This window comes from Rothia sp. HMSC065C03, assembly GCF_001837295.1.
Lineage (GTDB): Bacteria > Actinomycetota > Actinomycetes > Actinomycetales > Micrococcaceae > Rothia.
In genome coordinates this window covers 1-57,671 of record NZ_KV832005.1, presented here as the reverse complement: position 1 = coordinate 57,671, position 57,671 = coordinate 1, and the positions used below count along the sequence as shown (strand labels likewise).

General features: G+C 59.9%; 46 protein-coding genes (1 of these 46 running past the window's edge). 41 read left to right on the top strand and 5 right to left on the bottom strand.

The window, feature by feature from the left end; all coding sequences use genetic code 11:
* The 6 genes from mtnN to HMPREF2605_RS04845 all read left to right on the top strand — a co-directional run.
* Positions 1-600: the 3' portion of a 5'-methylthioadenosine/S-adenosylhomocysteine nucleosidase gene (gene mtnN, locus HMPREF2605_RS04870; protein ID WP_049341700.1), read on the top strand. The gene continues 294 nt to the left of window position 1, outside the view; the window shows 600 of its 894 coding nt (coding positions 295-894); its start codon lies beyond the left edge, outside the window; it ends in the stop codon at positions 598-600.
* 233 nt (positions 601-833) lie between these two features.
* Positions 834-1,172 carry a hypothetical protein gene (locus tag HMPREF2605_RS04865; RefSeq protein WP_049344379.1) on the top strand — a complete coding sequence of 113 codons (339 nt, stop codon included), beginning with the start codon at positions 834-836 and terminating at the stop codon, positions 1,170-1,172.
* Positions 1,173-1,425: 253 nt separating this feature from the next.
* Positions 1,426-2,832: an amino acid permease gene (locus HMPREF2605_RS04860; RefSeq protein WP_070847185.1), complete on the top strand. Its 1,407-nt coding sequence runs from the start codon at positions 1,426-1,428 to the stop codon at positions 2,830-2,832.
* Positions 2,833-3,095: 263 nt separating this feature from the next.
* Entirely contained in the window at positions 3,096-3,365 is a 270-nt protein-coding gene (gene rpsO, locus HMPREF2605_RS04855; protein ID WP_005507098.1) for a 30S ribosomal protein S15, read from the top strand.
* A gap of 368 nt (positions 3,366-3,733) precedes the next feature.
* Positions 3,734-5,953 carry a polyribonucleotide nucleotidyltransferase gene (locus HMPREF2605_RS04850; protein WP_005507901.1) on the top strand — a complete coding sequence of 740 codons (2,220 nt, stop codon included), beginning with the start codon at positions 3,734-3,736 and terminating at the stop codon, positions 5,951-5,953.
* A gap of 200 nt (positions 5,954-6,153) precedes the next feature.
* A complete protein-coding gene (locus HMPREF2605_RS04845; RefSeq protein ID WP_070678502.1) occupies positions 6,154-7,485 on the top strand; it encodes a M16 family metallopeptidase in 1,332 nt (443 codons plus the stop codon).
* A gap of 231 nt (positions 7,486-7,716) precedes the next feature.
* On the opposite strand, the gene HMPREF2605_RS04840 is transcribed toward HMPREF2605_RS04845, so the two are convergent.
* Complete coding sequence (locus HMPREF2605_RS04840; RefSeq protein ID WP_070847184.1) at positions 7,717-9,663, bottom strand: acyltransferase family protein; 1,947 nt, start codon at positions 9,661-9,663, stop codon at positions 7,717-7,719.
* Between the two features lie 253 nt (positions 9,664-9,916).
* Here HMPREF2605_RS04840 and dapB point away from each other — a divergent pair, with 253 nt between their 5' ends.
* The 11 genes from dapB (at position 9,917) to HMPREF2605_RS04785 (ending at position 24,198) form a co-directional block, all read left to right on the top strand.
* A complete protein-coding gene (gene dapB, locus HMPREF2605_RS04835) occupies positions 9,917-10,687 on the top strand; it encodes a 4-hydroxy-tetrahydrodipicolinate reductase (RefSeq protein WP_070847182.1) in 771 nt (256 codons plus the stop codon).
* A gap of 9 nt (positions 10,688-10,696) precedes the next feature.
* Positions 10,697-11,359 carry a tetratricopeptide repeat protein gene (locus HMPREF2605_RS04830; protein WP_070847180.1) on the top strand — a complete coding sequence of 221 codons (663 nt, stop codon included), beginning with the start codon at positions 10,697-10,699 and terminating at the stop codon, positions 11,357-11,359.
* Between the two features lie 194 nt (positions 11,360-11,553).
* Positions 11,554-12,489, top strand: a complete 936-nt coding sequence (dapA, locus tag HMPREF2605_RS04825; RefSeq protein WP_005507895.1) for a 4-hydroxy-tetrahydrodipicolinate synthase — start codon at positions 11,554-11,556, stop codon at positions 12,487-12,489.
* A 393-nt stretch (positions 12,490-12,882) separates the two neighbouring features.
* The gene (locus HMPREF2605_RS04820) at positions 12,883-14,598 is read left to right on the top strand and encodes a ribonuclease J (protein WP_070832686.1); all 1,716 of its coding nucleotides are present in this window, start codon (positions 12,883-12,885) and stop codon (positions 14,596-14,598) included.
* Positions 14,599-14,843: 245 nt separating this feature from the next.
* Positions 14,844-17,996 carry an FtsK/SpoIIIE family DNA translocase gene (locus HMPREF2605_RS04815; protein ID WP_070847178.1) on the top strand — a complete coding sequence of 1,051 codons (3,153 nt, stop codon included), beginning with the start codon at positions 14,844-14,846 and terminating at the stop codon, positions 17,994-17,996.
* Positions 17,997-18,196: 200 nt separating this feature from the next.
* On the top strand, positions 18,197-18,844 hold the full coding sequence (pgsA, locus tag HMPREF2605_RS04810; protein WP_070847176.1) for a CDP-diacylglycerol--glycerol-3-phosphate 3-phosphatidyltransferase: 648 nt from the start codon (positions 18,197-18,199) through the stop codon (positions 18,842-18,844).
* Positions 18,845-18,944: 100 nt separating this feature from the next.
* On the top strand, positions 18,945-19,529 hold the full coding sequence (locus HMPREF2605_RS04805) for a CinA family protein (protein ID WP_070847174.1): 585 nt from the start codon (positions 18,945-18,947) through the stop codon (positions 19,527-19,529).
* Positions 19,530-19,810: 281 nt separating this feature from the next.
* The gene (locus HMPREF2605_RS04800; RefSeq protein WP_005507109.1) at positions 19,811-20,218 is read left to right on the top strand and encodes a helix-turn-helix domain-containing protein; all 408 of its coding nucleotides are present in this window, start codon (positions 19,811-19,813) and stop codon (positions 20,216-20,218) included.
* A 190-nt stretch (positions 20,219-20,408) separates the two neighbouring features.
* Complete coding sequence (locus tag HMPREF2605_RS04795; RefSeq protein WP_005507110.1) at positions 20,409-20,630, top strand: DUF3046 domain-containing protein; 222 nt, start codon at positions 20,409-20,411, stop codon at positions 20,628-20,630.
* 391 nt (positions 20,631-21,021) lie between these two features.
* Positions 21,022-22,125: a recombinase RecA gene (gene recA / locus HMPREF2605_RS04790; protein WP_005507111.1), complete on the top strand. Its 1,104-nt coding sequence runs from the start codon at positions 21,022-21,024 to the stop codon at positions 22,123-22,125.
* Positions 22,126-22,350: 225 nt separating this feature from the next.
* Positions 22,351-24,198 carry a regulatory protein RecX gene (locus HMPREF2605_RS04785; protein WP_246828165.1) on the top strand — a complete coding sequence of 616 codons (1,848 nt, stop codon included), beginning with the start codon at positions 22,351-22,353 and terminating at the stop codon, positions 24,196-24,198.
* Between the two features lie 176 nt (positions 24,199-24,374).
* Here the strand turns inward: HMPREF2605_RS04785 and HMPREF2605_RS04780 are convergent, their stop codons facing one another.
* Complete coding sequence (locus tag HMPREF2605_RS04780) at positions 24,375-25,748, bottom strand: hemin ABC transporter substrate-binding protein (RefSeq protein WP_070847332.1); 1,374 nt, start codon at positions 25,746-25,748, stop codon at positions 24,375-24,377.
* 35 nt (positions 25,749-25,783) lie between these two features.
* Between HMPREF2605_RS04780 and miaB the strand changes: the two genes are divergently transcribed.
* The 3 genes from miaB to dapF all read left to right on the top strand — a co-directional run bounded on the left by miaB (position 25,784) and on the right by dapF (position 29,335).
* Positions 25,784-27,298 carry a tRNA (N6-isopentenyl adenosine(37)-C2)-methylthiotransferase MiaB gene (gene miaB, locus HMPREF2605_RS04775; RefSeq protein ID WP_005507888.1) on the top strand — a complete coding sequence of 505 codons (1,515 nt, stop codon included), beginning with the start codon at positions 25,784-25,786 and terminating at the stop codon, positions 27,296-27,298.
* Positions 27,299-27,382: 84 nt separating this feature from the next.
* Complete coding sequence (gene miaA / locus HMPREF2605_RS04770; protein WP_070847330.1) at positions 27,383-28,303, top strand: tRNA (adenosine(37)-N6)-dimethylallyltransferase MiaA; 921 nt, start codon at positions 27,383-27,385, stop codon at positions 28,301-28,303.
* A 96-nt stretch (positions 28,304-28,399) separates the two neighbouring features.
* Positions 28,400-29,335, top strand: coding sequence for a diaminopimelate epimerase (gene dapF, locus HMPREF2605_RS04765; RefSeq protein WP_049355146.1), 936 nt, complete (start codon positions 28,400-28,402; stop codon positions 29,333-29,335).
* 123 nt (positions 29,336-29,458) lie between these two features.
* Here the strand turns inward: dapF and HMPREF2605_RS04760 are convergent, their stop codons facing one another.
* On the bottom strand, positions 29,459-30,082 hold the full coding sequence (locus HMPREF2605_RS04760; RefSeq protein WP_049345322.1) for a class I SAM-dependent methyltransferase: 624 nt from the start codon (positions 30,080-30,082) through the stop codon (positions 29,459-29,461).
* Positions 30,083-30,225: 143 nt separating this feature from the next.
* On the opposite strand from HMPREF2605_RS04760, the gene hflX reads away from it, so the two are divergent.
* Both hflX and HMPREF2605_RS04750 read left to right on the top strand, forming a co-directional pair.
* Entirely contained in the window at positions 30,226-31,938 is a 1,713-nt protein-coding gene (gene hflX / locus HMPREF2605_RS04755) for a GTPase HflX (protein ID WP_070847173.1), read from the top strand.
* 6 nt (positions 31,939-31,944) lie between these two features.
* The gene (locus tag HMPREF2605_RS04750) at positions 31,945-34,017 is read left to right on the top strand and encodes an ATP-dependent DNA helicase (protein ID WP_070847171.1); all 2,073 of its coding nucleotides are present in this window, start codon (positions 31,945-31,947) and stop codon (positions 34,015-34,017) included.
* A 232-nt stretch (positions 34,018-34,249) separates the two neighbouring features.
* On the opposite strand, the gene lexA is transcribed toward HMPREF2605_RS04750, so the two are convergent.
* The gene (lexA, locus tag HMPREF2605_RS04745) at positions 34,250-34,924 is read right to left on the bottom strand and encodes a transcriptional repressor LexA (RefSeq protein ID WP_005507880.1); all 675 of its coding nucleotides are present in this window, start codon (positions 34,922-34,924) and stop codon (positions 34,250-34,252) included.
* Positions 34,925-35,742: 818 nt separating this feature from the next.
* On the opposite strand from lexA, the gene HMPREF2605_RS09270 reads away from it, so the two are divergent.
* The 3 genes from HMPREF2605_RS09270 (at position 35,743) to HMPREF2605_RS04730 (ending at position 38,059) form a co-directional block, all read left to right on the top strand.
* Complete coding sequence (locus HMPREF2605_RS09270) at positions 35,743-36,396, top strand: LysM peptidoglycan-binding domain-containing protein (protein WP_083324849.1); 654 nt, start codon at positions 35,743-35,745, stop codon at positions 36,394-36,396.
* Between the two features lie 119 nt (positions 36,397-36,515).
* A complete protein-coding gene (locus HMPREF2605_RS04735; protein ID WP_083324848.1) occupies positions 36,516-37,277 on the top strand; it encodes a type 1 glutamine amidotransferase family protein in 762 nt (253 codons plus the stop codon).
* Entirely contained in the window at positions 37,277-38,059 is a 783-nt protein-coding gene (locus tag HMPREF2605_RS04730) for a HisA/HisF-related TIM barrel protein (protein ID WP_070847170.1), read from the top strand. The genes HMPREF2605_RS04735 and HMPREF2605_RS04730 overlap by 1 nt, the downstream gene beginning before the upstream one ends.
* A 230-nt stretch (positions 38,060-38,289) precedes the next feature.
* Here HMPREF2605_RS04730 and HMPREF2605_RS04725 read toward each other — a convergent pair whose 3' ends face one another.
* Positions 38,290-38,712 carry a DUF1844 domain-containing protein gene (locus HMPREF2605_RS04725; RefSeq protein ID WP_005507125.1) on the bottom strand — a complete coding sequence of 141 codons (423 nt, stop codon included), beginning with the start codon at positions 38,710-38,712 and terminating at the stop codon, positions 38,290-38,292.
* Between the two features lie 293 nt (positions 38,713-39,005).
* Here HMPREF2605_RS04725 and infC point away from each other — a divergent pair, with 293 nt between their 5' ends.
* The 16 genes from infC to tyrS all read left to right on the top strand — a co-directional run bounded on the left by infC (position 39,006) and on the right by tyrS (position 57,069).
* The gene (gene infC, locus HMPREF2605_RS04720) at positions 39,006-39,707 is read left to right on the top strand and encodes a translation initiation factor IF-3 (RefSeq protein ID WP_005507875.1); all 702 of its coding nucleotides are present in this window, start codon (positions 39,006-39,008) and stop codon (positions 39,705-39,707) included.
* A gap of 197 nt (positions 39,708-39,904) precedes the next feature.
* On the top strand, positions 39,905-40,099 hold the full coding sequence (gene rpmI / locus HMPREF2605_RS04715; protein ID WP_004006287.1) for a 50S ribosomal protein L35: 195 nt from the start codon (positions 39,905-39,907) through the stop codon (positions 40,097-40,099).
* 114 nt (positions 40,100-40,213) lie between these two features.
* Complete coding sequence (gene rplT, locus HMPREF2605_RS04710; protein WP_005507127.1) at positions 40,214-40,594, top strand: 50S ribosomal protein L20; 381 nt, start codon at positions 40,214-40,216, stop codon at positions 40,592-40,594.
* A 116-nt stretch (positions 40,595-40,710) separates the two neighbouring features.
* Positions 40,711-41,712, top strand: a complete 1,002-nt coding sequence (locus HMPREF2605_RS04705; protein ID WP_005507128.1) for a TrmH family RNA methyltransferase — start codon at positions 40,711-40,713, stop codon at positions 41,710-41,712.
* 101 nt (positions 41,713-41,813) lie between these two features.
* Positions 41,814-42,734, top strand: coding sequence for a cation diffusion facilitator family transporter (locus HMPREF2605_RS04700; protein ID WP_005507873.1), 921 nt, complete (start codon positions 41,814-41,816; stop codon positions 42,732-42,734).
* 18 nt (positions 42,735-42,752) lie between these two features.
* Complete coding sequence (locus HMPREF2605_RS04695; protein WP_049345309.1) at positions 42,753-43,568, top strand: DUF421 domain-containing protein; 816 nt, start codon at positions 42,753-42,755, stop codon at positions 43,566-43,568.
* A gap of 16 nt (positions 43,569-43,584) precedes the next feature.
* Positions 43,585-44,067, top strand: coding sequence for a (deoxy)nucleoside triphosphate pyrophosphohydrolase (locus HMPREF2605_RS04690; protein WP_070674036.1), 483 nt, complete (start codon positions 43,585-43,587; stop codon positions 44,065-44,067).
* Positions 44,068-44,382: 315 nt separating this feature from the next.
* On the top strand, positions 44,383-44,904 hold the full coding sequence (locus HMPREF2605_RS04685) for a hypothetical protein (RefSeq protein ID WP_049352677.1): 522 nt from the start codon (positions 44,383-44,385) through the stop codon (positions 44,902-44,904).
* A gap of 234 nt (positions 44,905-45,138) precedes the next feature.
* Positions 45,139-46,266, top strand: a complete 1,128-nt coding sequence (gene pheS / locus HMPREF2605_RS04680; RefSeq protein WP_070847168.1) for a phenylalanine--tRNA ligase subunit alpha — start codon at positions 45,139-45,141, stop codon at positions 46,264-46,266.
* A 3-nt stretch (positions 46,267-46,269) separates the two neighbouring features.
* Positions 46,270-48,840, top strand: coding sequence for a phenylalanine--tRNA ligase subunit beta (pheT, locus tag HMPREF2605_RS04675; protein WP_070847166.1), 2,571 nt, complete (start codon positions 46,270-46,272; stop codon positions 48,838-48,840).
* Positions 48,841-49,032: 192 nt separating this feature from the next.
* A complete protein-coding gene (locus HMPREF2605_RS04670) occupies positions 49,033-49,782 on the top strand; it encodes a hypothetical protein (protein WP_070847165.1) in 750 nt (249 codons plus the stop codon).
* A 394-nt stretch (positions 49,783-50,176) separates the two neighbouring features.
* A complete protein-coding gene (locus HMPREF2605_RS04665; protein ID WP_044150633.1) occupies positions 50,177-50,662 on the top strand; it encodes an arginine repressor in 486 nt (161 codons plus the stop codon).
* Between the two features lie 153 nt (positions 50,663-50,815).
* The gene (locus HMPREF2605_RS04660; RefSeq protein WP_070847163.1) at positions 50,816-52,390 is read left to right on the top strand and encodes an AMP-binding protein; all 1,575 of its coding nucleotides are present in this window, start codon (positions 50,816-50,818) and stop codon (positions 52,388-52,390) included.
* Positions 52,391-52,524: 134 nt separating this feature from the next.
* The gene (locus HMPREF2605_RS04655) at positions 52,525-53,100 is read left to right on the top strand and encodes an adenine phosphoribosyltransferase (RefSeq protein WP_049355170.1); all 576 of its coding nucleotides are present in this window, start codon (positions 52,525-52,527) and stop codon (positions 53,098-53,100) included.
* A 203-nt stretch (positions 53,101-53,303) separates the two neighbouring features.
* Positions 53,304-55,637, top strand: coding sequence for a HelD family protein (locus HMPREF2605_RS04650; protein WP_070847161.1), 2,334 nt, complete (start codon positions 53,304-53,306; stop codon positions 55,635-55,637).
* A gap of 127 nt (positions 55,638-55,764) precedes the next feature.
* Complete coding sequence (gene tyrS, locus HMPREF2605_RS04645) at positions 55,765-57,069, top strand: tyrosine--tRNA ligase (RefSeq protein ID WP_070847159.1); 1,305 nt, start codon at positions 55,765-55,767, stop codon at positions 57,067-57,069.
* Positions 57,070-57,671: the final 602 nt, after the last annotated feature.

Here is a 57,671-nt window from a genome sequence, read left to right as displayed (position 1 = left end):
AACGCGGCGAGCGCCGTCACCGAGGCGATCAGCTACTCCTCGAACTGCCTGGGCGTCATCAGCGCAGGTACCGCCGGCGGTTTGGCTCGCGGCATTAACGTGGGCGACGTGCTGATTGGCGAGAACTACACCTACACTGACGCCGACGCGACCGCGTTCGGTTACGCGCGCGGTCAGGTTCCGGGCATGCCCGAAAGCTACGACGGTCAGGCGGATGAGTGGCAGGATGCTCTGGAGCATGCGCTCGCCGCACTGGAGCCGGTGCGTGAGCAGGCTGAGAGCGTGTGGGAGGTGCGCCGCGGCCAGATGCTGGCGGGTAACTCCTTCGTGACCGCTCACAACGTGAAGGACACCCGCGAGGCATTCGAGGGCGCCATCAGCACCGACATGGAGACCACCGCGATTGCACAGGTCTGCCACAACTACGAGATTCCGTTTATCGGAGTGCGTTGCGTGTCTGATCTGTGCGGCCCGGAGGCCGACCAGGACTTCCACCTCTCCGTGGATGTTGTGGCTCCTCGTTCGGCTCGTTACGCGCTGCAGCTGGCTGCTGAGCTGTGGACCGAAGCGCAGCTGGAGGCGCTGGAGCTGGCTCTCTAAAGTTCTAGAGCATGCGGCACGAAGTGAGCTCGCATGCGGCAAGTGCCGGGGCGTGAACCTGACGGGTTTGCGCCCCGCTCTTTGCGCCCCGGTCCTTTTATGCCGGTCTTTTTGTACTGGTTTTTGTACCCCAGTCTTTTTCTGATTAGGCACTTTGATGTACCCGGTCCGTAAGAAACGCAGAAATATTAACCGTGGTGAATATACATTCTGTGTGTCGTGGAGTACTATGAATGAGGAAACTGTCCGATCTCACAGAGGAGTACGTCGTGAAGTTCTGCCCGACTCTCGCCTCCGTCACCGGTCTGCTCGGTGGCTACAAGGTTGCATCTAGCACCGGCATCCGCCCGCTCGGTGGCGCTATCCTGGCACTGTGCGGTGCCGTGGCTTACAAGAATTGGAAGCGTAAGGCTGGCGCAGGCCGTGCCACCTTCCTCACCGCTGTCTACCTCGGCGCGTTCGGCGCCGCTCATCCGCTCGCCAAGAAGCTTGGCGCGTGGCCTGCAGTCTACACTGTGACTGCTGCAACCGCTCTGTGCTCTATCGTCATTGGACGTAAGCGACAGAAGTAGTCTTTGACGAAAAAGACGGCGGAAAGGCAACGTTGCCTTCCCGCCGTCTTTTGCGTTCCCTCCCACCGTGCAGGCTGGGTGGGGATGCGCCGGGGCGATGCGCGAAGGCAACACTTTCTGCGCATCGCCCCATCACTCGATGGGGAGTGAATCAACCGGTACCGCTCTCAGCCACCTGCTGAGCTGCGGCACCGCCCGATACGTTTCCCCGCCACCGGCGGGTACACCCCACGAGGTAAAGGAAAAGAAGAAGATGAATACCACTCCGGACTCATCCCCGGTACAGCAGGGCGTAGCTGAGGCTACCTCCGAGAGCCCGCAGCTAGCGCGTGGACTCTCCCTGCGTCACATCATGTTCATCGCCCTCGGCTCCGCCATCGGCACCGGTCTGTTCTACGGCTCGGCATCCGCCATTCAGCTGGCGGGCCCCTCCGTGCTACTTGCCTACGTTATTGGCGGCGCGGCAGTGTTCATGGTGATGCGCGCAATGGGCGAACTCGCCCTGGCGCACCCGGTCTCCGGAGCGTTCTCCGAATACGCGACCCGCTACCTCGGACGCTGGGCTGGTTTTGTGACCGGCTGGACCTACGCCCTGGAGATGGCGCTGGTCGCCATTGCGGACGTCACCGCCTTTGCCGTGTACATGAAGTTCTGGTTCCCGAACAGCCCCTCCTGGATCTGGATTGTCTCGGTTCTGCTGATTCTGCTCGCCATTAACCTGGCGAAGGTCAAGGCGTTCGGTGAAACCGAATTCTGGTTCACCCTCGTGAAGGTCAGCGCCATTATCGCCATGATCGTTGGCGGCGTGGTTCTGCTCTTCGTGGGCGTGCAGGCACACGACTCCGTGGCGCCCTCGGTTACGAACCTCTGGGCTCTTGAAGGCGGCTTCTTCGCGAACGGTTTTACCGGCTTCCTCGCCTGCTTTACCGTGGTGATGTTTGCCTTCGGTGGTATTGAGAACATCGGTATTGCCGCCGGTGAGGCGAAGGACCCTCGCACCTCGATTCCCAAGGCGATTCGCACGGTGCCGTTCCGCATCCTCATCTTCTACATTCTGACCCTGTCGGTCATCATGTCCCTGTACCCCTGGTACTCGGTGACCAAGGCGAACTCGCCGTTCGTGCAGATCTTTGAGGGTCTGGGCATTCCGGCTGCCGCTTCGATTCTGAACGTGGTCATCATTACCGCCGCTATCTCTGCGCTAAACGCGGACGTGTACGGTGCCGGCCGCATGATGTACGGCCTGGCGAAGCAGAACCTGGCACCGGCGTCCTTTGCGAAGGTTACGAAGAACGGTGCGCCCTGGATGACCACCCTCATCATGGTGCTGGTCATGGCGGTCGGCGTGATTGTGAACGTGCTCTTCGAGAACGCGTTCGAGGTGGTCGCTTCCCTGGCGACCTTCGCGACCGTATTCGTGTGGGTCATGATTCTGCTGGCGCACATTGCCTTCAAGCGCAGCGGCGCCGATACCGAGGCGCAGCCGGTACGCCAGCCCCTGTGGCTGAGCTACCTGGCGTTGGCGTTCATGATCTTTATCGTGGTGCTCTTCGGCTGCTTCACCGATACCCAGCTGGCGCTGGTAATGGGCGCAATCTGGTGCCTGTTCTTGCTGGTCTACTACCGCCTCGTGGTTGTGCGCGCTCGCGCTGAAGCGTAAACATCGAATAAACGTAGAGCCCTCTGAATAAACGTAGAGCCCGGCGTGAGAACCCGGCTGTGAAGCCCAGCGACCGGTAGTGTGATGAGCTACCTGTCGCCGGGCTTCTGCTCACCCTTCCACGAAAGCGCCCCGGTAGCGTAGAATGGGAAGAACGCGTCTGCAGTCCGCAGTAGACGACGTGTATTTACAGGGCGTAAGCCCACCACCCGACGGCAACCGTCCGTACGGGACGTATGCGGTACTAACTCTAGGAGTTAAAAGTGGCACTGGATCCCGCTGTCAAGCAGGCAATCATCAAGGAATACGCAACCCACGAGGGCGACACCGGTTCGCCCGAGGTTCAGATTGCAGTTCTGTCTCGTCGTATCGCCGACCTGACCGAGCACCTGAAGTTCCACAAGCACGATCACCACTCCCGTCGTGGCCTGATGATCCTTGTTGGTCGTCGCCGCAACATGCTCGGCTACCTGAAGAGCGTCGACATCGAGCGTTACCGTTCGCTGATCGAGCGCCTGGGTCTGCGCCGATAAAACAGGAGCGTCTTGACGCTTTTGTGGTGATTAATCGCCTTTAGGCGGTGTGTGCGGACGTGCTGTCAGCACTACCAACCCTCCAACACGGAGGCGGGTAGCGCCAGCGCGTCCGTACTGCCGCGTTGAGGGGCGCATCTTCCGCTCGCTAGATTCCAACGCCGAGTGAGAAGATGCCGCCTCACCTGAAAGAAAGAATACGGGCCGTGCCGGCACACACGCCGCGGTCCTCGGTAGCGAATTACGGAACAACACCACCCCACAATCTCGCCGATAAAAGTCGGGTATAAGTAGGGGAGCGGTGCCGTGGTTTCCTATCGAAGGCCGACTCGTGCGCCGTACGGCCTGCCAAGAAGAAAGAAGGAACCGTGGAAGGTCCCGAAATCAAGTTTGCTGAAGTCGAAATCGACAACGGCATTCACGGTAAGCGCCACGTGCGCTTTGAAACCGGCCGCCTCGCAAAGCAGGCTGCTGGCTCCGTCCTCGTCACCATCGATGACGAGACCACCCTGCTCTCCGCAACCGCAATCGGCAAGTCTCCCCGTGAGGGCTTCGACTTCTTCCCGCTGACCGTGGACGTGGAAGAGCGCATGTACGCAGGCGGCAAGATCCCCGCATCGTACTTCCGCCGCGAAGGCCGCCCCAGCACCGAAGCAATCCTGGCAGCCCGCCTGATTGACCGCCCGCTGCGCCCCGCCTTCACCAAGGGCATCCGCAACGAGGTGCAGGTCGTTGTGACCGTCCTGACCTACGAGCCGGACGAAATCTACAACACCTTCGCAATCAACGCTGCATCCGCATCGACCTCCCTGTCCGGTGCGCCGTTCAACGGCCCCATCGGTGGCGTGCGCATGGCACTGATTGACGGCCAGTGGGTCTGCTTCCCCAAGTACTCCCAGTTGGAAAACGCTGTGTTCGACATGGCTGTTGCAGGTCGTATCGTCACCAAGGCTGACGGTACCGAAGACGTCGCCATCATGATGGTTGAAGCAGAAGCAACCGACAACTCCTGGAAGCTCATCAAGGAAGACGGCCAGACCGCCCCCACCGAAGAGATCGTCGCAGAGGGCCTGGAAGCAGCTAAGCCCTTCATCGCAGCACTGTGCAAGGCACAGGCTGACCTGGTGGCTCGCGCAGGCAAGCCCGCCCTGGAACTGCCCTTCTTCGGCGGCCACGGCGAAGACGTCGACGCAGCAGTTGAGGCATTCGCAGCAGACCGCCTGGCAGAGGTGTACTCCATCGCTGGCAAGCAGGAGCGCGAAGCCGCAGCAGCTGAGCTGCAGGAAGAGCTCATGGAAGCTCTCACCGGCGAAGGTAAGGAATTCGAAGAGCGCTCCAACGAGGTCTCCGTGGCATTCGCTGCCCTGACCAAGCACGTGGTTCGCCAGCGCATCCTCACCGAGCAGGTCCGTATTGACGGCCGCGGCCTGACCGACATCCGCCAGCTCACCGCTGAGGTTGAAATCCTGCCCCGCGTTCACGGTTCCGCTCTCTTCGAGCGCGGCGAAACCCAGATCATGGGTATCACCACCCTGAACATGCTCAAGATGGAGCAGCAGCTGGACTCCCTGCACCCGGTCAAGTCCAAGCGCTACATCCACCACTACAACTTCCCGCCGTACTCCACCGGTGAGACCGGCCGCGTGGGTTCGCCCAAGCGCCGCGAAATCGGCCACGGTGCACTCGCAGAGCGCGCAATCACCCCGGTGCTGCCCTCTCGCGAAGAGTTCCCCTACGCAATCCGTCAGGTCTCCGAGGCTCTGGGCTCCAACGGCTCGACCTCCATGGGCTCGGTCTGCGCATCGACCCTGTCCCTGCTGAACGCCGGTGTGCCGCTGCGCGCACCCGTTGCAGGTATTGCAATGGGCCTGGTCTCTGACGAGGTTGACGGCGAGACCCGCTACGCAGCCCTGACCGACATCCTCGGGGCGGAAGACGCACTGGGCGATATGGACTTCAAGGTGGCAGGTACCTCCGAGTTCGTGACCGCTATCCAGCTGGACACCAAGCTCGACGGTATCCCCGCATCCGTGCTCGCTGGCGCGCTGACCCAGGCACGTGAGGCTCGCCTGCACATCCTCGAGGTGCTCGTCAGTGCGATTGACGCGCCGGACGAGATGAGCGAGTTCGCACCGCGCATTATTTCCGTGAAGATCCCGGTTGCCAAGATCGGTGAGGTCATCGGCCCCAAGGGTAAGATGATCAACCAGATTCAGGAAGACACCGGCGCAGACATCTCCATTGAGGACGACGGCACCGTGTACATTGGCGCAGCTGACGGCCCCTCCGCCGAGGCTGCCCGTGCGGCAGTGAACGCTATCGCTAACCCGCAGGTTCCCGAGGTGGGCGAACGCTACCTGGGTACCGTGGTGAAGGTGACCGACTTCGGTGCGTTCATCTCGCTGACCCCCGGTAAGGACGGCCTGCTGCACATCTCCGAGATGCGTAAGCTCAACGGCGGCAAGCGCGTTGTTGACGCTGAGGACGTTGTCTCCGTGGGCCAGAAGGTCCAGGTGGAGATCACCAAGATTGATGACCGCGGCAAGCTCTCGCTGGCACCGGTCGTTGAGGGTGGCGACGACGAGTAGTCGTAACCCCCGCTAAGTGATGAGGGGCGTTCGGCGCACCCGGTGCGGTTCATTCCCCGCCGGATGCACCGGGCGCCCCTTCGCTGTGCTTGCCCTGCATCTTTTGATGCTCACCCGCCCCACCAACTGTGGGACTGCCTACAGGTAGTGGGGCGGGAATGCTTACCTTCAGACGTACCTGTTGAAAGGTTCTTCTCTCTATGTCTATTTCCCTGCCCGTCGAGCTTGAGGCCATCGCCGAAGAGCTCAACTACGAGCACGGCCGCCTCATCTACGAGGGTGTAGGCGGTAACGAGGTGCGCCGCTCCATCCTGCCCGGTGGCGTACGCGTGATTACCGAAAAAATGCCCGGTACCCGCGGCGTATCCATCGGATTCTGGGTGGGAGTCGGCTCCCGCGACGAAGCCCCCGGCATGCTCGGCTCCACCCACTTCCTGGAGCACCTGCTGTTCAAAGGCACCGGCACCCGAACCGCCCTGGACATCGCATCCTCCTTCGACGCGGTAGGCGGCGAATCCAACGCCCTGACCGCTAAAGAGCACACCTGCTACTACGCGCGTGTGCTCGACGATGACGCACCCATGGCGGTGGACGTCATCACCGATATGGTCACCAACGCCCTGCTGGACCCGGCTCACCTGGAGCAGGAACGCGGCGTGATCCTCGAAGAGATCGCCATGGACCAGGACGACCCGACCGACGTTGCTTTTGAGAACTTCGTGGAGCAGCTCATGGGTGAGAACCCGTTGGGCCGCCCCATTGGCGGTACCCCGCAGGAGATTACTGAGGTGCCGCGTGACGCCGTGTGGGAGCACTACAAGCGCTACTACACCCCGGACCGCCTGGTCATCTCTGCTGCCGGTTCGCTGGAGCACAGTACCATGGTCCGCCTCGTGCTGGAGGCGCTGACCCGCTACGGCTGGAACCTGCAGGAGGGCGTGGCACCGGCACCGCGTCGCGTACGCACTGATAGCGGCATCGTTCCGCTGAGCGAGCTGCGTGAGGTGGAGAAGGGCTTCGAACAGACCAACATTGTGATGGGCTGCCCGAGCATTATCGCCGGTGACGACCGCCGCTACGCGATGAGCGTGCTGACCAGCGCGTTCGGTGCGGGCATGTCCTCGCGCCTGTTCCAGGAAATTCGCGAGAAGCGCGGCCTCGCCTACAGCACCTTCGCGTTCTCCGGTGCATACTCGGATGCAGGCTACTTCGGCATGTATGCGGGCTGCCTGCCCGCCAAGACCGAGCAGGTGCGCGAGGTCATGGGCTACGAGTTCGATAAGCTCGCCACCGCCGGTATTACCGAGGAGGAGCTGACGAAGGTCCGCGGCCAGCTGGCTGGCTCCACCGTGCTCGGTAGCGAAGACTCGGGCTCGCGTATGTCCCGCCTGGGCCGTGCCGAGCTGGATTCCGGTCTGTTCACCAGCACCGACGAGCTGCTGGAGAAGATTCGCGCGGTCTCCCTGGAAGAGGTCCGCGACCTGGCGGCGTACCTGGGTGAGCAGCAGATGATTACCACCATCGTGCGCTAACCCCTGAACATCCCTAACGCACAACGCTGATAAGGCATAGAATGCCCGTTCCCACACCCCATCTGAGGGGGAGGGAACGGGCATTTTGTATGTATCGGCACCTATCAAAGAGATGCCTCCAAGAAGCGCTTCCGGGTGCTCTGCCGCCCATGCTCTTGACGCTCAGCATGAGCGGCAGAACCCGAAAAGTTACCACTGAGAGTTACCTCAGCGCGTTACTTCTGCGCGTTATTATTTCTGCGCCTTGGCAATAGCTTCCATCAGCACCTGGGCGTAGAGCTCCTGACCGGCAGCTTCCGGGTGAACGCCGTCGGAAGCGAGCAGACCGCTCTGAGTCTGCAGAGCCTGGCGGATCGTAGAGTTCCAATCCGCAATAATCACACGATCAGAATGCTGAGCCGCAAACTCACGAATCTTACCGTTCGAGTAGTCAATCCAGGTCAGGTTGCGTGGACCGTAACCGGTGACCAGCACCAGCTTAGAATCGGCAGGCATAGCCGCCAGAACCTCGTCGAGCTGACCGTCCAGAATGGTCGAGTTTGCGGTCACCGACAGCACGAAGGTCTTACGAATCTGGCCGTTGGCACCCATGGATTTAATAATCGGCAGGGCCTTGGCAATGGTGCGTGCTTCCTGCGCGTCAATAGTTGCTTCGGGCATCTTGTCGTACAGCTCGGGGGATACCGCCACCACAATGGAGTCACCCACAATGGTCACCTGCGAAGAGTTCACCGAACCGGTTGCAGCCTTCGACGCCGAGGGGCTTGCCGAAGCCTTCGCGTCCTTGCCCGCAGCGCTCGGGCTTGCAGATGCGCTCGCAGCCTGCGCCTCCTGGCGTGCCTTCAGACGCTCAGCGGCGGCACGCTTGCCGTCCTCAACGGACTGCTGGGCGGTGGTCATCGCCGGAGCGGTGTGTACCGCCAGACCGGTCGAAGCAGCCGCCACAACAGCGGCAAGAGCCACCGAAACCGGCAGGAACTTGGTGCGAGAGGACTGGAAAGCCGCCACCGCACGGTTAGCGCTACCGCGGAAACCGTAGCGGCGGATCGGGGTCTCAACCCAGCGGTACGACATCTCCGCAATGGCGAAGGTCGCCACCAGAACACCCACGTTCACCAGCGGGGAACGGTCCGCACCCAGCAGGTAGTGCATGACCACGGCAAGCGGCCAGTGCCACAGGTACAGGCCATAGGAACGTTCGCCCACCCAGCGCAGGGGAGCGAAGTTCAGCAGGCGGCGCAGCATCTCGGAGGCACCAGCGAGCATATCGGGGAGCATACCCTGAATCACGCCCAGCGCCAGCAGGGAGGCGCCGAACAGACCCCAGGGAATCGCGCCGGGTGCCGACTCGGGAACCAGAATCGCGTAGGGAATCAGCGCGAACAGGGACAACCAGCTAATCATGACGCGGGCGAACGCGACCAGACCGAAGGGCTGGGCTACGCGGTACAGTACGGACTGCTGCAGCGGCGGGTACAGCGACCAGGGGCGCGCGAACGCCAGCAAGGCGCCGAGGAGCAGGCCGTAGAGGTGCGTGTCGGTGCCGTAGTAGACGCGGCTGATGGGCGCGCCGGACATCAGAAGAGCGGTAGCAACGCTCAGTGACGCAATAATGCCCAGCACCATGACCACGCTAAAACGACGCCAGCGGCGGCGCAGCAGCAGGCCAGCAGCAACAATCAGCAGCGGCCAGACCACATAGAACTGTTCTTCCACCGCCAGCGACCAGAAGTTCGTGAAGAGCTCCGGGGAGGTCTGCGCGAAGTAGTCGTTACCGGCAAAAATGGAGATCCAGTTGGATGAGAAGGTTGCCGCACCGGCAAGCTGACGGCCCAGGTTCACCTGAATATCGCCGCCAATGAGCAGGCTGACCGGGCCGAGGACCAGAATCAGCAGGGTAATGGCGGGAAGCAGTCGGCGGGCACGGCGAATCCAGAAGCTGCCCAGGGCAATCTTGCCGGTGAGCGCACCCTCCCGCAGAAGCAGAGAGGTAATCAGGAAGCCGGAGATGACGAAGAAGATATCCACGCCAATCATGCCGCCGGGTAGTACGGTGGGCCAGAAATGGTACACCATCACGAGGAGCACAGCGATTGCTCGCAGGCCGTCCAGACCCGGCAGAATATAACGCCGGTTAGCCTCATCTGGACGCACGGAGGTGGTAAAGAGGGACTTCATACTGTCAAAGCACTCCGTAGGATGGAAAATAAAGAAATACTTCCTAATTATATGTTCGCTACCTATAGATAACGTATTAAACGGCTTGTATGACGGTCAGATTACTTCGCTTTTATGCCGCTAAGGTTCCGCAGCGTATCTCATAGCGTGTGTGCGATGGCGTGCGCCGCGCCCACACGGGGGATAATAGAGGCTGTACGTCACAGCGTCTGCCCCATCGTCGGGGTGCTAACAAGTTACGGAGGAGAGAATCATGACCCACGAGGTTGACGAAAAAATCTGGAAGGTAGCGGTACTCGGTGCCGCGGGCCGCATGGGTTCCGAGGCGGTGCGCGCCGTCAACACCTCCGCAGACATGGACCTGGTGGCGGCGCTGGGCCGCGGCGACGACCTGCAGGAGCTGGTCGATGCCGGTGCAGAGATTGTGATTGACCTGACCGTTCCCGAATCCAGCGAGGCGAATGTGCGCTTTGCGGTGGAGCACGGCATGCACGCTGTGGTGGGTACGACCGGCTGGACCCCCGAGCGTCTTGACTCCCTGCGCGAGCTGCTGGCGGAGCACCCCGAGGTGGGTGTGCTCATCGCCCCGAACTTTGCGATTGGTTCGATCCTGGCAACCGAGTTCGCGGCGAAGGCGGCACGCTACTTCGAGTCGGTAGAAATCATCGAGATTCACCACCCGAACAAGGTGGATGCCCCCTCCGGCACCGCCGTGCACACCGCCCGCAAGGTTGCCGCCGCCCGCGCGGAGGCTGGCGTGGGTGCAAGCCCGGACGCCACCACCTCCGACCCTTTGGGTTCGCGCGGCGCCGTGATTGACGATATTCACGTGCACGCGGTGCGTCTGCGCGGCATGGTGGCGCATCAGGAGATTCTGCTGGGTGACCCCGGTCAGCAGCTGGTGATTCGTCACGATTCCTTTGACCGTGCCTCCTTCATGCCCGGCGTGTTGCTGGGCGTGCGTGAGGTGGCGGCGCATCCGGGTTTGAGCGTGGGCTTGGACGCCTACATGGATTTGTCGTAGGGGAGCGTTATGTCTGAACAGACTTCACCCGAGAACTCGCAGGTATCTTCCGAGGCTCCTAGCCCCTGGTGGACGTCGCTGCGCCTGTGGACCGTCTGCGCATGCGTGCTGATGGTTCTGACCGTGCTGATTCTTCCGCTGCCGCTGACGGCGCGTGCCTCTATTCTGGGCGTGCTGATTTTTAGTGCCGTCTTCGTGACGGTGGATGCGGGCGGATTCGGTAAGACCTTCGCGGCGCTGACCTGCGCGCTGCTGACCCTGTACCTGGTGCATATTGCGCAGCAGGGGTTCGTGATGCTGACCTCCGGCTCTGTGGCGGGCATTGTTCTTGGTGCGGGTATGATCCTGCTTCCGATTCTGGGTGCGTGGGCGCTGGTGCGTGAGGTGCTTTTCGGCGCTCGTATTCAGCGTATGGCTCAGGAGCTGGCGGCTTCAGACGAACTGGCGGAGGATACCCTGCCTCGCACCCCTGCGGGTCGCGTGGATCGTGAGGCTGCGGCGGTGGAGTTTGAGGGCTTCGCGGCGGCGGTTGAGCAGGACCCCGAGAACTGGAAGGCGTGGTTCAACCTGGCGTGCATGTACGATGCCGGTGGTGAGCGCAAGCGTGCCCGCGCGGCGATGCGTAATGCGTGGGCGTTGCGTTCGGGCGGTGCAGCGAAGGGTATGCGGTAGGCGCTGTCCTTGGCAGTCCGTAGCCGGTACCGCATTTAGTTTCGGTATGAGGCTGATAACGCCGAGGCTGTGTGCCCGGTTTCATAGGCTCTCGCGGAAGTACCGCGGGTTTGAAAGAGTCCGAATAGTAGAACACGCATGAAAACTTATGCGTCCTATAGCAAAAATCTGCATTTCGGGCGTACTCTGGACATATGTCTGAGAACCTTTCGAACCCCGGTACTTTTGTTGAGCCTGTCTTCGGTCGCCTCCTGACCGCAATGGTGACCCCCTTCGCGAAGGACGGCTCCGTTGATGAAAAGCAGGTCGCAGACCTGGCGAACTACCTTGTGGAGAACGGCCACGACGGCCTGGTGGTCTGCGGTACCACCGGTGAATACTCCACCATGACCGATGACGAGAACGAGCGCGTCTTCCAGATTGTGAAGGACACCGTCGGTTCTCGCGCGAAGATTATTGCCGGTGTTGGTTCGAACGACACCGCGCACACCATTGAGCTGGCGCACCGTGCCGAAAAGGTTGGTGTGGATGGCCTGCTGGTCGTAACCCCGTACTACAACAAGCCGACTCAGCCGGGTGTCTACGCCCATTTTGCGACCGTTGCGCAGGCAACTGAGACCCCCGTCATGCTTTACGATATTCCGGGTCGTGCGGGCATCCCCATCGCACCCGAAACCTACCGTCGCCTTGCAGAAATTGATAGTATTGTAGCGGTGAAAGACGCCAAGGCAGACTTCGGTGCCGCAACCGAGGTCATGGCAACCACCGACCTGCACTACTACAGCGGCGACGACGGACTGACCCTTCCCTGGATGGCAATGGGTGCCGTCGGCCTCGTCTCGGTGACTGCGCACGTGGCACCCGCACTCTTCCGTGCCCTGATTGATGCTGTCGTTGCACAGGACCTGGTGGAGGCGCAGCGTCTTCACCTGGAACTGACTCCGATTGTCCGAGCAACCATGGGCCGTGCCCCCGGTTGCGTTGCCGCCAAGGAAATTCTTTCCTGGCAGGGTGTGCTGGATGAGCCCGTTGTTCGCCTGCCGCACGTACTCTCCGAACCGGAGGTTGCCCAGGCTATGCGAGCTGACCTGCTCTCCTCGAGCATCGCTCACACCCTGAAGAACGCCTAAACTTTAACGCTGACCCAGCGTATGCAATAGCGCGGGGAGCGTATATATAGAGGACTTCGGCTACCGTTACACCCCGGCTTCGGGGCGCATGATGTAGCCAACGGATGCGGACTCCACACCTAACACTAGGTGAGGGGTCCGCTCTGGCGTATTGCCGCGGTTTACCGTCGATGATTCGACCACCCACTCAGACAGGGGCCCAGCTTAGGTAGAGGCACCCGAGCACTACGCCCCCCCCAATACTTTTGAATACTTTCGGTGATTTGGACGCACCGGCAGCACCCCACCTCCTCGGCATGTGAGAGCCGAACCGGCTGGAGTACTTGCGGTACGAAGCGTCGCCTACGAATCACAGACATCACAAGAAAACATAGAAGAAAGAGGAGACACACGATGAGCGTCTTTGAAGCGAATCTTCCCCTCCCTCCCCGCCTGAAGAAGGACACCCTGCGTGTGGTGCCCCTGGGCGGCCTGGGCGAAGTCGGTCGTAACATGACCGTGTACGAAATCAACGGCAAGCTGCTGATTGTTGACTGCGGCGTGCTCTTCCCCGAAGAGTCCCAGCCCGGCGTGGACCTGATCCTGCCCGACTTCAGCTACATTGTCGACCGTTTGGACGACGTGGTTGCCATGGTGCTGACCCACGGCCACGAGGACCACATCGGCGCGGTTCCCTACCTGCTGCGCCGCCGCCCCGACATCCCCCTAGTCGGTTCCGAACTGACCCTGGCACTGGTTGAGGCGAAGCTCGCCGAGCACCGCATCAAGCCCTACACCCTCGCGGTGAAGGAGCACCAGGTGGAGCGTTTCGGTCCGTTTGAGTGTGAGTTCGTTGCTGTGAACCACTCGATTCCGGATGCGCTGGCTGTCTACATCCGCACCAAGGCAGGCAAGGTTCTGCACACCGGTGACTTCAAGATGGACCAGCTGCCGCTGGACGGCCGCATCACCGACCTGCGCCACTTCGCTCGCCTGGGCGAGGAGGGCGTGGACCTGTTCCTGCCGGACTCCACCAACGCTGAGGTTCCCGGCTTCACTCCGACCGAGAAGCACATCGGTCCGGTGCTGTCGAACGTTTTCCGTGACGCAAGCGGCCGCATCATTGTGGCGTCCTTCTCCTCGCACGTTCACCGCGTGCAGCAGGTACTGGACGCAGCCGCTGAGCGTGGCCGCAAGGTCGTGCTCGTGGGCCGCTCCATGGTGCGTAACATGACCATTGCCGAGAAGCTGGGCTACCTGAAGGTCCCCGCTAACGTGCTGGTGGACCTGAAGAAGGTTGACGACTACCGCCCCGACCAGATCGTGATGATGTGCACCGGTTCGCAGGGTGAGCCGATGGCGGCACTGTCGCGCATGGCGAACGGTGACCACAAGATTCAGATTGAGCCCGGCGACACCGTGGTGCTCGCCTCCTCGCTGATTCCCGGTAACGAGACCAGTGTCTTCCGCATCATTAACGCCCTCATGAAGCTGGGCGCTAACGTGGTGCACAAGGGCAACGCAAAGGTTCACGTTTCCGGTCACGCTGCCGCGGGTGAGCTGCTGTACTGCTACAACATTCTCAAGCCGAAGAACGTTATGCCGGTTCACGGCGAGGTTCGCCACCTGATTGCCAGCGGTGACCTGGCGATGGAGACCGGCGTTCCGAAGAAGAACGTGCTGCTCTGCGAGTCCGGCACCGTCGTGGATCTGCGCGATGGCGTGGCGTCCGTGGTGGGCGAGGTTCCCTGCGAGTACCTGTACGTTGACGGTCGCTCCGTCGGTGAGGTTACCGAGAGTGACCTGAAGGACCGCCGCATCCTGGGTGAAGAGGGCTTCGTGTCCATCGTGACCGTGGTGGACCGCGCAACCAAGCGTGTGGTGACCGGCCCGGATATTCACGCTCGCGGTATTGCGGAGGACGACGCGGTCTTCGACGAGATTGTTCCGAAGATTACCGCCGCCCTGGAGGATGCTCTGCACCGCGCACCCGAGAAGGTGCACACCGTGCAGCAGCTGCAGCAGATTGTGCGCCGTACCATCGGTGCCTGGATTTCTCGCCGTCTGCGCCGCAAGCCCATGATTGTTCCCGTGGTTGTTGAGAACTCCTCGAAGGCCGCGAAGAACTAATACTCTGCGCGAGGCTAGTTGCCTGTCATAGTGAAAAGGCGGGGTCGATACGTAGTGTCGGCCCCGCCTGCTGTGTATCTGCCGAACGTATGCCCGAAAGCTACGCGAAAGCGAACACGGTAGGGGAGAAGCGCCTCATCAGCGCCCTATCAATGCCCTCACAGAGACAGGGCGGGGCGCACTTTTTAGCTCACTGATAACGAAAGAATCGGTACAATAACGGGAAGGTTGATACCCTAAAAGGTATGGCTCCACGGACCACGAAGGGTCGTAACACGACCTCTACTAAAGCAAACACTAAGAAGACCACCCGCAAGCGCACCACCTCCCGAGGCGGTGCCCAGCGCGGTGCCAACGCGGCGAACCCTGTAGCGGGCGCTATCTCCTCCGTCTGGCTGAGCATCGCTCACGCTATCGGTGGGCTCTTCCGCTCCATTGGGGCGGTGCGCACCGACCTTGCGCCCGAAGACCGCCGTGACGGCGGCGCGCTCACCATCCTGCTGTTCGGCCTAATCAGCGCCGGAGTGGAGTGGTACAACTGGCGTGCCCACACCTCCCTCGGTTTGTTGCGTGCGCCCCTGGACGCCTGGCACACCATGCTGGGCGGTATTTTCGGCCAGGGCGCCCTGCTGATTCCGGTGCTCTGCCTCATCATGGCGTGGTGCGTTTTCCGTGGGCCCGACCTGATTAAACGTAATAATCGCGTGGCGTTGGGCTCCTTCATCATCCTGGTGGCGACCTCCCTGTTCTTTGCTCGCCATGCGGGTCACCCGACCTTCGCGGATGGTTTTGACGCCGTCTGGGCTGGTGGTGGCGTGGCTGGCGTGCTGTTGGGTACCCCCATTGTGCGTGTGAGCGGCGGTATTGCGTTCGTCGAGATTCTGATTCACCTGCTGCTGGGTCTTGCCGGTCTGATGGTTCTGACGAACACTCCGATTCGTCAGGTGGTGCCGCGTACTTTGCACCTGGTCGGTCTGGCTTTGGGCGAGAAACCGAACGGCACGACTCGAACCTCCGTGAAGGATAGCCCTTCGGATGCGACTCAGACCGTGGACCTGAACGCTGAGGAGCACGACCGCAGCTACCTGTACGGTGATGATGAGAAGCCGGCGCGCTCGGCTCAGAAGTCTGGTGGACTGTTCTCGCGTCTGCGCGGCTGGCTGGGCTTCACCCCCGCCGCATCGAACGATTCTTCCCTGGATGAGTACGCCGGTGATGAAGCATTCGTGAGTGCCGTGGTGGATGAGACCCACCCGGAGACCACGCAGATGCCGGTACAGCAGGAGGACTCTGCACAGGATTCTGCGCAGGGATCCGCTCAGCAGGCGCGCCCGGCGGCTAAGCCGAACCGCCTGTCCCGCCTGCCCGGTCGCCTTAACCAGGCACCTGCCGCGCAGGGCACTTCTGCGCAGAATAGTGCTTACTCGAGCAGCCCGGACCTCTTCGACGTTGAGGCATCGGATGCACCCGCAGCCCGCTTGGACCAGGTGCAGCGCGCCGCCGTGGCGAATGGCCGCGTGAACCGCATTCCTGGCGAGGAGCCCCTCTTTGATGTTGAGGCATACGACGGCTTTGGTGCCGCTGAGGACGCTGCACCGCAGACCAAACCTCACCAGGTAGTGAACCAGGGTGCCGCCCCGGCTCCCGCGGCTCAGCCTCCGATTCCGACCCGCATGCATTCGCCGGGCGCGCACCCGAAGAACGCGGCTCCCGCGGCTTCGCGAGCGCCCGAGGCTGGCGCATCCCGCCCGCTGCAGAACAATACTCAGGTGGCGACCACCGAGCAGGCGCGCGGCGAGCAGGTTGTGCAATCGTCCCGCGGCGCGTACGTGCTGCCTTCTGAGGAGATGCTGGTTTCTGGCCCGCCCGCTAAGGAATCCTCCGAGGTCAACGAGCACGTGGTTGAGGCTCTGACGAATGTGCTGGAGCAGTTCAAGGTGGATGCGCAGGTCACCGGCTTCTCGCGCGGCCCGACCGTGACCCGTTACGAGATTGAGCTGGGTCCCGCCACGAAGGTGGAGCGTGTGACCGCGCTGAGCAAGAACATTGCGTACGCTGTGGCGAGCCCGGATGTTCGTATTCTGTCCCCGATTCCGGGTAAGTCCGCAATCGGTATTGAGATTCCGAATACGGACCGTGAGACCGTTGCCCTGGGTGATGTGCTGCGTTCCCCGCAGGCGCACGCGAACCACCACCCGATGGTCATGGGTGTGGGTAAGGACGTTGAGGGCGGCTTCGTGCTGGCGAACCTCGCGAAGATGCCGCATATGCTGGTCGCTGGTGCGACCGGTGCCGGTAAGTCTTCGTTCGTGAACTCGATGATTACCTCGATTCTGATGCGTGCAACCCCGGACCAGGTGCGCCTGGTGATGGTTGACCCGAAGCGTGTGGAGCTGACCGCCTATGAGGGTATTCCGCACCTGATTACGCCCATCATTACGAACCCGAAGAAGGCCGCTGAGGCTCTTCAGTGGGTGGTTCGTGAGATGGACGCCCGCTACGACGACCTCGCCCACTACGGCTACAAGCACGTAGACGACTTCAACAAGGCGGTGCGTGAGGGTAAGGTTCAGCCCGATCCCGGTAGCAAGCGCACGGTGCACGAGTACCCGTACCTGCTGGTGATTGTTGACGAGCTCGCCGACCTGATGATGGTCGCCCCGCGTGACGTGGAAGAGGCGATTGTTCGTATTACGCAGCTGGCGCGTGCGGCGGGTATTCACCTGGTGCTGGCGACCCAGCGTCCGTCGGTGGATGTGGTGACCGGTCTGATTAAGGCGAACGTTCCGTCTCGTATGGCGTTTGCGACCTCCTCGGTCACTGACTCTCGCGTGGTGCTGGATCAGCCCGGCGCGGAGAAGCTGATTGGTCAGGGTGACGCGCTCTTCCTGCCGATGGGTGCCTCGAAGCCGATGCGTGTTCAGGGCGCGTGGGTGTCTGAGTCTGAGATTCACGCCGTGGTTGAGCATGTGAAGAAGCAGGCGCCGACCATCTACCGTGAGGACGTGATGGTGTCTGCCGCGAAGAAGCAGATTGATGAGGAAATCGGCGATGACCTCGACGATCTGCTGCAGGCGGCGGAGATTGTGATTACGACCCAGTTCGGTTCAACCTCGATGCTGCAGCGTAAGCTGCGCATGGGCTTCGCGAAGGCTGGCCGCATCATGGACCTGCTGGAGTCGCAGGGCGTGGTGGGCCCCTCGGAGGGCTCGAAGGCACGTGAGGTGCTTATCCGCCCGGATGACCTGCAGGCGACCCTGGCGCGTATTCGCGGTGAGGAGCCTCCGGCTGCCGACCCGTACGCGAATGCGGTGGACCCGGGCGAGCCGGTCACCGACTATTTCGATGAGCCCGATGATGAGGGCTCGGAGGACGCCTGGCAGCTGACCGGCCGCTAGACCTTCAGCGCCCTATCCATTCGGCTGAGTCCACTCGGCTGAGTGAGTGCGCGACATACACCCCGTATCGTCCCTGTGATGTCTGCTACGGCACACGTATAATGGACGGTACGGGGTGTTTGCGTATCCCCGATACGTTTAGGTGTCGGTGCGTGCGCGGTCTCTCACCGTCGAAAGCCATCTACCCGTAAGGAGCCGTTATGAGTGAAGCTCGCAATTCCGCATCCGCCGGTGCGGTCAGCACCGCGAAGCCTTCGAACTGGAATGTGCCGAATGTGTTGACGGTTCTGCGTATTATTGCGGTTCCTTTCTTCATTGTTGCCCTGGTTGCGGGCGGTACTTTTGGTGCCGCTGATCCGACGCACCGCTGGCTGGCGTGGATTATTTTCATTCTTGCCATGCTCACGGACTGGGCAGACGGCTACCTGGCGCGCTCGCGTAACCTGATTACGAGCTTCGGTAAGATTGCTGACCCGATTGCCGATAAGTTCCTCACTGGCGCGGCGTTCATTGTGCTGTCGGCGCTGGGTGAGCTGTGGTGGTGGGTCACGATTGTGATTTTGCTGCGCGAGTGGGGCATTACGATCATGCGTCTGTTCGTCATTAAGTACGGTGTGATGGCCGCTAGTAAGGGCGGCAAGATTAAGACCGTGCTACAGACGGTGGCGCTGGTGCTGATGCTTCTGCCGCTGGGGCAACTGGGCCTTGGTTGGCTAATTCCTGGTTGGGTTTTGATGGGCGCGGTCACCGCGATTACCGTGTGGACCGGCCTGGTGTATGTGCGTGATGCGTATATTTTGCGTCGTAACTGGTTGCAGGCTCAGGCCTCCCAGAGCGGCGGTCATTAGAGGCGAGGGGAGTGGCGTGTGCTGCTCCCCTTCGCTGTACCTGCGGCGCGTTGTGTGCCGCGTGAGGTTTTGAGCGGCGGTTCGCCGCTGAAAGGAGAGAATAATGGTTCCCCTCGTACTTGAAGATGCTCTGTCCCTTGAGCCTGCTGAGGTTTTCACCGGTACCCCGGAGGCGGCGGCGCTGTTGCTACGTGATGCGGTGCAGTTGCGCGCCTCCCAGGAGGGGCCGGTGCAGGTGGCGACGGCTGAGTCGCTGACCGGCGGGGATGTTGGCGGCGCGATTTGTACGGTGCCGGGCGCATCCGCGTATTACCGCGGCGGCGTGATTTCCTATGCCTACGAGGTGAAGGCTCAGGTGCTGGGCGTGGACGCTCAGCTGCTGGCGCGTGAGGGTGCGGTGCATCCTGCGGTGGCGGTGCAGATGGCGGTCGGTGCGGCGCGTGTGTGCGGTGCCGATTATGCGGTGTCTACCACGGGTGTTGCCGGTCCTGATCCTGCGGATGGCCAGCCGGTGGGTACGGTCTATATCGGTGTGTGTTCCCCTGGCGGTTCTGAGGTGTTTGAGCGCCACTATTCGGGGGATCGGGCGCAGATTCGTGCGGCGGCGAGCGCGGATGCGATTGCTCTGCTGGCGCGTGCGGTGCGCGGCGGAGCCGGTGGGGTTCTGAAGGACGAGCTGGCGTAGCGTGCTGGGGTGTACGGTACTGGGCTGTGCGGTGCTTGGAACGGCTGTGCAGCCGTCTGTGCGGCGCCTACCTAAAAAATTTACGGTTCAAATATATTCACAGGGTTCTTTCAGCTCCGCAGGAATAAAGGCATAGGTTCGCCTGTTTGAATAGATACAAGCCATAAGAAGAGGACGAAAATGGCGGGGCTCCTAGCTCACGCTCCAAAAATCAGTTAGGCTTAACTCTGTACAGTCCCGCAGGTCGGGAATACCTACTCAGGAAAGTGATATAGAAGCTCATGGCTAAGCAGCGCGTATCGATTAATGGCATTACTAAGTGGAAGGAAATCGAGGAGACCCCCCGACAGGTCGCCCCGGTCGTTGAGGAAGCTAAGGTTGTTCCCCTGCGACAGGCAATCGGTGAGGTTCTTCGCGATGTTCGCCAGCGTCAGGGCCGCACCCTGCGCGAGGTTTCCCAGCGTGCCCGTGTTTCCCTCGGTTACCTGAGCGAAGTTGAGCGCGGTCAGAAGGAAGCATCCTCCGAACTGCTGGCGTGGATTTGCCAGGCTCTGGACATTCCGATGTCCCAGATGCTGCGTGAGGTTGCCGACCGTATGGCGGTTCTCGAGGGCGTTCAGATTCCGGATACTGTTCCGGCTGAGATGTCTGAGCAGTACAAGAGCGATTACTACATTCTCTCGAAGTAACGCGAGGCGGCACATGCCGCACTAAAACGTGAAGCGATGCCGTGCATCCCCGTAAGGTGGGTGTGCGGCATCGCTTATTCTGGCTTTACTCTCGGTTTATTCTGGGGGGTTGCTCTCGGGCGAGATGTGGGAGATGTGGGCGATGTGACGAATTATGAAGCGAACTAGCGGTGAAGCGTAAGGAGTGCTTGTGAAGCTGAGCGAATTTTGGGCGTGCATGGAGTATGAGTTCGGTGCCGGGTATGCGCCGGTGCTGGCGCGTGACTTGGTGCTGGGCTCTCTGGGGCATGTGACCGCTGCGGAGGCGCTGGACCAGGGCGTTAACCCGAAGGACGTATGGCTTGCGATTTGTGAGGAGCAGGAGATTCCGCAGGAGCGCCGCCTGGGCCCCGATAAGGAGCCGTTGCGCTAGTCGGTGAGTCTGGCGTTTTCTCGCGTAGGGGCGGGGCCTGCCGTTTGTTCGAGTGCTAGCGCCTGCGCGGGAGGTATTTTCGAATAATTAGTCGAGATTTCGGGGTTTTTCGAAAATATATGCCGAAACCCTATCCGATTTATTCGAAATCGGGTCGTAATTTTGTTCGACTCGTGCTAGACTTTTCCACATCAGGAATTTTTCGGAAAAATCTTCAAAGTTTTCCACAGATTTTAAAAAAATGGCCTTATCCTGTCAGGCTGTGACCCTAGAGTAGTCTCAGAAGGAACCGGTAGGCCAAAACCTTCAAGGTCTCGATCACGAGTCCCACCGATTCCGAAGAAACATTACTCCCGTCAACCACTGACAATACAAAGAACGAGGTACTACCGTGGCTAAGAACACCAAGTCTCAGAGCGTAGCTCGCGTTCCCGAAGAGGGTCGCGCCAAGGCACTTGAAGCCGTGATGGCACAGATCGACAAGAACTACGGCAAGGGTGCAGTCATGCGCCTGGGTGATAAGGAAATCACCAAGACCGAGGTTATCTCCACCGGCGCTATCGCCCTGGATGCCGCTCTGGGTATTGGCGGTCTGCCCCGCGGCCGCGTCATCGAGATTTACGGTCCCGAGTCCTCCGGTAAGACCACCGTTGCGCTGCACGCTGTAGCGAACGTTCAGAAGGCAGGCGGCGTGGCGGCGTTCATCGACGCCGAGCACGCGCTGGACCCGATTTACGCGGCTAAGCTGGGCGTGGACATCGACCAGTTGCTGGTCTCTCAGCCCGACACCGGTGAGCAGGCGCTGGAAATCATGGACATGCTGGTTGGTTCCGGCGCCGTTGATATCGTGGTCGTCGACTCCGTTGCCGCGCTGGTACCCCGCGCCGAAATTGAAGGCGACATGGGTGACTCCCACGTGGGTCTGCAGGCTCGCCTCATGAGCCAGGCGCTGCGTAAGATTACCGGCCGCCTCTCCGCAACCGGCACCACCGCAATCTTCATCAACCAGCTGCGTGAGAAGATTGGTGTCTTCTTCGGCTCTCCCGAAACCACCACCGGTGGTAAGGCGCTGAAGTTCTACGCTTCGGTCCGTATCGACATCCGCCGCATTGAGACCCTCAAGGACGGCGCTAACCCGATCGGTAACCGCACCCGCGCCAAGATCGTGAAGAACAAGATGGCTCCGCCCTTCAAGCAGGCTGAGTTCGACATCCTCTACGGTGAGGGCATCTCCGTTGAGGGCGGCATCCTGGACCTGGCAGTGGAGAACGACATCGTCAAGAAGTCCGGCGCATGGTTCACCTACGACGGTGAGCAGCTGGGCCAGGGTCGCGAGAACGTTCGTAAGCTGCTCAAGGACAACCCCGAGCTCACCGAGGAACTGCAGTACAAGGTTCTGGTGAAGCTGGGCATCATTGAGGAAGAAGCTGACGAGCAGGCAGCTGCTGAGTCCGAGGGCAACGACCCGCTGGACGAGCTGGCTGAAGAGTTCTAAACCGGCCCGCGTAGCTTCTTGCTAACGCCACGACTGATTGCCGTGTGCTGTGCATTCCGCACGGTGCACGGCAATCTGTCGTTAACGGGCGTGCATTAAGGGGAGTATCGGGGGCGCCGAGACAACGCCTCGTTACAATGGGGGAGCGCCGTATAACCCGGCGCACGGGTCATCAGCGACCCAACACACCAAACGAGCCAACACAGGGGAGAGGAGGAACTGAACATGACGGAGCAGCGCATGATGGAACAGCGCATGACGGAACAGAACGGCCATGAAGAGCATGAGCGAAACAGCGCGCGTGACGACGACGCCGGTTTTGCGGCGCTGGATGCGGCCGAACCGCACTTCGGTTCCTCAGCGCTTGGTAACTCTGTTTCCTTTGAGCCTGTTGCCCCTCCGGTTGAGGTAGGCGGCTTCGAGGCGCTCAATTTTGAGGCGCCCGTCGCCCTGGCGGAGCCCACCCTCACCTGGGAGGCGCCGCAGGCTACTGTTCCCGCTGTTGAAGAGCCCCCGTATGAGGAAGAGCCCCCATACCCTGATGAGCCTCCCTATGAGGGTGAACCTCCCTATGAGGACGAACCTCCCTATCCGGCAGAGCCTTTGTACCCTGAAGCAGAGTACACAGGGGAATATTATGCGGGGGAATATTGGGTACCCTCGGACGAAGCGGTACCCGCAGAAACGGTAGCGGAGAAGCCAGCGTCCGCAGAAAACGCACCCAAAAAGTGGGTGCGGAACAGGGCCGCGGATTCGGTAGTCGCTGAGGAGTTCCCGGACTGGCACCCCGCCGCGCACGGCTTTGTTGAAGAAAGCATTGCCCGCGATAACGGCGGCGACTACGCCGGTGAGTTCCGCGTACCCGAGCTACCCCTGCAGGCTGTGCCCGGCAACTTTGAAGATGGCAGTTCTGGGGGAGATGGCGAATCGCCGCGCCGCAGTCTGCTCGTTGACCCGACCCTGCCCGCCGTCTCCATTGACGAAGCGCCCGCTCGTGCCTTCACCCCCGGCGGTGCCGAGCCGCGCCCTATGGCGGCTGGCCGTATGAGTCGAGCGGGTGCCGCCTCCATCGGATCGGGGCTTACTGCCGAAGAAAAAGAAGAGATCGAGAGGCAAGCCGCTCAGCGGGATAAGCAGAAGAAACGCAAGCCTTCGCGTGCCTCCAAGAACACCGACTATAAGCGCGGGTTCCGCCGCATGAGCGCGGCGCAGCAAGAGAAAATGCGGAGCCGTTCGCCCTACGCGCCCGCCTTCGGGGCTCGAAGTGACGACGAGGAAACCCGCAAGAGTCCTGCGGGCCGCGGCTCGGGGAGCAACCTATTTAGGGAGGGAAGTAGTTTGAACGAAGAACTCACCCCCGCCGAAGAAGCGCTCATCCGCGGTATTGCCGAGGAGGAGGCACAGGGTGTCGGTACCGGAAAGCGCCGTGCCGCTTCGGCTGGATCCCCAAAGGGCAGTTCTCGAGCACGCGGCTCCCAACCGGGCGGCTCTCAGATGAGACATGCTTCCTCGCCGTCGGAAAGCAACGTGCCTTCCTGGAAGCAGAAGGTGCGTGCCGCCCGGGCCGCGGAAGAAACAGACCCCTACACGCGCGCTAAAACCATCGTGTACAACCAGCTGGCGTACTCGGCAAAAACCCGAGGTCAGCTGCGGAAGAAGCTGCAGGCAGAAGGCTTCGACGCGGAGCTCATTGAGTCGCTACTCGATAAGTTCGAGGCGGCAAAACTCATTGACGACGCCGAATACGCCCAAAGCTTTGTGGCGCAGAAGAGCCGCACCAAGAAGCTCTCCCGCGCCGCGCTGCGCCGTGAGCTCGCTGAACGCGGGGTGCGCGGTGAAGAGGCGGAGAATGCCCTGGCTCAGCGCACCGACGAGCAGGAACGTGAGGACGCCGCCGATCTGGTGCGTAAGAAGCTGCGCCCCGGCATGGATCTGAGCGACCGCGCTGAAAAGGATAGGGTGACTCGCCGACTGCTGGGGATGCTGGCTCGCCGCGGGTACTCCTCCTCGGTGTCGATGTCGGTGATTCGTGAGGAACTCGCCGCCTACGGTGCAGAGGACGAGCTCTGGTAGAGAGCGAAGTAATACATTCCGCACGCACGGATAGACCCATGCCGGGGTGACCGAGAAAATAGGCACTATAAAGGGTGAGCCCGCTACAGACACACTCTGTGGCGGGCTCACCCTTTACGTTTTTGATCCTTATAAAAAGCCTTGTCGAAGGCTATATCCGCTGTTTACTCTGCTGCTTATTCAACGGCCCCCAGACGGTTCGCGAACTCGGCGAGGGTTGCATCCTGAGAACCGGCGATCTCCAACAGCAAGCGCATCAGCTGCGCACCCTCACGGCGAATACGAGGCAACAGATCGGAACGTGCCGAAGAAAAGTACAGCTCCAACAGGGCGCACACGGTCACCGCCGTGCACACCGCCAAATCCTCCGCCAGGTGCTCATCCAGCGGGGCGTCCTCAAAGAGGGCAGAGTACAGCGCCGGTAGCGCCTTTTTGCGGTCCACACGGTAGCGCGGGTACTCCGGCGAGGAGGGGAATCCCAGCATCGCCTCAACGAAGGGGAAGCCTCGGTGGTGCAGGCAGGTGCCCTCCGCATCGACCATGCGCACCTGCGCGCCGTCCGCTGAACCAATCAGCACGTTCTGCGGCGAAAAATCGCCCGACGAGAGCATATAGACACGTCCACGGTTGAGCTTGAACTGCTCGGGCACGGGCGGGCGCTTGGTGAAGAAGGGCTGCAGAACACGGCGGAAGCGGAAGGACAGCTCCTCAACTGCGGCGGGAAGAACGGGCGCATCCTCATGCTCAGCGGAGGCAGAGACGGGGCTAGAGTCAGCACCCTGCTCGGGTGCGCGCGCCTCATCAGCCACACCGTACAGCTTCTTCAAGCCGCGCTCAGCCAGTCCCGGCGAGGCGATAGCACCCGGGAACTGCGCCTTGCGGTCGGCACGCGCCAGGTTCAGGCGGTAATCCTCGACCGCCTCACCCATAATGCCGCTGGCGGCAAGGGAACGGTACGCCTCAATGTAGTAGTTCAGCGCATCCAGCGCCTGCTCCTCGGTGCCCTCCAGCAGGGCGTGGGCGACCGAATACTGCTCGCCCTCAACGGTTCCGGCGCTCACATCTTCCAGCGCCAGCACTCGCAGTTCAGGATCCGCGCCGTAGAGCTGCGGGAACAGACCCGGAACCTGCCGGTTCAGCGCCTCCAAACCGTAGCGCTCACGCAGGTACCCGAAACCGCCCGCGTTCACCGTCGAATCCTTACGGCGGTAGCGCTTAAGAATCAGGGAGGAGGGCAGGGCATCGGCGGCTTCCGCGGGGCCGGAATCCTCAAAGTTCACGCGCACCACAACCGAGCGCATGCCGGTGCCTAGAATCTGCACGCGCTCAACCGCGCGACCAGCCACCTGCTCCAGGGAATGCGCCCAGCAGAGTAGCTGCATCAGGTTCTGACGCATCGAAGCAGAATCAGCGCTCGCTTGAGGCGGCACGGGGGAGTAGGCGGCAATCGCCTCCTCAATGAGGGTGCTCAGATGCTCCCCGTCAGGGGCGGGAGCGGAAGAATCGTTCGGTGACAGAGCCGGAAAGTTACTACTAAGGGAAACCTGCATAGAGCCATTATCCCCCATCGGATACCCTATAGGGCATGACTTCGACCCTCAGCGATTCCGCCCAGACCCCCGAAACCAGCCCCCGCACCTACGAAGTGCGCACTTTCGGCTGCCAGATGAACGTGCACGACTCCGAACGAATGTCCGGCCTGCTGGAGGCTAACGGCTACGTTCGCGCTGAGGAAGGCACCCAGCCCGACCTGGTGGTTTTCAACACCTGCGCGGTCCGTGAAAACGCTTCCAACCGCCTGTACGGCAACCTCGGTCAGCTGGCACCGGTCAAGCGCGCCCACAAGGGCATGCAGATCGCCGTGGGCGGCTGCCTGGCGCAGAAGGACCAGGACGCCATCATTGAGAAGGCGCCCTGGGTTGACGTCGTGTTCGGCACCCACAATATTGGTGCCCTCCCCACCCTGCTGGAGCGTGCCCGCCACAACCACGAGGCGCAGGCAGAACTGCTCGAATCCCTCGAAGTTTTCCCCTCCACCCTGCCCACTAAGCGTGATCACGTGTATTCCGGCTGGGTGTCCATCTCGGTTGGCTGTAATAACACCTGCACCTTCTGCATCGTGCCGTCTCTGCGCGGTAAGGAGAAGGACCGCCGCCCCGGCGACATTCTCGCTGAGGTTCAGGCGCTGGTCGATGACGGCGCCATTGAGGTGACCCTGCTCGGTCAGAACGTGAACTCCTACGGTGTGGAGTTCGGCGACCGCCAGGCGTTCTCCAAGCTGCTGCGTGCCTGCGGCGAGATTGAGGGCCTGGAGCGTGTACGCTTCACCTCCCCGCACCCGGCAATGTTCACCGACGACGTGATTGACGCGATGGCGGAGACCCCGAACGTCATGCCCGTGCTGCACATGCCGCTGCAGTCCGGTTCCGACAAGGTGCTCAAGGACATGCGCCGTTCCTACCGTTCCAAGAAGTTCCTGAACATTCTGGACAAGGTGCGCGAGCGCATCCCGAACGCCGTGATTACCACCGACATCATTGTGGGCTTCCCCGGCGAGACTGAAGAGGACTTCCAGGACACTCTGAAGGTTGTGGAGCAGGCTCGTTTCTCCTCCGCGTTCACCTTCCAGTACTCGATCCGCCCCGGCACCCCCGCGGCGACCATGGAGAACCAGATCCCGAAGGAGGTCGTGCAGGAACGCTACGAGCGTCTGATTGCCCTGCAGGACCGCATCGCCGGTGAAGAGAACCGCAAGCAGCTCGGTAAGACCGTTGAACTGATGGTCGTTGCGGAGGCAGGTCGTAAGGCTGAGCAGACTCACCGCCTCTCCGGTCGTGGCCCGGACCAGCGCCTCGTGCATTTCTCGGTACCCGAGGGTTGCGAGACTCCCCGCCCCGGCGACATGGTCACCGTGCCCATTACCGAGGCTGGTTCCTTCCACCTGATTTCTGACCCGACCGCCGAGCAGTACCAGCTGCGCCGCACCCGCGCCGGTGACGCGTGGGACCGTTCCCAAGCTGACTCTTGCGGTACCGGTACCACCCAGGTGCCCGGTGCGCCGGTGGGCCTGGGCATGCCGACCATCGGTCTGCGCCCCTAAAACCTATAACGAATCATGCGCCCTGTTCCTCGGGCTCTTGCCGCCACCGCAAGTGGGGGTGAGGGAACCGGTAGAATGGGGCGCATGACTATCTCCGAAACTCTGCCCGTTATCGCTATTGTGGGCCCGACCGGCACCGGTAAGAGCGCGCTCGCCATTGAACTGGCTCTGCGCCTGAACGGTGAGTGCATTAACGCTGATTCTATGCAGTTCTACCGGGGTATGGATATTGGTACCGCGAAGGTCACCGCGGAGGAGATGCGCGGCGTTCCGCACCACCTGCTGGACATTATGGATGTGCGGGATGAGGCGTCCGTGGCGGAGTTTCAGGAGCGTAGCCGTGAGCTGATTGAGCAGATTCGTGGCCGTGGCCGCTACCCGATTCTGGTGGGTGGTTCCGGCCTGTATGTGCGTGCCGCCCTGGATAAATTGGAGTTTCCCGGCACGGATGCGCGGGTGCGTGAGCGTCTGGAGGAGCAGGCACGTACCGAGGGTATTGGTGTTCTGCACGCCCGCCTGGCAGAGGTAGACCCGGATTCGGCTGCGCGCGTGAAGGATGAGCGCCGCATTATTCGCGCCCTGGAGGTGTTCGAGGTGACGGGCCGCCCGTTCTCGGCGTTCATGCCGGTGCGCGAGTACGTGACCGAGAGTATTCAGATTGGTCTGGATATGGATCGTGCCCTGCTGCACGAGCGTCTGCACCGCCGCGTGGAGCTGATGCACGAGCAGGGTCTGCTCGATGAGATTCGCACCCTGAACGAGCAGGGACTGCAGGAGGGGAAGACCGCTTCCCGCGCGATTGGTTACGCGCAGTTCGCTCGCGCCCTTGAGGATGCGGACTACAGCGTGGAGCAGGCGATTGAGGATACGACCATTGCAACCCGCCAGTTTGCGCGCCGCCAGCTGACCTGGTTCCGCGCGGACCCGCGCGTGCACTGGCTGGATGCGCTCTCACCTACCCTTGCCGATGAAGCGGAAGCTATCATCCGCGAAAGCACCCGATAAGCCACAATAACGAGCCGCCGCCGAACAGATACCCCTTCGAACCGGTCGGCGCGGTAAAATCATAAACGGACAGGTCACCAACCTTAAGGACAGCATATGAGCGAGAACCCTTCCATCTGGGGCGAGCTGGCAGGCCTGACTCTCACCAAGGGTCACGGTACCGGTAACGACTTTATTTTTCTGACGGACGAGAACGCAGAAATTGCCCTCACCCCCGAGCTGGTAGCCCGCGCCTGCGACCGCCACTTCGGCATCGGCGCGGACGGCTTCATCCGTGCTGCCCGCAGCACCGCCTCCCGCGCGGGTCAGAAGTTGCTTGAGGAGCACCCGGACGCTGTCTGGTTCATGGACTACCGCAACGGTGACGGCTCTATCGCAGAGATGTGCGGCAACGGTGTGCGTGCGTTCGTGGAGTACCTGCGCACTGAGGGCCTGATTGAGCTTGAGGTGGGCGAGACCGTCAAGATTGGTACCCGTGCCGGCGTGAAGACTGTGGCGCGCACCGAAGAGGGCTACGCGATTGACATGGGTCCGTGGAGCTTCATCCACGGTGACGCTGCCCGCGAGGGCGGCGAGGACTGCCTGGTGTCTGCTCGCGGCCTGAAGACTCCGCGTGCTGGCCTGTCCATTTCGATGGGTAACCCGCACACCGTGGTGATGCTCGGCTCCGACGGTAAGCTGGACGGCCTGGACCTGCACAGCCTGCCGCAGGTGAACCCCGCCCCGGTCAACGGCACGAACGTTGAATTTGTGGTGCCGGTCGATGTGGATACTGAGAGCGGCACTCAGGTAGGCGCTATCCGTATGCGCGTGCACGAACGCGGCGTGGGTGAGACCCTCTCCTGCGGTACCGGTGCGTGTGCTGCGGCTGCGGCGACCCGTTTCTGGGGCGGAGAGGAAGCTCCGGATGAGTGGCTCGTGCACGTGCCCGGCGGTACCCTCGCGGTGACTTTCGTACTGGGCCCGGATGACCTGGAGCATGTTGTTCTGGCTGGTCCGGCGCAGATGGTTGCAACCGTCGTGTTGCGATAGTCTGCTGCGATAGCGAGCAGTCCTCGATAGAGACTTTGATATACAAAGCGGCGGGTGTTTTCTGAAACTAAACTCAGAAAACACCCGCCACTTTTACGTTTTTAGCAATGAGCGCCAGAGGCTTTAGTCCTCGTAGCGGTGCACCTGCAGGATACGGAAGCCCTTCGAGGTCGCATAGCGCGACACCTCAAACTCGCCGGGGTGCAGCTCCTCAAGCTGCGCGTCCATCCACTTCTGCAAAGAATCGGAGCCCAGGTTCTTCTGAACCACCAAGTAGGCGTCACCACCGGGCGCCAGGCGCGGCAGCCAGGTCAGCAGGATCTCGTGCAGAACCTCCTTGCCCACGCGAATCGGCGGGTTCGACCAGATGGTGTCAAAACGCAGTTCGGGGTCAACCGATTCGGGGGTTCCCACGGTGACGTTGGACAGGCCGAGAGCGGCGGCGTTGCGTTCGGTCAGGCTAATGGAGCGGGAGTTCACATCCACCGCGTGCACCTGCGCCTGCGGTGCGAGCATCGCCAAAGTCAGGGTAATGGGACCCCAACCGCAGCCGATGTCGAGCATGCGTGTACCCTGCGGGTCGGGTGCTTCCTGCAGCAAAATAGCGGTGCCCTTATCAATACCGGAGGGGCTGAAAATGCCGTTAGCTGTGGTGACGGTGACCTTGCGGCCGGCAAGCTCCACCTGCACCGGGCGGGGCTTGAATTCGGTCTCGGGGGTTTCAGAGAAATAATGCTGCTCGCTCATGCTATCCAGTGTACCGGTAGGGCAAGAACCCGCCGCACACGGGCAGAGAATGCACGGGGCAGGTCAGCAGCTTGCACGCCCTGAGCGCACAGACGACCGAACCCCCTACCTGATGCGGGCAACGGCGGTAGAATTAGAGTCGTATGAATTCTAAGAACATCCCCGTATCTGATACCGAAAAGCTGCCCAGTGATGAGCAGCTGCGCCGCACCGTAGACCGCGTTCTGGGCCGCTCCCAGGCCGCCGCCTCCGTCACGACGTATGACGCCGCCGGTACCGCGCATCACAGCGATAATTCTTCCAGCACTCACGGCAACAATAGCCGCCGTGTGCTGGATACTCGCGCGCGCGAAATTTCTGACGTTCAGCGCGAACATTCCGAATATGACGGTGACCAGGAAGACCTCGCTGAGCGCCGCGCACTGCGCCGTATCGCGAACCTCTCCACCGAACTTGAAGACGTCACCGAGGTCGAGTACCGCCAGCTGCGCCTGGAACGCGTGGTGCTGGCTGGTCTGTGGACTGAAGGCACCGTAGAGGACGCAGAGAACTCCCTGCGTGAGCTTGCGGCACTGGCTGAAACCGCAGGTTCCGAGGTTCTGGACGGCCTGGTTCAGCGCCGCCTCAAGCCGGACCCCGGCACCTTCCTCGGCTCCGGTAAGGCGCTGGAACTCAAGGACATTGTGGAGGCGACCGGCGCCGACACCGTCATCGTCGACTCGGAATTGGCTCCCTCGCAGCGTCGTGCCCTCGAAGACATCGTGAAGGTCAAGGTCATTGACCGCACCGCCCTGATTCTCGACATTTTCGCTCAGCACGCTAAGTCCCGCGAGGGTAAGGCGCAGGTTGAGCTGGCTCAGCTGGAGTACATGCTGCCGCGTCTGCGTGGTTGGGGTGCGTCCCTGTCCCGTCAGGCGGGTGGCCGTGCCGCAGCCGGTGAGGGTATCGGTTCGCGTGGTCCCGGTGAAACCAAGATTGAGATGGACCGCCGCCGCCTGCGCGCTCGCATGGCGAAGCTTAAGCGTGAGATCGCTGCGATGGCGCCGGCGCGTGAGACGAAGCGTCTGAACCGTCGCCGTAACCGCGTGCCTTCGGTGGCTATTGCCGGGTACACGAACGCGGGTAAGTCCTCCCTGCTGAACCGCCTGACCGATGCCGGCGTGCTCGTGGAGAACGCCCTGTTTGCGACGCTGGACCCGACCGTCCGTAAGGCTCAGACCCCGGACGGTATCGGCTACACCCTCTCTGACACGGTGGGTTTCGTGCGTTCGCTGCCGACCCAGCTGGTGGAGGCGTTCCGCTCCACCCTGGAAGAGGTCGCTGACGCTGACGTCATCCTGCACGTGGTGGATGCTTCGCACCCGGACCCGGAGGGGCAGATTCGTGCTGTCCGCGAGGTCATCGCGGAGGTTGACGCCCGCCATATCCCCGAGATCATTGTGCTGAATAAGGCGGATGCCGCCGACCCGTTCGTGCTGGAGCGTATGCGCCAGCGCGAGCCGGAGCACGTGATCGTTTCGGCGCGTACCGGTGAGGGCATTGAGGAGCTGAAGCAGAAGATCGCGGACACCATTCCGCGCCCCTCCATTGAGGTGAAGCTGCTGATTCCGTACTCGCACGGCGAAATTATTTCGCGCTTGCACGAGTGGGATGCCGAAATTAAGAGCACCGATTTCGTATCGGACGGCACCTTCGTGGTGGCTCTGGTCCGTGAGGACGTCGCCTCCGAACTGTCCGAGTATGTGCTGGAGGGCGACCTGCTGGAGGTCTTGGAAGAGGAACTTGCGGAGGCACACGCCCTGGCTGAAGCGACCGCTTCTGTTTCCGAGCAGCCCTCTACCTCCGAGGCTCTCTAGAGGCGGATGAGCGTGACCGAGAGCATCAACGCGCCCAAAAACGCCCAGGGAACTGCACCCGAACCGGCAACCGACGGCACCCGATTCACCGGGCAGGAGCTTGAGACCCTGCCCGGTGCGAAGGGCGCCCTGACCCTGCTGGATGAGGCGGTTGCCGCCACTGGCGGTCAGAACCGTGCCGGTCAGCGCACCATGGTGGCGCATGTGGCGCAGGCTCTTGAACTGCAGCGTCACCTGCTGGTCCAGGCGGGTACCGGTACCGGTAAGTCCCTGGGCTACCTGGTTCCTGCCCTGGCGCGGGTGGGGGAGTCGGACCAGCCGATTGTGGTTGCGACGGCGACTCTTGCCCTGCAGGCGCAGATCGTGAACCGCGATATTCCGCGTCTTCTACAAGCGCTGGAGCCGCGCCCGGAGTCGCAGGCGCAGGTGGCTCTGCTCAAGGGCCGCAACAACTACCTCTGCCTGCACAAGCTGGAGGGCGGCTACCCGGAAGACGAACCGGATGCTCTCTTCGACATGCCTTCTTCGACCTCGCGCGTGGGTGAGGAAGTGGTGCGCCTGCGCGAGTGGGCTGACCGCACGGAGACCGGCGACCGTGACGAGCTGAAGCCCGGAGTCTCTGATCGTGCCTGGGCTCAGGTATCGGTGAGCGCCGCCGAGTGTTTGGGCCGCCGCTGCCCGCTGGTGGAAGAGTGCTTTAGTGAGATGGCGCGTAGCCGTGCCGCTGAGGCTGACATTGTCATCACGAACCACGCCCTGCTGGCGATTAACGCTTTCGAGGGCATGAAGGTTCTGCCCGAACATGAGACGGTCATTATTGATGAGGCTCATGAGCTGGTGGACCGCGTGACCGGTGCCGTGTCTGGTTCTTTGACGGTTGCGATGGTTCGCCGTGCGGCGCGTAGCGTGAAGAAGCATTCGAAGGCTGATTCCGGTGCCCTGGAAATGGCTGCCGGCACCCTGGAGACCGCGTTCGAGGGTCTTGCCGAGGGCCTGCTGAAAGGCCTGGATGGTCGCCTTTTGACCGCTATTTCTGCGGTCAATGATGCCGCCCGCACCGCCCTGTCCGATACGAAGCCGGACGGTCAGGACGTTGACGCCGGCCTGCAGATGGCGCGCTCGCGTGTCTCTGAGGTACACGATATGAGTAGCCGCATTCTGGAGGCTTCGGGCGAGCAGGACGTGCTGTGGATTTCTCGTCAGGGTGGTTGGGAGAACGGCCGCTATGTGGCTGCTTCCGATACCGACCCGGCGACCCTGAACATCGCCCCGTTGAGCGTTGGCCTACAGCTACGTGACGGCCTGTTCGCTGACCGCACCGTGATTCTGACGAGTGCGACCCTGACGGTGGGTGACTCTTTTGACGTTGCCGCCGGTGCCCTGGGGCTACAGGGCGAGGGCGCGCCGCGCTGGACGAGCATCGACGTAGGTTCGCCTTTTGACTACCGCAAGCAGGGCATCATGTACGTTGCCGGGGATTTGAAGCCTCCGGGATTTGGTGTGCATGAGGGCCAGCTGGAGCGTCTGCGTGAGTTGTGCGAGGCGTCGGAGGGCGGCGCCTTGGGCCTGTTTTCCTCGAAGCGTGCCGCTGAGCGTGCCGCCGAGTACATGCGTGAGCACAGCGACCTGAACATTCTTCTACAGGGTGAATCTTCGCTCAAGGCTCTGGTGGAGGAGTTCAGCGAGGACGTTGACTCATGCCTGTTCGGAACGATGAGCCTGTGGCAGGGCGTGGACGTTCCCGGTGACTCTTGCCGCCTGGTGGTGATGGACCGCATCCCGTTCCCCCGCCCGGATGACCCGATTGCGCAGGCTCGTACGGAGGCGGTGAACCGTCACCGCGGTAACGGCTTTATGGCGGTTTCTGCTCACCATGCGGCGATTCGTATGGCGCAGGGGGCGGGCCGTCTGATCCGTTCGGTGTCTGACCGCGGCGTGGTGGCTGTGCTGGATTCTCGCGTGGCGACTAAACGCTACGGCGGTTTCTTGATGAAGGCGATGCCGCCGATGTGGTCAACGCAGAATAAGGCAGCCGTGATTGGTGCGCTGGCTCGTCTTTCGGCGAGTATTGAGCGTTAGCTCGGGCAGGCTCCATTCCTGGCTACGCCGCACCTTCTGCTTTGGAGATATCCGCTTTGGAAATATAGAAATCACCCCGGTGATACGTGAACGTTCACGTATCACCGGGGTGATTTCTATATAGAGCTAAAAGCCTCGCGGCTATGTCTTTTAGAAGCTGTGGCTGTTTAGAACCAGCTTCTTTTAGAAGCTGCGCCGTTGCGAGCCCGCGTCTTCTAGAGGCTGTGGTCTTCTAGAGACTACGCAGCACGGAGACGACCTTACCCATGACGGTTGCGCGGTCGCCCATAATCGGCTCGTAGTTGGAGTTGCGCGGCATGAGCCAGGTGTGGCCGTCGACCTGACGGAACACCTTCACGGTTGCTTCATCATCGAGCAGCGCAGCTACGATATCGCCGTTGTCTGCGGTGTGCTGCTCGCGGACAACTACCCAGTCGCCATCGCAGATTGCGGCGTCAATCATGGAATCGCCCTTGACCTTGAGCATGAACAGCTTGCCGCTACCGACCAACTGGCGGGGCAGGGCGAGCACATCCTCCACGGACTGCTCGGCGGTAATGGGGCCGCCCGCTGCAATTCGTCCAACCAGAGGAACGGGTACGAGGTCTTCATCGCCGACTTCGAAGTTCGGAAGCTCGGGCAGGGACGAGGAAGCGCTACCGTGGATGCCGACGCCGTTCTCATCCAGCACCTCAATGGCACGGGGCAGCTTGGGATCGCGGCGAATGTAGCCCATGGTCTCGAGGCGACCGAGCTGGTGAGTGACCGAGGACAGGGACGCAAGGCCCACCATGTCACCAATCTGGCGCATGGACGGCGGGTAACCCTTTTGTTCAATCTCGGTGCGGATCGCGTCAAGAATCTTCTGCTGGCGCGCGGTCAGCGCCGGACGGGGTGCTGTTGCCATTTCTTTTCCTTCGGTCTGTACTCCGGCCTTTGTATTCCGGTCGGGGCACGGATGGGTGCTTCACACGTTTTCTGATGGTGTCCTAAAAATTTTTGGTTCTGCCGAAATGGGTCTTATCTCGTCAGGGTGTGGAGGAATTCTATCCGTGCCGGAGCGATACCGGAGCGATACGCAGGCAACGAGTATGCGCCTCCGCCCTATAAAACTCAGCCAGCGGCACCTGCATTCGATACAGAACCAAGCTGTAACGGGTACAGAAACCTGCTGTGAGTAGGACTCATCAGGAGCGTGTGGAACGTCTCTTGACACCAGTGTAGAACACTACACCGAAAAACTCAAACAAATATTCTAGATTTTTTCTTCGAAACTCGAAGAAATTTTTAGTATATCTCTGCTAGACTTTAGAACAAGAGTTCGTATATACTCTTGAATCTCTCCTGAAATTCAAGATTTACGGGTGGGTGTTCGAAGAATATTCGAATATTCGACCCGGAGTCTTCCAGGAGAGGAGAGTGAATGAGTGTTCGAATGTATTCGAATCCTCTGCCTCTCTCTTCGCATGATCTACCTCGGATGCTCTAGGGAGCATCTGGCGAAGGGAGAGCGCAGGGGATGGGGTGCCGGGGTCACCCAGTGCGACCCAGCACAGCCCGGTGCATCCGACGCTCTGACCTAACTAGAGAATAGCTACCCAATAGTTATCGCCTAACAATCACCACTCCATAGTTATCACTCAACTAGGACCTCCGAGCGGGTATCGCTCGGCATTGCTAGACCCGCGGGGTAACCCCGGGGCGAGCTGAGAGAAAGGAACCACAATGACTACTGCAGCACCTATTGCTTCTCGTGGCACTTCTGCACACCTTCCGGCAGGTTTGGTGGTACTTCACCCCGCCCGCACTGCGTCCGCCAGCACCGTGTCCGCCCGCACCGTGCAGGGGCGTTCTCGTGTGCCTGCGTCTTCGCAGTCTGTTCGCTCTTCTCGTTCGGCTCATGCACCCCGTCCCGCGCAGGTTGCTCAGCCCGCCCACGCTCCCGCTGTTTCTGCCTCTGCTGCTTCTACCCCCGCCGTTTCTACTCAGACAGCTTCTGCGGCTCAGGCGCCTGGCGCGAAGAGTGCTCTTCTGACTAAGGGCGGCGAGCTTCTGCGCGCGGTTCCCGCTTCTATTCGTCGTCTTGGCACTGTGCGCGGTTTTCTGAAGGGCCTGCCTCTGCTGACTTTGGCGGCGCTGATTGTGCTCGGCGCTATTAGCTTCTTTGGCCCGGCGGCTTCAGCCTCCGTGGAGAATGCTTCGGCGACTCGAACCGTCGTTGTGGTCAAGCACGGCGAGACCCTGTGGGATATTGCTCAGGCGGTGGATCCGCACGGTGACACCCGTGATACTGTGGTTCGTATTATGGAGTTGAACTCGTTGACCAGCACCTCTGTTGATGCCGGTCAGCGTCTGGAAATTCCTCAGACTCAGCGCTAAGCATGGACCCGCGTGTGGTTGGCTTCTGCATGAGGTTGATGTCTTGACTCCGAATCCTCTATCTCTCAAGCTAGAGCGCTTGAGCCGAATTCTTGAGCCTATGAAATAGGAGCGCACCGATGCCTGTTCCCGTTGAACCCACACTCACCGAAATTGAATCTGCACAGGAAACTGAATCTGTACAGACTGCTCGTCCTGTGGTTGCCGTTTTGGGGGAACCCGGAACTCGTGGTGCCCTGGTGAAGCTTCTTCAGGATGCGGGGGCGGAGGTCATCGTGACCGCTGTGCCCGATCAGCTGCGTGAGGCTGACGGTATGGTGGTTACCGGCGGCGCGAGCTCTCTTGAGGCGTATGAAGATCTGAAAGCTAAGGACGCTGAGCGCGTGATTGGTCGCCGTGTTGCTGGCGGTCGTCCGGTGCTGGTTGCCGGTGCGGCACTGAGCTGCCTCTTTGACTCTATTACGGTGGTGCATCCGCAGATGGGGCAGGTTCAGGTGCAGTGTATGGGGGAGTGGCCCGGCGAGGGTGTGGAGCTTTCTACCCGCGACTTGGTGCCCGGTGTTTCTGCCCTGCGTTCTTCCTCCGATAGTGCGCTGCTCAAGGATCTTGAGGGCGAGGCTCACTTCAAATCTGAGCACGGCGTTTTTGAGTGGGCTTTTGATCAGAGCATTGAATATATTGCCCCTCCGGCGGTGACTTGGACTGTCACCGAGCCCGCCTATATCGCGGCGGTTGAGAACGGTCCGCTGACGGCGGTGCAGTTCTGCCCGGTAGGTTCTGGCGAGCTGGGTGCGGAGTTTATGCGCCGCTGGGTTGCGTCCCTGGCGGTGACCGGTCGCCTGTCTTCTGGCGACGCCACTACTGCTGCGGGAGGTAACTAATGTCTGCACCCGTTCTTGAACTTCTGCCCGCTGTTGATATTTCTGAAGGCTATGCGGTGCGCCCGGTGGGTGGCACCCTGTCCGGTGGTGAGCAGCGCCTCGACCCTGTTGAGGCGGCTCTGACCTGGGTGAAGGCTGGTTCTCGCTGGATTCACCTGGTTGACCTTGATTTGGCGTTTGGTCGCGGCACGAATACTGAGGTTCTGGCTGAGGTGGTTGCCGCCGTCCGTGCCGAGAATGCCCGCGGCTCCGCTCCGGTTCGTATTCAGGTCAGCGGCGGTGTGCGTAATGCTGAGAGTCTGGAGCGCGCCCTGAGCCTGAACCCGGATCGCGTGAACGTGACCAGTGCGGCTCTGGCGGATTCTTCCTGGCTTGAAAGCACTCTGGCTCGTTATGCCGATTCTGATCTTCTGGCTCTTGGCCTCGATGCCCGCTATAACCCTGAGCGGGGCTGGGTGACGGTGGCTCGCGGTACCGACTGGTCGGGCCCTGACCTGGCGGAGGCGCTGGCGTGGCTGGAGAGCGCGGGTGTGCGCCGCTATATCGTCACGGATGTGAGTAAGGACGGTTCTCTTGCGGGTCCCGGTGCGGAGCTGCTGGATGAGGTACTGGCTCAAACTGCTTGTCGGGTGGTGGCGTCCGGTGGTGTGGCGTCGCTGGCTGATCTTGTGAAGCTGCGTTCCATGGTGCTTTATGGTTTGGAGGGCGTGGTGCTTGGTAAGGCGCTGTATGTGGGCAACTTTAGTTTTGAGCAGGCTCTTGAGGCGGCTGGTTCCCGCTAAAGCTACCGTTCCTGATACATTGGGTGCCCGCTAAAGCTACCGGTTCGCGCTAGTCCGCTTATCTAGTCCGCGTAGATTTCTTATCCGCACAGGCTCGCACAGGCTTTATATGTGACGAAGCCCCGTCTTCCTCAGTACGAGGGAGGCGGGGCTTCGTGATGACATAAACCAGGGGCGGCTTAGTAGACCAGCTGGTTTAGCGTACGTCCTGGTTTAGTACACGTGCTGGTTTAGTACACCGGGCCGGTGAGCTTTTCGCCGGGGCCCTTGCCGGGCTCGTCCGGGAAGGGGGATGCTTCGCGGAAGGCGAGCTGCAGGGTGCGCAGGCCGTCGCGCAGGGGTGCTGCGTGCTGGGAGCCGATTTCGGGTGCTGCGGCGGTGACGAGGCCTGCCAGTGCGGTGATGAGCTTGCGTGCTTCGTCGAGGTCCTTGAGGTCGTCGGCGTTTTCGTCTGCTGCCAGGCCGCACTTGACGGCTGCAGCGCTCATCATGTGGATGGCTGCGGAGCTGATGATTTCGATGGCGGGTACGTCTGCGATGTCGCGCAGCTGTTCGTTGACGGCTTCGACCTGCTCTTCGGTGAGTTCGGTGTGGCCGTGTACGGGGGTTTCTTCTTCCGCGGTGAAGCGGAAGTTCGTGTTTTCAGTGCTCATAGTCTTAGAATCTCATATTTCGTTTGTTTCGGTAAATGCGTCCTTAAGAGTGGGTGCTTCTGTGGACTTTCTGGGGGAGTCTCCGCAATTTTTATGGTGTTTTGCGTCTATTTCCTTGCGTCTGTCGGGGATTCTGCGGTATGGTTGTAGGCAGTTTGCAAGTGGAGCATGCCTCCCACCCGGTTGACCGCCGCAGGCGTTTGTTTGCGAGTTTTGAGGTGAACGGGTTCGTCCGCCGCTTTCGGCGTACGCTGGTTTGTGCCTCCGCTTGTGTAACTGCGGGGGCTTTTTTAGTGCCCGCAACGGATAGTATTCACGGGGAAACCCACAGAGCACAGGAGCTAGTCATTAGCGAACCACGCATTAACGATCGTATCCGCGTTCCCGAGGTCCGTCTTGTCGGTCCCGGTGGCGAGCAGGTAGGCGTTGTCCCTCTGAAGGACGCTCTGCGTCTGGCTGAGGACGCCGAACTCGACCTGGTCGAGGTTGCCCCGAACGCGAAGCCGCCCGTGTGCAAGCTCATGGATTACGGTAAGTACAAGTACGAAGCCGCAATCAAGGCTCGTGAATCCCGCAAGAAGCAGGCTAATGCCGTTCTGAAGGAGATCCGTTTCCGCCTGAAGATTGATACCCACGACTACGAAACCAAGGTTGGACACGCTCGTCGTTTCCTTTCCGGTGGTGACAAGGTCAAGGCAATGATTCAGTTCCGTGGTCGTGAGCAGCAGCGCCCCGAGATGGGTGTGCGTCTGCTGGAGCGTCTGGCGGCTGAGCTGGCTGAGGTGAGTACCGTTGAGTCTCGCCCCCGTCAGGATGGCCGCAACATGGTGATGGTTCTGGCTCCGCTTCGCGGTAAGGCAGAGGCTCGCCGTGAGCAGGGCGCCGGCGGTCGCAAGGGTCGCGAGCGTATTGACACGACCAAGGCGAAGCCCGTAACTAATTCTTTGGCAGACGCTATGCCTGCCGAGTTGAAGGCACAGGCTTCCGCCGAGTAGGGAACCGGGTCGTCACTTTAGGATGGGCACGCGCCTCCACCGTTGGGTGGGTGTTGCGGGTTCACCCGGTGCCGGTTCCGAGGCACCTCGTTGGGGGTGCCTCACCTTTGGTCCTTGGGGCTGATGCGTGTATCGCTCAACCCCACTAAGCTACCCCGCCGTTGTGGCGGGGGATGAATGTAAGGAGAACGGCAGCTATGCCGAAGCAGAAGACCCACTCTGGTGCTAAGAAGCGCTTCAAGCTCACCGGTAGCGGCAAGGTTAAGCGCCAGCAGGCGAACCGTCGCCACTACCTGGAGCACAAGTCCTCTCGTCTGACCCGTCGTCTGGCTTCTGACCAGATCGTTACCGGCGGCCAGGCAAAGGTTGTCAAGAAGATGCTGGGTAAGTAAGCAACGCTTACTCTCTGCACCTGGCGCACCGATAGTGGTGCGCACTGATTAAAGACTCGCTCCTGTTCAGCGTGATATGTGAGCTGTTCAGGACATAAGACGAAGGAGACACACGTGGCACGTGTGAAGCGCGCGGTTAACGCGCACAAGAAGCGCCGTACTATTCTCGATCGTGCATCCGGCTACCGCGGTCAGCGTTCTCGCCTGTACCGTAAGGCTAAGGAGCAGGTCACTCACTCGCTGGTTTACAGCTACGACCACCGTCGTAAGAAGAAGGGTGACTTCCGTCGCCTGTGGATTCAGCGTATTAACGCTGCTTCCCGCGCACAGGGCCTGACCTACAACCGCTTCATCCAGGGCCTGAAGGCTGCTGGTGTTGAGGTTGACCGCCGTATGCTGGCTGAGCTGGCTGTTAACGAGCCCGCTGCTTTCAACGCACTGGTTGAGATTGCTAAGAACAACCTGCCCGAGGACACCTCGGCTCCCAAGGCTTAATTAGCCTAGGTTGTGTTCTTACCTCGAAAATCTAGGTTCGGGGTAGGATGCTTAAGCGTCGTGAGCGGCCGTCTGCACTTTGAGTGTGGGCGGCCGCTTTCTGCGTATCTGGGGTTGTGCTTGTGGCTGTTCCGTGTTTTTGGGTGTGCCTTTGCCTGTACCCTTTAAGAGTGAACTTTTTTGAACGTATTAGTACCCCCGTTGTGATGTCCAATCCGCAGGCAGATCGTGTCCGCGATATTGCGAAGCTGCGTACCCGCGCTGCCCGCACGAAGAAGGGCCAGTTCCTGGTGGAAGGCCCGCAGGCTGTGCGTGAGGCGTTGAAGGCGCATCTGAAGAAGCCGATTCTGGATGCTGTCTACGTTACGGAGGCGGCTTTTGACCGTCATGAGGATATTGCTGAGCTGCTGGAGCAGGTGTACGGCACTCCCACCCCGGAGGAGGGCCGCCGCGTCTTTATGCGTGTGGTGACCGATGAAGTGCTGGAGGCGATGGCTGATTCGGTGAGCCCGCAGGGTATTATTGCGGTTTCCTTTATGGTGGATGCGTCGTTCTCGCTGCTGTGGGGTGAGGGCGCGTTGAACCCGAAGCTGATTGCTGTGCTGTCTCGTGTGCAGGATCCGGGTAATGCGGGCACTATTCTTCGCGTGGCTGATGCGGCCGGTGCTGACCTGGTGATTACGACTAAGGGTTCGGTGGATTTGTATAACCCGAAGACGGTGCGTTCTACTGCGGGTTCGCTGTTCCATGTGCCGATTATTCAGGGCGTGCAGCTGGAGGATTTCGCGGAGGATGTGAAGTCTCAGGGTACTGCTGTGCTGGCTGCTGACGGCTATGGTGCGGTGAATCTGCAGGAGCTGAGTGAGTACACTGCGGCTCGTCGTGCCGGTGTGGAGGCGAGTGCCCCGTCCGGTGTGAAGGGTAATTTTGATCTTTCTAAGCCGACCATGTGGCTTTTCGGTAATGAGGCGCAGGGCTTGAACGCTGAAGAGAAGGCTGCCGCCACGATGCGCGTGGCTGTTCCTGTTTATGGTTCGGCTGAGTCTTTGAATGTGGGTACGGCTGCTGCTGTGTGCCTGTATGCTTCGGCGATGGCTCAGCGCGGCGTTTCTCGCTAGATTTTTCTAGGTTTTGGGCGGTTCGCGGCTGTGGCATAGCGGCGGGCCGCCTTAGCCTCATAGGTTTTAGAGTTTTAGTTTAGGGCTGAGAAAGGGAAAATATGTCTGCTCCTTCTGGTCATTCGGGTTCGGGCGCGATTATTGCCGCGCTGGGTGCGAATCTGGGTATTGCGGTGCTGAAGTTTTTGGCTTTTGCGCTGACTCGTTCTTCGTCGATGTTGGCGGAGGCTATTCACTCGGTGGCTGACTCGGGTAATCAGCTTTTGCTTCTTCTGGGCGGTCGCGCTTCGCAGAAGCAGGCTGATGAGGAGCACCCGTTTGGTTATGGCCGTAACCGCTATATTTACGCGTTTATTGTTTCGATTATTATCTTTGCCCTGGGTGGCTTGTTCGCTCTGTATGAGGGTTATGAGAAGCTGCATGACCCGCACGGTATTACTGAGTGGCAGTGGGTTCCGGTGGCTGTTCTGGTGGGTTCGATTCTGCTGGAGGGTAATTCGTTCCGCGTGGCGGTGAAGGAGTCGCGTGATCTGAAGGGCAAGCAGAGCTGGATGCGTTTCTTGCGTACTTCGAAGAACCCGGAGCTTCCGGTGCTTCTGCTGGAGGATGCGGGCGCGCTGCTGGGTCTGATTTTTGCGCTCTTTGGTGTGGGTCTGACTCTGTTGACCGGTAATGGTCTGTGGGATGCATTCGGCACCCTGGCTATTGGCGTGCTGTTGGTCTTTATCGCTGTGTTCCTTGCGGTGGAGATGAAGTCGCTGATTTTGGGTGAGGCTGCTTCGCCGGAGGATTTGGCGAAGATTCGCGCGGCGATTGAGGATGGCGATAGCGAGCGCATTATCCACATTAAGACCGTGCACCTGGGTCCTGAGGAGATTCTGGTGGCGGCGAAGATTCGCATTCATGATGCTGACACTGGTCGTGCGGTGGCTGATGAGATTGACGCGGCTGAGGTTCGTATTCGTGAGGCAGTTCCTGCGGCACGCATCATTTATTTGGAGCCGGATATTTTCCGGGCTTAGTTCTAGGAGATTTTTGTTATGACCGTTGAGATGATCGTTTATCGTTTGCTAAAGATTTTCGTTGGCCTGATCATTCTTTTGGTGTACCTGCGTCTGACTCACCGTTCTCAGGCGGGGCACCAGACCCCGATTGACACCATTGGTAATTTTGTCATCGGTGGTGTGTTCGGTGGCGTGTTGTACAGCGAGCAGATTAGCCTGTTCTACTTTGTCATCTACATGGTGTTTACGCTGTGCATGATTCAGCTGCTGAACGTGGCGACCACGAAGATTCGTTTTCTGCATATGGCGGTGCGTGAGCAGCGCGTGCCGGTCATTACGGATGGTGATATCGATATTAAGAGCTTCCAGCAGGCAGATGTGGTTCTTGATCCGATGCGCCTGATTGCTGACCTTCGTGCGCAGGGTATTTACGACCTGGAAGACATTGAGTTCGCTCAGATTGAACCGAACGGTGCGCTGAGCGTGATCCGTAAGGGTGACGGTGTGCCGAACTTTGCTCTGATTGTGAAGGGTAGCTTGGTCACTCGCGATATCGCGGATGCGCACAAGACCGAGGATTGGGTGTACCTACAGTTGCGTGCCGCTGAGGTCGAGCTTGAGGATGTCTTCCTCATGGAGTTCAAGAACGGTAACCGCCTTCTGATTCTGCTGAATGACGGCACTAATATTCGCCGTGAGGTGGCAGAAGCCTCGAATATGAATGATGAGGAAGAAGAGTGGCAGGAAGGCGTGGAGGAAGCTCCTGAGCCTGAGGATACTGAGGATGCAGAGAAGGAAGTAGCGGAGCACGCTGCTGAAGATGCGCATCCGATGAAGGATTCTAAAGCGTAGAAGAAGGTAGAGAAAGATGAGTGAAGTGTCGCCCTCGTTTGAGGTTCAGGTGGTTGGCGCCGCCGTGGTTGATTCTTTGGAGGCTCCGACCCGTATGTTGGTGGCTCAGCGTTCTGAGCCGCAGACTGTTGCCGGCATGTGGGAGTTCCCGGGCGGTAAGGTCGAGCCGGGGGAGAGCTGCGAGCAGGCGCTGGTGCGTGAGCTGAAGGAGGAGCTGGGTGTGCAGGCGCGTTTGGGTGCTGAGGTGCCCGGCGCGTATCCGCAGGGTTGGCGTCTGAGCGAGCGTCTGGCGATGCGCGTGTTCTTCGCGGAGATCCTTTCGGGTACTCCGGATACTTTGGAAGATCATAGCGCGCTGCGGTGGATGCCGTTGCCGAAGTCTAAGGATGACGCGCAGGCGTACGATGATTTGCTGGGTTTGCCGTGGATTCCGGCGGATTTGCCGATTGTGGAAGCGCTTCTGCAGCAGCTGCAGGACACTGGCACTGGTGAGGCGTAGACCCAAGGTCTGACCTAATGCTCTGCGCTAGTTCGTTGCGAGGCTAAGTCACCGTTATGTGACACGTTCGCGGCGGTAACAGGATAAATTTTCTCTATCTTTTTTTTGACACTGTTTGAAGGCGGGATTCCCTGTGGGGAGTCCCGCCTTTATTCATACTTTGAGGGTGAATTATGCGCCAGGTGATTCTGACTTGTGTATTTGTGGGGGAGAGGAATTTGTCATATATGGGTTCGACACGGATACATACTTTGGAAACCAATCGGTAGGCGGGTAGTATTGAGGGAGAAATCACATACGTATTGGGAGACAATGATGACTGCTCAACCCCCGTTTGATCCGGGTGCCTACCGCTCCGACGCGGTTCCCTCGGACACTCAAGCTATTTATATTCAGGAAGGCGGCGCTGAGCCGCGCGGAATTCTGTTCCACTCGCCGACCAAGCACCCGAAGATTCTGCGTCTGCAGGAGATTATGATTGTCTCCGCGCTGCTCTGCTTGATCCACGGTGTTATTTCCTCGTTCGCACCGGATAACCTGTCCCCGCTGAAGGGTCTGCCGGAGGTCGGCGTTGCAGGCGGTATCGGCCTGCTGGTTGTTTCTGCGGTTGTGTACATCTGGGTCTACTTCACGATTCAGAAGGGCAAGCGTCTGGGCCTGACTGTCGGTCTGATTTTTGCGATTCTGGGTGCGTTCGTGGCGATTCTGTCTCTGATTGGTAATGTCATTGACGCTCAGCGCTACGGCTTCGTGCCCCTGTATGCGGCATGGTTCATTGCGAACGTGCTGTGGATTCGTGCTTCTTTCGACCCGGCTGTGAAGCAGGCTCTGAAGTAAGTACAACTCTTCAACATTGTTGTTGAGGTTATATGCTCAAGAACGCCCGGATGGACTATCCGGGCGTTCTGCTGTTTGCGCTTCGTTCTCTGGTCTAAAATGGATAGGATATGCGCCCGTCGCCACCCCTGCTCCGCACCCAGTGCGAGGGGCCGGGGGAGAGCAGACGGTGCTGCCTAAGGTGTATAACGAGCCAGCCGGCATAGTGCCGGTGGTATGCAGAGAAGAGTGACAATGACCGATTCCGTGCAGGAACACGAGGGTCTTAACGGCCCGGCTCAGGTTCTCGCCCGCATTGCGCAGGTTCTGGAGGAGAACCCCGAGAACGGTTTGGACGCTATCCGTGAGGCTTTTGATGCTGAGCGTGAGCGTGCCAAGCAGGAGATTCGCGAGAAGGCTAAGGACTTTGACAGCCTCAAGGAGGTGCGCCTGAGCTTCTTCGGTGAGAAGGGCATCATGAGCATCGCTAACCGCCAGATGCGTGATCTTCAGAACCAGCACAAGGGCCCGGTGGGTAAGCTGATGGGTCAGGCTCGTGCGGCTCTGACTGAGGCTATTGAGGCTCGTACCGCTGAGCTGGAGGCTGAGCGTGAGGCTCGCATCCTGGCTGAGGAGGCTGTGGATGTTTCGGCTGCGTCGCCTCGCCGTTCTCTGGGTGGCCGCCACCCGATTGCTCTGATGCAGGAGCGCCTGACCGACATTTTCGTTGGTATGGGTTGGGAAGTTGCTGACGGCCCGGAGCTGGAGTCTGAGTGGTACAACTTTGACGCTCTGAACATTAAGCCGGATCACCCGGCACGCGAAATGCAGGACACTTTCTACGTTGAACCGAAGAACGCTCACCTGCTGCTGCGCACCCACACTTCGCCGGTGCAGATGCGCTCGCTGCTTTCTCGCGAGTTGCCGCTGTACATTGTGTGCCCGGGCCAGGTGTACCGCACCGATGAGCTGGACGCGACCCACACCCCGGTCTTCCACCAGATCGAGGGTCTTGCCGTGGATAAGGGCCTGACTATGGCTGATCTGAAGGGCACCCTGGAGTACATGGCACGCGCCATGTTCGGTGAGGACGCTAAGATTCGCCTGCGCCCGAACTTCTTCCCGTTCACTGAGCCTTCCGCTGAGCTGGATTTGTGGCACCCGAACGCTAAGGGCGGCCCGCAGTGGATTGAGTGGGGTGGCTGCGGCATGGTGAACCCCAACGTTTTGCGTGCTGCGGGTATCGACCCTGAGGAGTACTCGGGCTTCGCTTTCGGTATGGGTATTGAACGTACCCTCATGTTCCGTAACAACGTCGCTGACATGCATGACATGGTTGAAGGCGACATCCGTTTCTCTGAGCAGTTCGGGATGGAGATCTAAATTATGCGTGTACCCCTGTCATGGCTGCGCGAGTTCGTGCCTGTAGCCGAGGATGCTTCGGCTGAAGATTTGATGGCGACCCTGGTGAAGGTTGGCCTGGAAGAAGAAGACGTTCACCGCCCCTCTGATGAGCTGTCCGGCCCGATTGTGGTTGGTCAGGTGCTCTCTATGGAGCCGGAGACCCATTCGAACGGCAAGACCGTGAACTGGTGCCAGGTGCGTGTGGTTCCGGAGGGCCAGGAGCAGACTCTGACCGGTAAGGGCATTGAGCCTTCCGGTGTTCAGGGCATTATTTGTGGTGCCCACAATTTCGTACCCGGCGACAAGGTTGTTGTGACCCTGCCCGGTGCTGTTCTGCCCGGTGGTTTCGCGATTACCGCCCGTAAGACCTACGGCCACAAGTCGGCTGGCATGATTGCTTCGACTCGTGAGCTGGGTATTGGTGATGATCACGGAGGCATCCTGGTGCTTTCGACTCTGGGCCTGGACCCGGAGCTTGGCACCGATGCGATGGAGCTGCTGGGCCTGTACGATCAGGCTGCTGAGGTGAATGTGACCCCGGACCGCGGTTACGCGTTCTCTCTGCGCGGTATTGCTCGCGAGTGGTGCCACGCTACCGGTTCTTCTTTTGAGGATTTTGTGCTGGCGTACGGCGAGCGCGCCCCGGAGACGAACGAGTCCGGTCACCCGGTTGTCCTGCGTGATGACGCCCCGATTCACGGTAACCCCGCATGCACTCGCTTCGTGATGCGTGAGGTGTCGGGCGTGAAGGCGGATGCGCCGGTTCCGACGTGGATGTCTTCGCGTCTGCGTCTGGCGGGTGTGCGCTCGCTGTCGCTGCCGGTGGATATTTCGAACTACGTGATGCTGGAGACCGGTCAGCCGCTGCACTTCTACGATGCTGACAAGGTTCAGGGTGAGATTGTGGTGCGTCGCGCCGCTGCTGGCGAGAAGCTGGTGACCCTGGATGGTGTTGAGCGTACTCTGCACCCCGAGGATATTGTCATCGCTGATGATTCCGGCGTGATTGGTCTTGCCGGTGTGATGGGTGGCGCCTCGACTGAGGTGACTGACTCGACCACCCGCATTCTGGTGGAGTCTGCTCGTTTTGATGAGGTGTCGGTGGCTCGTACTGCTCGCCGTCACAAGCTGATTTCTGAGTCCTCGAAGCGTTTTGAGCGTGGCGTGGATCCGCAGATTCAGGCTGCGGCTGCTCAGCGTGCGGTTGAGCTGCTGGTTGAGCTGGCTGGTGCTCAGGTTGAGCCGGGCGTTACTGATGTGTCGCTCGGCTATGAGCCGGTCGTGATTGATCTGCCTGCTGATTACACTGCTGGTCGTATTGGCGTGGATTACTCGCCGGAGCAGATTGAGTCTTGCCTGCGTGAGATTGGCTGCTCGGTGGAGCGTACCGAGTCTGGTTACGCGGTGACTGTCCCCTCGTGGCGTACTGACCTGCGTGCGAAGGAGGACCTGACTGAGGAAATCGCACGTATTGACGGTTACGAGAACATCCCCTCGACTCTGCCGGTGGCTCCTGCGGGTCGCGGTTACACTCCGGAGCAGGCGGGTAAGCGTCGTGCGCTGAATGCGCTGGCGGCTTCCGGTCTGACTGAGGTGTTCGCGTACCCCTTCGTGTCGGCTGATGCGAACAACCTGTGGTCGGCTCCGTGGGTGAGCACCCCTGAGAACCCGGTGACTGAGGTTCCTTCGGTTCGCCTGGAGAACCCGATTTCTTCGGCTGAGGGCTGGATGCGCCGTTCGCTGCTGCCTGGCCTGGTTGAGGTTTTGAAGCGTAACCTGTCTCGTGGTTTCAAGAACCTGGCTATTTTTGAGGCGGGTCACGTGTTCATTCCGGGTGAGCGGCTGGGTTCGGAGTCTATTCCGCCGCTGGGTGCTCGTCCTTCGGATGAGGTTCTGGCTGATCTGAACGCCGGTATTCCGCAGCAGCCCACTTTCGTTGCTGGTCTGTTTGCAGGTACTGAGCACGAGGCGATGCCGGGTGCCGCTCCGCGCGCTTACGATTGGCGTGATGCTCTGGACGCTGTGCGTCTGGTGGCTGCCGCTGTTTCGGCTGAGATTCAGGTCCGTAACGGTGTGCACACTGCGTTCCACCCGGGCCGTGTGGCTGAGGTTCTGAACGCTGCCGGTGAGCGTGTTGGTTTCGCTGGCGAGCTGCACCCGAAGCTGCTGCAGGAGCTGAACCTGCCTGAGCGCACCTGCGCGTTTGAGCTGGATTTCTCGGCGCTGTTCGCTGGTCGTGTTGAGGCGCGTCAGGCTACTCCGGTGCTGACTTTCCCGGCTGCTACTCAGGATGTGGCGCTTCTGGTGGACCGCGATCTGCCTGCTTCTGAGGTGGAGCGTGTTCTGCGTGAGGGCGCTGGCGAGCTGCTGGAGGATATCCGCGTCTTTGATGATTACCGCGGTGTCGGTATTGATGAGTCGAAGAAGTCTTTGGCGTTTGCCCTGCGTTTCCGTGCGCCGAATCGTACGCTGACTGCTGATGAGGCGTCGGCTGCTCGTGAGGCTGCTGTGGCTGCGACTGTTGAGCAGCTGGGTGCGGAACCGCGTGTCTAACCGGGTCTAACCCTATGGCGTAATGCCTAGTGCTGACGGGGTGGGAGTTGTTGGCTCCCACCCCGTAGCTTTTGGCGTTGCGTGGTGGGTTTACCTGTTTAGCGTGTTCATGAAGCGCTGATAAGCGCTTTCCTTGGTGAACTCGTGTGGTTATGGGTACCCTAGAAGATAGATGAAGTGAGGGAGAGAGTAATGGCTAATCGAGAGAACTCGCGCGAACAGGATGAGCTGTCGCAGTCTGAGGTCGAAGAAACCTACTTTGAGGATTCTGAATATGAGGAGTACGACGAGTACGACGAGTACGACGATGAGGAAGAGAACTCCTCTCTTTTCGCGATGAGTGAGGAAGAGCTGGATGACCGTCCGGGCGTGAACTGGCTGTCGGTTCTTTCTGCTGCTGTCGCGGTTATTCTTTCCATTGTTTTGGCTATTGCGGGTGTCCGTGCTTTTGCGTCGGTGAATAATAACGCCGAGTATGCCGGTAAGAGCTGGGTCATTCAGGGCACCTACCAGGATTTGACTCCTGACCTGATTACGAAGGGCAATGTTGCTCGTTATAAGGGCAACTTGCCGGCTGATGACGCGCTGAACGGTAAGACGTATGTGTCGAACCTGAAGGATAAGTATCAAGTGACTTCGGGTGCTCCGATTGAGTTCCGTGGTTCGCAGACTGGTGATGTTCCTTCCGAGTTCCCGCGTGAGGTGGATGGCCTGTTGGTGGAGAAGGGCGGCACTCTTGAGGTCGTCTACACCGCTGAGAAGGGCACGTTGAAGCCTGTGACTGAGGACAGTGTGAATGCTGAGCGTTTTGCCGGTATCGCAAGTATTGTTGGTGCGGTGCTGGTGCTTTTGCTGGGTCTTGGTTTTGCTGTGTGGCTGAACCGCCGTTCGCGCGATGTTGAGTATGAGGACTTGGATGGTCTGGTGGAGGATGAGCGCTAGGCGTTCTGCGTCCTGAGGATTCACCTCGAAGTTTTGTTGAAGGAGCCTGTTTCTGGCGCACGTGGTGTTGCTGGAGGCGGGCTCCTTTTGCATGCTCGCCTGCCGGAGATCTCTTGACTGGTGTGACGTACCACCCCAGAATGTTCTTGCACGCTATGCATTCATTGCGAGGTTATGCGCCTGAATGTGTAGATACACGCTACGTTCGCGGCGTTTTGCGTGACAGCTGGTGAGATAAACCCTGAAATTTCCCCCACATCTTGGAATAATCCATATTTGGTGCGCATATTTATGTGCATATGTATTATCTTGGGTAGTGAAGAATGTTGCGCTGCGCCACCGCTGGGCAGCCCGTTCTGAATTCGTGATTGGCACCGTAGGAAGAAGAGATATTATGCCTTTCCCCTCGACCAAGATCGCGCGTCAGGCACGCATCGTTGAATTGCTGCAGACCCGACGTGTCCGCTCCCAGGCTGAACTGGCGCAGTACCTGACCGATGATGGTATGAAGGTTACTCAGGCGACCCTTTCCCGTGATCTTGTTGAAATTGGCGCTGAGCGCATCCGTGATGAAGGCGCCGGCCTGATTTATGCTGTGCCAAATTATCCTGCTCGTCGTGGCGGCGGTACTGCACCTGACGCCCGTATGATTTCCCTGTTTAAGGAGTTGCTGATTACCGCTGAGGGTTCGGCAAATATTACGGTTCTGCGTACTCCTCCGGGTGCCGCGCAGTTCTTGGCGTCGTCGATTGACCAGGGCGGTCTTGAGGCGATTATGGGCACTATCGCCGGTGACGATACGGTCATTGTTGTGACTCGTGACCCCAATGGTGGGGCTGCGCTGGCGGAGAGCTTCTTGGATTGGTCTGCTGCTCAGTAGTAGCTGGGGCGTATCTTGTGCTGTTCCTCTGATGTGTCGGGGGAGCGGCTGAAGGTACGCCCTTCTGCTGTCTTCAGGCTCTCTTTGCGGGCTTCTAGCTCGGCTTCTTCTTTTCTAGATATACCGATTTTTCTGTGGTGAGAGTTTTTTATCATGTCTGAAATGCACGATTCAGCGAACAATATTGCCTACCTTTTGGCGGAGGCGGCATCGTCTGCCGGGGCTAAGGCTGCTTTGGCGATTCCGGCTTCTGAACCTGCTGATATGCAGGTGGTGAGCTACGCGCAGTTGGCGTCTGCTGCCTCGCAGGTTCAGCGTCATCTGGAGGCGCTCGGTGTTGAGCGTGGTGACCGTGTGGCGTTGTCTATGCCGAATGTGGCGTTGATGCCTGCGCTGTATTACGGCATTGTGGCTGCGGGTGCGATTTGTGTTCCGTTGAATCCGCTGCTGTCGGGCGCGGAGCTGGAGTATCATCTGCGCGATAGCGGGGCGAAGGTGCTTTTCGCTTTTGCGGGTACTCGCCTGGCGTCGGAGGCTTCGTCGACGGTTCTGGTGAAGAACGGTTCGGTTCGTTGCGAGATTTTCACCGGGGGAGAGGGCTCGCCGGTAGCTCCTTTTGATGAGCCTGCCGAGACGGTTCTGGAACCCGTTCCGGTGGGGGCGAACGATGCGGCGATTATTCTCTACACTTCGGGTACGACGGGCAAGCCGAAGGGCGCGACTCTGACTCACGCGAATATCCTCTCGAATGCTCGTAGCTGCGTGAGTGTTTTTGGATTCACCGCTGAGGATGTCATTTTTGGTGGTCTTCCGCTGTTCCATGCGTTTGGTCAGACGGTGTCGATGAACGCGGCGTTTGCGGCGTCGGCTACGGTGGCTTTGCTGCCGCGTTTTACCCCTGATGGCGCGCTGAATCTGATGGAGCGTGCCGGGGTGTCGGTGTTGGCTGCGGTCCCGAGCATGTATGTGTCATTGGTGGCGGCGCTGGAGGCTGAGCCTGAGCGTGCGCGCTCGCTGCGTGGTCGCATCCGCTTCGGTATTTCGGGTGGTTCGCCGCTACCTGCGCCGGTGCATTCTGCGTTGAAAATGCTGATTGAGTGCCCGGTGTATGAGGGCTACGGTTTGAGTGAGACTTCGCCGGTGGTTTCGTTTAATCAGGCGGAGTTCGGCATGGTGCTCGGTTCGGTAGGTCGTGTGCTGCCGGGCGTGCAGGTACAGGTCCGTTGCCCGCAGGGTTCCGAGTGCGCGCCGGGTGTGAGCGGTCAGCTGTGGGTACGTGGCGAGAATGTGATGGCTGGCTACTGGAATAATCCTGCGGCTACTGCTGAGGTTTTTGGCGGCGAGTGGTTTGCGACCGGCGATGTTGCTCGTGTTGATGAGCAGGGCAATATTTTTATTGTGGACCGTATTAAGGACATGGTTCTGCGTAACGGCTATTCGGTGTATCCGCGTGAGATTGAGGACGTTCTCTATACCCATGAGCAGGTGCAGTCGGTAGCTGTGTTGGGCGTGCCGGATGATCGCGTGGGCGAGGAGGTTGTCGCCGTGGTGATGCCGCGTCCGGGTGCTGATGAGGGCGTGCTGCAGGCGGAGTTGAATGCGTTGGCGCGTACTCGTTTGGCGGCGTATAAGTATCCTCGCCGCTACGTGATGGTGGAGAGCATGCCGCTGGGGCCGACCGGCAAGATTCTTAAGCGTGACTTGCGGGTTGTGATTCAGAGAGGCTAATCCCGGCAGATGGTTCTTGTCGCTCATCTGAGGACAAGCGCGGGTGAAGAGGGTAGAATTTTGTAGGCGGCTTCTACCGCGTTATTGTTCCCGGGCGTTTTTTCCGGGGCTATCCACTTCACGAAAGAGAGAGCATGAGCGTTCCCGCTTCTGAGGCTTCGCGAACCCCTATTGAGCAGTTGATTCCGGCTGCTTGCGCTACGATTCCGAATTACCCGCACGAGGGCATCCTCTTTTACGATGTGACCACTCTCTTCGCTAATGCTGAGGTGTTCAAGGCGTGCATTGATGAGCTGGCTACTCGTTTTGAGGGTCAGTTTGATGTGGTGGCTGGTGTTGAGGCTCGCGGTTTCTTGCTTGCTTCTGCGCTCGCGTACGCTACCGGCACCGGCATTATGACGGTTCGTAAGGCGGGTAAGCTTCCGCGTGAGACGTACCGTGAGGAGTATGCGCTGGAGTACGGTAGCGCGGCAATTGAGATTCACTGTAATGATTTCGCGCCGGGCACTCGTGTTCTTCTGCTGGATGATCTGCTGGCGACTGGCGGTACCCTGGTGGCTGCCGCGAAGCTGGTGGAGCGCGCGAACCTGAAGGTTGCCGGCGTCGGCGCTCTTCTGGAGCTGGAGGGTCTGGGTGGTCGTGAGGCGCTGGACGGTTACCGTCTTGAGACGCTGAGCTTGGTGTCTGAGTACCCGCTACCGTCGAAGTAGTTTTATAGAGTTTGAGGCTTACCGCCCTTAGGGTGCGTGCGGCTGATATTGATGTGGGGTGCCCCGCCGGTTGAGCCGGTGGGGCACTTTTCTGTGGGGGTAATATTTCTGCCCTTCGGAGCCTGTCCTGTAAAATAGTGACCCGTATTTTTGGGTGCCTGTCGCACCCTGTCTTTGAGACACCATAGGTTTAAGGAGCTTACGTGTCATCTGAATCTTTACCCCAGCAGTCTGCTGATTCTTCGGCGGCTGAGAAGCTGTTTGCTGAGCAGATGGCTGCGGAGCGTGAGTATGTTGCTCGCGTGTATGCTCGCCTGGATGAGCTCCGTGAGGAGACGGCTGAGAAGCTGGCTGCTGTGCGTAAGAATCAGGCGGTGGGCGGTCATCAGAACCGTTCGGAGCGTGACTCTTTTGCTACTCACTATGAGGATCGTTTGGCGCAGCTGAATGCTGTGGATTCTCGTCTGACGTTTGGCCGACTGGATATGGACCGTGAGGGCGCTGATGCGGTGCGTTATATCGGTCGTATTGGTATTACGGATAGCAATCAGCAGCGTCTGCTGATGGACTGGCGTGCCCCGGAGGCGGGTACGTTCTATCAGGCGACTGCTTTCCACTCGATGGGTGTGCGACGCCGCCGTCACCTGATGCTTGAGGGCCGCACTGTCGTAAATATTGAGGATGAGGTCTTCGATTCGGAGATGTTGCAGGATGAGGACACCCTCCACGGTGAGGGTGCTCTGTTGGCGGCGTTGAATAAGAAGCGTACCGGCCGTATGGGCGATATTGTGGCGACGATTCAGGCTGAGCAGGATGCGATTATCCGCTCGGAGCTGCCGGGTGTGCGTGTTGTGCAGGGTGGTCCCGGTACCGGTAAGACCGCTGTGGCGCTGCATCGTGCGGCGTATCTGCTGTACACGAACCGTGAGCGCCTGTCGAAGGCTGGCGTGCTGGTGGTTGGTCCGTCGAATTCGTTCATGTGGTACATCGAGCGTGTGCTTCCGTCGCTGGGCGAGACCGGCGTGGTGATGTCTTCGTTGGCGACCCTGTACCCGGGTCTGCGTGCTGTGCCTGAGAAGGATCGTGCGGTTGCGGCGCTGAAGGGCGATTTGCGCATGGTGAAGGTTATTAAGCGTGCGGTTGCGGATCGTCAGAAGGTGCCGGCTCAGGTTCAGCGTCTGAATGTTGAGGGTACTGATGTTGAGCTGACTCCGGAGATGGTTCGTTCGGCTCGTTCTCGTGCTCGTTCGACCGGCAAGCCGCATAATGAGGCTCGTGAGACGTTCGTGAAGATTCTGTTGAAGGAGCTGACCGCGAAGCTGAATGATCAGCTGAACCGTGCGGCGGGTCGTGTGGTGGAGCGTCCGTACCTGCAGGATGATGTGCGTGCTTCGATGGATGTGCGCCGCGCCCTGAACCTGGTGTGGATGCCGCTGTCGCCGGAGACTCTGTTGCGCTCGCTGTTCTCGAAGCCGCATTACTTGGAGTCTGCGACCCGTGAGCTGTCGAAGGCTGAGCGTGCTCTGCTGGCTCGTCCGGCGGAGGCTCCTTTCACTGAGGCGGATGTTCCGCTGCTGGATGAGGCTGCTGAGCTTTTGGGCGATTTTTCGAAGGTGACCGGTGCGGCTGCGGCGGCTCGTGCTGCGGCGGAGCATCGTGCGAACCTTGAGAACGCTGCGAAGGCGCTGGAGAATGTTCACCAGTCGCTGGAGGATATTGGCGCTGATGGCGTGATTACTCCTGAGCAGATTGCGATGATGAATGAGGTTCGTGGCGAGCGTATGACGGCTGCGGCTGCGGCTTCTGCTGATCGTACGTGGGCGTATGGCCATATTGTTGTGGATGAGGCTCAGGAGCTCTCGCCCATGCAGTGGCGTCTGCTGATGCGTCGTTGCCCGATGAAGTCGTTCACGATTGTGGGCGATATTGCTCAGGCGTCTTCCGCTGCGGCTGCTTCGTCGTGGTCGCAGGCGTTGGAGCCGTTTGTGGGTGAGCGTTTCACCCTGGAGGAGCTGACGATTAATTACCGTACTCCGGCTCAGATTGCTGAGGCGGCGGTGTCGGTTGCTCAGGCTGCTGGTTATGAGGTGTCTGCGCCTCGTGCGGTGCGTGAGGGCAAGTGGCCTCCGCTGGTGCATGAGGTCGCCCCCGAGTCTGTTGTGGAGCAGACCGTGGCCGTGGTCAGCGAGGAGGTCGCTCATTCGGGTGGCGCGCTGATTGGTGTTGTGTGCCCGCCGAGCCTGTATGTTCAGACGGCTCAGGCTGTGGCTCGTGCTCATGCTGATCGTACGGGTACCGCGCAGACTGCGTTGGAGAATCAGGTGCTGGTTCTGACTCCGTGGGAGGCGAAGGGCCTGGAGTTTGATGTTGTGGTGATTGTTGAGCCGCAGCAGCTGATTGATGATGCTGATGGTGCTGTGGGCGACTTGTACGTGTCGATGACTCGTCCGACTCAGCGCCTGCACATGGTGGGTTCGCGGATGCCCGCGGGTCTGCAGCCTTGCGGCTCGTGTAGCCTCTATCTGTTATTTCTTTGAGCCGGTGCCGCACCGGTTTGGGCGCTCGCTTGGGTTTTTCTGAGCGTTTGGGCTGGTGCGGTGCTAGGCTTGTTACATATTTTGTTCGAGCGCCTTTGGGCGTTGTTACCTTGTGAATGGGAGAAGCATGTCTGCCGAGATCCTCAACGCGCAGCATAATGACGATACCTTCGAGAATATTTGGCAGGAGCTGAAGTGGCGCGGCCTGGTGCACGTGAGCACTGATGAGGCTGCTCTGGAGAAGGCGCTGAGCGAGGAGAGCCTGACTTTCTACACGGGCTATGATCCGACTGCTGCGTCCCTGCACCTGGGTCACCTGGTGCAGCTGCTGGTGATGCGTCGTCTGCAGCTGGCTGGTCACAAGCCGCTGGGCCTGGTGGGTGGCTTCACCGGCCTGATTGGTGATCCGCGTCAGACTTCTGAGCGTGTGCTGAACTCTCCCGAGGTTGTGGCTGAGTGGGTTAAGTCTCTGCGTGCTCAGATTGAGCGTTTCCTTTCTTTCGAAGGTGAAAACGCTGCTCGTATGGTGAATAACTTGGACTGGAGCGGTCAGATGTCTGCTCTGCAGCTGCTGCGCGATGTTGGTAAGCATTTCCGCGTGGGCACCATGGTGAAGAAGGAGATTGTTGCGAAGCGCCTGAACTCTGATGAGGGCATTTCGTACACCGAGTTCTCGTACCAGATTCTGCAGGGCTTGGACTTCCTGGAGCTGAACCGTCGTTTCGGTTGTACTCTGCAGACCGGTGGTTCTGATCAGTGGGGTAACCTGACCAGCGGTACCGAGCTGATTCGTAAGGTGGAGGGTAAGAGCGTTCACGCTATTGGTACTCCGCTGATTACTAACTCTGATGGCACTAAGTTCGGCAAGAGCGAGGGTAACGCTATTTGGCTGAACCCGCAGATGTGCTCGCCGTACGCGTTCTACCAGTTCTGGCTGAACACTGCGGATGCGGATGTGCTGGATCGTTTGAAGGTCTTTACTTTCTTGACTCGTGCTGAGATTGCTGAGTTTGCGGAGAAGGTTGAGAAGGAGCCGTTTAAGCGTGAGGCTCAGAAGACTCTGGCGTACCTGGTGACTTCGCTGGTGCACGGCACCGAGGCTACCGATCAGGCTGTGGCTGCTTCGGAGGCTCTGTTCGGTAAGGGCGATTTCGCTGCTCTGGACGAGGCAACTCTGGAGTCTGTGGTTGCTGAGCTTCCTTCGGCGAAGCTGTCCGAGGACCGCCTGGACATGATTTCTGTTCTGACTGAGCTGGGCTTTGCGAAGTCTAACTCTGAGGCTCGTCGCATTCTGAAGGAGGGCGGTGCTTCGGTAAATGGTGTGAAGGTTCAGGGTGAGGACGCCACCATCTCTAAGGACGATTTGCTGCATGGCCGTTTTGCAATGGTTCGCCGAGGTAAGAAGAACCAGGGTGCTGTAGAGCTTATCTAGTCTGGAGCTGATCTAGTCTTCAACGCATATAGAAGGGGAGGGGGCTTCTCTGCTGAAGTATTCAGTAGGGGAGTGCCTCTCCTTTTTGTTCTCCTACATATCCCCTATATACGAGTCCTGTAGAGAGCCCCTCCGTCAGGAGGGGCTCTTCTTGTATCGTTCTGCTGCCCTCTGGCTCTGGGTTTTCTTGGTTTGTCTTTGTTGGCGAGGGCTTTGGGCGCCTTTCGACCCTGTTTTGGGGCTCCAGAGAGGGGAACTCGCAGATTTTTGAGGTTTCTAGAAGTTTTTTAAAGATTTTCTATCACCCTTAAAACACCCTGACTAGGTGTTTTAGTGCCTGGAAAGGGTGTTTGAGACCCTTTCAAGGTCCTTTTTGTGTCCTACTTCACCCGTTTTCGGGTTGCAGGGCTGTTTGGGGGTCTGTATAGTTGTATGAGTCGCCGCGGCGAGGAGGAAAAAACGAAGAGCTTCTTCGGTGTTTCTCCTAGTCGGAAGCGGTTGAACAACTTTCAATTGTATAGTGTTTTGGTTTCTTGCTTGAAGGAATTTCGGGTTGCCGGTTGGTGATGTTGGAAGAGTTTAGGAAAGAAACATTGTGGTGT

Coding starts and splice junctions, on each gene's coding strand:
- HMPREF2605_RS04865 (WP_049344379.1), top strand. CDS start 834: ATGAGGAAACTGTCCGATCTCACAGAGGAGTACGTCGTGAAGTTCTGC.
- HMPREF2605_RS04860 (WP_070847185.1), top strand. CDS start 1,426: ATGAATACCACTCCGGACTCATCCCCGGTACAGCAGGGCGTAGCTGAG.
- HMPREF2605_RS04845 (WP_070678502.1), top strand. CDS start 6,154: ATGTCTATTTCCCTGCCCGTCGAGCTTGAGGCCATCGCCGAAGAGCTC.
- HMPREF2605_RS04840 (WP_070847184.1), bottom strand. CDS start 9,663: ATGAAGTCCCTCTTTACCACCTCCGTGCGTCCAGATGAGGCTAACCGG.
- dapB (WP_070847182.1), top strand. CDS start 9,917: ATGACCCACGAGGTTGACGAAAAAATCTGGAAGGTAGCGGTACTCGGT.
- HMPREF2605_RS04830 (WP_070847180.1), top strand. CDS start 10,697: ATGTCTGAACAGACTTCACCCGAGAACTCGCAGGTATCTTCCGAGGCT.
- dapA (WP_005507895.1), top strand. CDS start 11,554: ATGTCTGAGAACCTTTCGAACCCCGGTACTTTTGTTGAGCCTGTCTTC.
- HMPREF2605_RS04820 (WP_070832686.1), top strand. CDS start 12,883: ATGAGCGTCTTTGAAGCGAATCTTCCCCTCCCTCCCCGCCTGAAGAAG.
- HMPREF2605_RS04815 (WP_070847178.1), top strand. CDS start 14,844: ATGGCTCCACGGACCACGAAGGGTCGTAACACGACCTCTACTAAAGCA.
- pgsA (WP_070847176.1), top strand. CDS start 18,197: ATGAGTGAAGCTCGCAATTCCGCATCCGCCGGTGCGGTCAGCACCGCG.
- HMPREF2605_RS04800 (WP_005507109.1), top strand. CDS start 19,811: ATGGCTAAGCAGCGCGTATCGATTAATGGCATTACTAAGTGGAAGGAA.
- HMPREF2605_RS04785 (WP_246828165.1), top strand. CDS start 22,351: ATGACGGAGCAGCGCATGATGGAACAGCGCATGACGGAACAGAACGGC.
- HMPREF2605_RS04780 (WP_070847332.1), bottom strand. CDS start 25,748: ATGCAGGTTTCCCTTAGTAGTAACTTTCCGGCTCTGTCACCGAACGAT.
- miaB (WP_005507888.1), top strand. CDS start 25,784: ATGACTTCGACCCTCAGCGATTCCGCCCAGACCCCCGAAACCAGCCCC.
- miaA (WP_070847330.1), top strand. CDS start 27,383: ATGACTATCTCCGAAACTCTGCCCGTTATCGCTATTGTGGGCCCGACC.
- dapF (WP_049355146.1), top strand. CDS start 28,400: ATGAGCGAGAACCCTTCCATCTGGGGCGAGCTGGCAGGCCTGACTCTC.
- HMPREF2605_RS04760 (WP_049345322.1), bottom strand. CDS start 30,082: ATGAGCGAGCAGCATTATTTCTCTGAAACCCCCGAGACCGAATTCAAG.
- hflX (WP_070847173.1), top strand. CDS start 30,226: ATGAATTCTAAGAACATCCCCGTATCTGATACCGAAAAGCTGCCCAGT.
- HMPREF2605_RS04750 (WP_070847171.1), top strand. CDS start 31,945: ATGAGCGTGACCGAGAGCATCAACGCGCCCAAAAACGCCCAGGGAACT.
- lexA (WP_005507880.1), bottom strand. CDS start 34,924: ATGGCAACAGCACCCCGTCCGGCGCTGACCGCGCGCCAGCAGAAGATT.
- HMPREF2605_RS09270 (WP_083324849.1), top strand. CDS start 35,743: ATGACTACTGCAGCACCTATTGCTTCTCGTGGCACTTCTGCACACCTT.
- HMPREF2605_RS04735 (WP_083324848.1), top strand. CDS start 36,516: ATGCCTGTTCCCGTTGAACCCACACTCACCGAAATTGAATCTGCACAG.
- HMPREF2605_RS04730 (WP_070847170.1), top strand. CDS start 37,277: ATGTCTGCACCCGTTCTTGAACTTCTGCCCGCTGTTGATATTTCTGAA.
- HMPREF2605_RS04725 (WP_005507125.1), bottom strand. CDS start 38,712: ATGAGCACTGAAAACACGAACTTCCGCTTCACCGCGGAAGAAGAAACC.
- rpmI (WP_004006287.1), top strand. CDS start 39,905: ATGCCGAAGCAGAAGACCCACTCTGGTGCTAAGAAGCGCTTCAAGCTC.
- HMPREF2605_RS04700 (WP_005507873.1), top strand. CDS start 41,814: ATGTCTGCTCCTTCTGGTCATTCGGGTTCGGGCGCGATTATTGCCGCG.
- HMPREF2605_RS04695 (WP_049345309.1), top strand. CDS start 42,753: ATGACCGTTGAGATGATCGTTTATCGTTTGCTAAAGATTTTCGTTGGC.
- HMPREF2605_RS04690 (WP_070674036.1), top strand. CDS start 43,585: ATGAGTGAAGTGTCGCCCTCGTTTGAGGTTCAGGTGGTTGGCGCCGCC.
- HMPREF2605_RS04685 (WP_049352677.1), top strand. CDS start 44,383: ATGACTGCTCAACCCCCGTTTGATCCGGGTGCCTACCGCTCCGACGCG.
- pheS (WP_070847168.1), top strand. CDS start 45,139: ATGACCGATTCCGTGCAGGAACACGAGGGTCTTAACGGCCCGGCTCAG.
- pheT (WP_070847166.1), top strand. CDS start 46,270: ATGCGTGTACCCCTGTCATGGCTGCGCGAGTTCGTGCCTGTAGCCGAG.
- HMPREF2605_RS04670 (WP_070847165.1), top strand. CDS start 49,033: ATGGCTAATCGAGAGAACTCGCGCGAACAGGATGAGCTGTCGCAGTCT.
- HMPREF2605_RS04665 (WP_044150633.1), top strand. CDS start 50,177: ATGCCTTTCCCCTCGACCAAGATCGCGCGTCAGGCACGCATCGTTGAA.
- HMPREF2605_RS04660 (WP_070847163.1), top strand. CDS start 50,816: ATGTCTGAAATGCACGATTCAGCGAACAATATTGCCTACCTTTTGGCG.
- HMPREF2605_RS04655 (WP_049355170.1), top strand. CDS start 52,525: ATGAGCGTTCCCGCTTCTGAGGCTTCGCGAACCCCTATTGAGCAGTTG.
- tyrS (WP_070847159.1), top strand. CDS start 55,765: ATGTCTGCCGAGATCCTCAACGCGCAGCATAATGACGATACCTTCGAG.